The organism is Burkholderia sp. AU39826, from assembly GCF_020419965.1.
GTDB lineage: Bacteria > Pseudomonadota > Gammaproteobacteria > Burkholderiales > Burkholderiaceae > Burkholderia > Burkholderia semiarida.
Window position 1 is genome coordinate 1 of the sequence record NZ_JAIZQG010000020.1, and the last position, 57,671, is coordinate 57,671.

Here is a 57,671-nt window from a genome sequence, read left to right on the forward strand (position 1 = left end):
GGCCACCGTCGAGCACCTCTGCGCACTGCCGGCGTTCGACTGGACGCTGATCGTCGAGGCGGGGGACGGGCGCGCTGCGCAGGCACGAACGCCTGCGGATGCCGCGATCGCGTAGTTCGGCGCGCGCTGTGCTCAGTTGCTCGAACAGCCGCCGCAACTGCTCGAGCTGCATGAGCTCGACGAACTGCAAGAACTCGAACTGCTGCTGTCCCCGGCGGCCAGAGCCAGCCTTTGCGCTGCAACGCCACGGCACAGTCCGCTTCGCGCCACGCGAGACGCTGACGAAACGCGTGGCAGTTCGTCTCGCCGCCGGGTTTCGAAAGGACCAGTTTGAGCTTTCGTTACAAGCAAACCGGCATCTTCTTTGATGCGAGTTCGTTGCTTTGTAAGTGTCGATGCACGTAGCGGGGCGGGCGGCCGTAAGAGCGAAGGCCGTCGGGGACTACCACCGGAAAACTGTCCAGATACGGACTGACATCGACGGGAAAGCAACCAATTCATGTCGAAAACGACATTAATTGATTATCCACATGGAGGAAACGGCTGAGAGCCTGACTAGGCTTGGCGCGCCCGGCTGGGATCGAACCAGCAACCCCTGCCTTCGGAGGGCAGTACTCTATCCATTGAGCTACGGGCGCGTGAGACAGTGAAACGACCCCATATACAGGCCGTCCACGATTGGCAAGACGGCAAGGATACCCGGTTTCCCATGACGCGTCCACCTTGCCCGACGAATCGGCGTCAGAGCGCGATCCGTGCGGGTAAACACGCGCCATCGCGCCGCTCGCCGTGATGTAAACGTTCCGTCTATAATCGTCCGTGCTTCATTGGACTGCCATTTTGCCGTTGCACCGCGCTCACAATTCCTATTCACGGAGACGAGGCAAGCATGAGCGAAGCACCCCACGAATCTCCCGTCAAAACCCCCGGGCAGTTGATTGCCGTCATCATCGCGTCGTTCGCGATTCCGATCGTCCTGATCGTCCTGTTCGCCAATTACGCGAACCATGCATTCCGTTCCGGCGCCGGCACGGACGCGCTGTCCGACGAGCAGGTCGCCGCCCGTATCGCGCCGATCGCGAAGGTCGACGTGAAGGACGCCAACGCACCCCGCACGTACAAGACCGGCGAGGAAGTCTACAAGGCCGTCTGCGTGACCTGTCACGGCACCGGCGCCGCCGGCGCGCCGAAATTCGGCAACAAGGACGACTGGGCGCCGCGCATCTCGCAAGGCTTCGACACGCTGCTGAAGACGGCCCTCGCGGGCAAGGGCGCGATGCCGCCGCGCGGCGGCACGAGCCCCGACGACGTCAGCGACTATGAAATCGCCCGCGCGATCGTCTACATGGCGAACAACGACGGCGCGAACTTCCCCGAACCGGCCGCGCCGGCCGCCAACGCGGCGCAACCCGCCAGCGGCGCACCCGCGTCGGGCGCCGACGCATCGAACGCGCAGGCCGCCGCGGCCATGGCCGCGATCGCCGCGATCCCGAAGGCCGGCGAAAAGCCCGCGGCCGCGCCGACCAGCGCCGACGCCGCATCGGCCGGCAAGGCACTGTATACGCAGGTGTGCCAGGCTTGCCACGCGGCCGGCGTGCTCGGCGCGCCGAAGTTCGGCAGCAAGGAAGACTGGGCGCCGCGCCTGAAGGAATCGATGGATACGGTCTACAACTACGCGCTGCACGGCAAGGGCGCGATGCCGCCCAAGGGCGGGTCGAACGCGTCGGATGCCGACGTGAAGGCGGCCGTCGACTACATGGTCAACGCGTCGAAGTAACGTCTCGCCCGGCCATCCGTAAAAAACCCCCGCGGCGCCTGCGCATCGCGGGGGTTTCGTTTTCGGGTTGCCGGTTCGCCGCGCCATCGTGCGCGCGGCAGCGCCGCCGCGTCACTTCTGCAGCAACGCCTTCAGGCTGGCGAGCCGATCCTTCGGCGACATCGGCGCCTCTTCCGGCGTCGGCGGCGGCGCTTCGTCGAGCCCCATCTCGGGAATGAAGCGCGACGGTTCGCACACGACCGTCTCGCGCGCCCGCTTGCGCTTCTTGCACCAGTTCAGGTGCAGGCTGCGCTGCGCGCGCGTGATCGCTACGTACATCAGCCGGCGCTCCTCCTCGATCCGCTCGTTGTCGATCGGGCCGTCGTCCTCGCTGCCGCCGCGGTGCGGCATGATGCCTTCCTCGACGCCGACCAGGAACACGTGCGGATACTCGAGGCCCTTCGACGCATGAACGGTCGACAGCCGCACGGCGTCCGGGTCCTCGTCCTTGCCCTCGAGCATCGACATCAGCGCGACGGTCTGGATCAGGCCGAGCAGGTTCTTGCCCGTATCGGCGAGCCCGTCCGCGTTGTGGAAACCTTCGGCCTCGCCGTCGACGGCCTCCGTCTCCGGCTTGGTGCCCTTGCGCTTCAGCCATTCGAGGAATTCGAGCACGTTCTGCCACTTCGACTGCGCCTGCCGCTCGTCGAACGCGTCGTACAGGTACGCCTCGTAGTGGATCGCCTCCATCATGTCGTCGAGCACGACGGTCGCGGGCTCCTTGTCCGCGCGTTCGGTCAGGCGCTGGATGAAGTCGCAGAACATCCGCAGCGGCTCGACCTGGCGCGCCGACAGCCGCGCCTCGATCCCGCCCATGTACACGGCCTCGAACAGCGACACCTTCGCCTGCCCCGCGAACGAGCCGAGCGCCTCGAGCGTGGTGTTGCCGATGCCGCGGCGCGGCGTCGTGACGGCACGGATGAACGCGGGATCGTCGTCGGCGTTCGCGATCAGGCGCAGGTACGCGCACAGATCCTTGATCTCGGCCTTGTCGAAGAACGACTGGCCGCCCGACAGCACGTACGGGATCCGCTCGCGCCGCAGCACCTGTTCGAAGATGCGCGCCTGGAAGTTGCCGCGGTACAGGATCGCGTAGTCGCGGAACTGCGCGCGCCGCTCGAACTTGTGCGCGGACAGCCGGAACACGACCGATTCGGCCTCGTGTTCCTCGTCGTTGCACGCCGTGACGGTGATCGAATCGCCCATTCCGTGCTCGGACCACAGCTTCTTCTCGAACAGCTTCGGGTTGTTCGCGATCACGTTGTTCGCGGCGGTCAGGATCCGCACCGTCGACCGGTAGTTCTGCTCGAGCTTGATCACGTGCAGCTTCGGGAAATCCTTGCCGAGCTGCGCGAGGTTCTCCAGCGTCGCGCCGCGCCAGCCGTAGATCGCCTGATCGTCGTCGCCGACCGCCGTGAACGCGGCGCGCGGGCCCGCGAGCAGCTTCAGCAGCTCGTACTGGCACGCGTTGGTGTCCTGGTATTCGTCGATCAGCAGGTAGCGCAGCTTGTTCTGCCAGCGGTCGCGCACCTGCTCGTTCTTCGCGAACAATTCGGCCGGCAGGCGGATCAGGTCGTCGAAGTCGACCGCCTGGTACGCGTGCAGCGTCGCCACGTAGTTGCGGTAGACCAGCGCGGCCTGATGCTCGTCCTCGTTGGCCGCGATCGCCATCGCCTCGTCGGGCATGATCAGGCCGTTCTTCCACAGCGAGATGATGCTTTGGATCTTGCGGATCAGCCCCTTGTCGGTCGTGCCGAGCTGCTCCTGGATCATCCCGAAGCAGTCGTCCGAATCCATGATCGAGAACTGCGGCTTCAGGCCGACGTGCTCGGCCTCCTGGCGCAGGATCTGCACGCCGAGCGAGTGGAACGTGCAGACGGTGAGCTGGTTGACGGGCACCTTGCGGCCTTCCTTGCCCGGCGTGGTGAGCGTCTTGCCTTCCAGCAGCTTCGACACGCGCTCGCGCATTTCGGCGGCCGCCTTGTTCGTGAACGTGACGGCGGCGATGTGGCGCGGCTCGAAGCCTTTCGCCTCGATCAGGTGCGCGATCTTCTGCGTGATCACGCGGGTCTTGCCGCTGCCCGCGCCGGCGAGCACGAGACAGGGACCGTCGAGATAGCGCACCGCTTCGTTCTGAGCGGGATTGAGGCCTGCTGACATGATGGCGGATGGTGTTGCGGGTTGACGGCGGAACGCCGGGAGGATGCCGTGCGCGGCAGGCTGGCGAAGCAGGCGGACACGCAGGCAGGACGCGCATGTTAACACGTCGGCGGCGTGTATTTCGGGCGCGCCGCCGGACGGGGGCGCGCGGGCTTGCCGGGCGGGTGCCCCCTGTCCGTTCGGCGTGGTCGTGGCTGGCCGCTCGGCCAATCGGGCCCTGTCGGCGCCGTGATCGGACACAATAGGCCCTCATCCGGCGCCACCTCGCGCCGCGCCGCTTCGACGCACTTGAACCCTCACCGGATCGACCTCATGGGATACCCGTTCGCCACCGCCGCACTCGGCCCGCTACTGTTCGCGCAGGGGCGCTACGTGCGCCGCGTCACGCCGCGGCTGCCCGAGGCGGCCGGCCCGCGCAGCGGCGTGGCGGGCGACGGCCCGCCGCTGCGCGTGCTGGTGGTCGGCGATTCGGCCGCCGCGGGCGTCGGCGTCGCGACGCAGCACGATGCGCTCGCCGGGCAACTGGCGAACGCGCTGGCGGTCACGCACCGCGTGAGCTGGAAACTGCTCGCGCGCACCGGCCTGACCACGCGGGAGCTGGTCGACTGGCTCGCCATCGAGCCGGCCGAGCCGTTCCACGTGGCGGTCACGTCGCTCGGCGTCAACGACGTGACGGGCGGCGTGCCGCCCGCACGCTGGATCGCGCAGCAGACCGAGCTAGTCCGGCTGCTCGGCACGCGCTTCCAGGTGGAGCACGCGATCCTGTCGGCGGTGCCGCCGATGGAGCGCTTCCCGGCGCTGCCGCAGCCGCTCGCATGGTATCTCGGGCGGCGCGCGAAGCGGCTCAACGCGGCGCTCGCGGCTTGGGCCGGCGCGCAGCCGCACTGCACGTTCCTGCGGGTCGACCTGCCGCTCGAACGCCATCTGATGGCCGCCGACGGCTTCCATCCCGGCGCATCCGCGTGCGCGGTGTGGGCCGCGCAGGTCGCGGCCGTCGTGCGCCAACGGGTGGGCGGATGATGTGGCACGCGCTGGGGCCGCTGGCGGCTCGGAGCGCCGAGCCGCGCCGCGCCGAGCCCGGAGCCCGGAGCCCGGAGCTGGAGCTGGAGCTGGAGCTGGAGCTGGAGCTGGGAGCTGGAGCTGGGAGCTGGGAGCTGGGAGCTGGGAGCTGGGAGCTGGGAGCTGGGAGCTGGGAGCGGAAGCGGGCAGCCACGACCCGGTCAACCGTACCGCACTGCGCCCCGTCCCGCGCAAAATGCCGGCATTCCTTGCGCAAGCGCCGCACCGCCTCGCGCGTTTCGCCCGACACGTCTGTGCAAGCGGCGCCGCCATGCCAAAATAGCCGGTCGTCTTCGCGCCGCTCCGGCGCGCCATCCTTTAGTTTCCTTCGCAGCCAGGAATTGCCATGTCGTCATTGCTCAGGATTGGTTTGATGGGTTTCGGTTTCGCCGGCGCGACGTTCCACGCGCCCGTGATCGCCACGAGCGGCCGCACTGAAGTCGCGGCGATCGCGACGGGTCAGCCCGATCGCGCGCACGCCGCGTATCCGGGCGCGCGCATCGTCCCCGACCTCGACGCGCTGCTCGGCCTCGACGACATCGAATGCGTGGTGATCGCCACGCCGAACGACACCCACTTCACGCTCGCGCGCCAGGTGCTCGAAGCCGGCCGCCACGTGGTCGTCGACAAGCCCGTGACGCTCACCGCCGACGAGGCGCTCGCGCTCGCGCGGCTCGCGAACGCGCGCAGCCGGCTGTTCGCGCCGTTCCACAACCGCCGCTGGGACGGCGATTTCCTCACCGTGCGCCGCATCGTCGAATCGGGCGAACTCGGCCGCCTCACCTACTTCGCGTCGCACTTCGACCGCTTCCGGCCGACGCCGCGCACGCGCTGGCGCGAGGAACCGGCCCGCGGCGGCGGCCTGCTGCTCGACCTCGGCCCGCACCTGATCGATCAGGCGCTCGCGCTGTTCGGCACGCCGGAAACGGTGAGCGCCACCGTCAAGACGCGCCGCGACAACGGCACGGCGCCCGATTTCGTGCACCTGCTGCTCGGCTATCCGGACAAGGACGTCGCGCTCCATGCGAGCGCGCTGTCGGCGATCGAGCCCGCGCGCTTCACGCTGCACGGCACGCGCGGCAGCTACCAGAAATTCGGGCTCGACACGCAGGAAGACCAACTCAAGGCCGGCCTCACCGCGGACGACGTCGAATTCGGCGGCGGCAATCCGCCCGGCCTGCTGCGCGTGCTCGACGGCGAGGTCGAGGTCGAGCGTCCGGTGCCGACGCTCGACGGCCAGTACGCGGAGTTCTACCGCGCGCTCGCCGCGTCGATCCGCGACGGCGCCCCCTTCCCCGTCACCGCGCAGGACGCGGTCGACGTGATGACGATCATCGAGCTCGCCGCGCAGAGCGAACACGACGGCCGCCGCCTGCCGTTCGTCCGCCGCATCGTCTGACGGGCGCCGGCCGGGGCGGCACCGGCCCGGCCGCCCATCGCGCCACGCCGCCACGCGCCGGCGGCGGCGCTGCCGTCTGCCGCCGCCCGCCCCACCGGCACGGCCCGAACATTCCGTTACAAATGGTGCGGGAACGAAAGTCAGCGGTCGTCCGGTCTGACGCGTTTCTCAAAAAGTCGATTCGACACCTATCCGTCAGGAGAATGTGATGCAACGGTTGATTCGCGCAGCGGCATGCTGCGTCCTGGTTTCCTCGCTCGCGGCGTGTATCGTGCAGCCGCAGCGGCCGGCCCGGCAGGCGCCTCCGCCGCCGCGACCGAATCCGCAGGTCGTCGCGAACGACCGCATGCAGGAGGTCCAGGGCCGGATCGATAACCTGCATCGCCGCATCGACGCGCGCGTGAACGGCGGCTACTACCCGCCGCCTTACGGCGCGCAGCTTCACCACCGCCTCGACGTGATCCGCCAGGAAGCCAACGACATGTCGGCCCAGCACAACGGCGGCCTGTCCGGCGACGAGCAGCGCGTGCTGAACCAGGAACTCGACACGGCCGCGCGCGCGATCGGCGAATAACGCGCCGGCGCCTGCCGAGCGAAGAAAAGCGGCGGCGCCCGTTGCCGCCGCTTGTCGCGAAGCGACATTCTTTTGCTCAAATTGACAACGCCCACCCGCTCGCGTACAGTCTCCCGCACGCGTCGGGAGAGCGTGTGACCGGGTGTTCCGACACCGGTTGCGCCGCCGAAGGGGCACACCCGCAAACTCTCAGGCAAAAGGACCGACCGCGTCGGGGAATCGCGTCCGCGCACTGCGCGGGCCATACGCTCCCCGCACTCTGGAGAGCGGCAGTAGCCCGCAGCGCATCGGCTGCGCGGGCAAGCTGCCCACCGAAGGGGCGCGCGTTCGCCGGGCTTGGCCCGCAGCGCAATCTCTCAGGTATCGAGGACAGAGGGGCATGTACCGGATCGCTCGAGGCCATCGGCCGCGGCGGTCGGCACATGGCCGTTCTGATCCGCGCGCAAGCGCCTTGCCTGAGGCCTCGATGACTGCACTGAATCACACCCCGCTCAACGCCGCGCACCGCGCGCTCAACGCCCGCATGGTCGACTTCGGCGGCTGGGACATGCCCGTCAACTACGGCTCGCAGATCGAAGAACACGCGGCCGTGCGCACCGACGCCGGCATGTTCGACGTGTCGCACATGTGCGTCGTCGATTTCACCGGCAGCCGCGTGCGCGCGTTCTTCGAGCATGCGATCGCGAACAACGTCGGCAAGCTCAAGACGCCCGGCAAGGCGCTCTACTCGTGCCTGCTCAACCCGCAGGGCGGCGTCATCGACGATCTGATCGTCTATTACTTCACCGAAGAATTCTTCCGCGTGGTCGTCAACGCCGGCACCGCCGAGAAGGACATCGCGTGGTTCAACCAGCTGAACGAGCAAGGCGGCTACGGCCTGACGATCGCGCCGCGCCGCGATTTCGCGATCATCGCCGTCCAGGGTCCGAACGCCCGTGAAAAGGTCTGGGCGACGGTGCCCGCCGCCCGCGCGGCCACCAGCGAGCTCAAGCCGTTCAACGCCGCGCAGGTCGCCGGGACGCCGTTCGGCGATCTCACCGTCGCCCGCACCGGCTACACCGGCGAGGACGGCTTCGAAGTGATCGTCCCGGCCGTGCACGTCGAGGCGCTGTGGCATGCGCTGCAGCAAAACGGCGTGCGCCCGTGCGGGCTCGGCGCGCGCGACACGCTGCGCCTCGAGGCCGGCATGAACCTGTACGGCCAGGACATGGACGACACCGTGTCCCCGCTCGACGCGGGCCTCGCGTGGACGGTCGACCTCACCGCGCCGCGCGACTTCGTCGGCCGCGCCGCCCTGGAAGCCAACGGCACGCGCGCCGCGTTCGTCGGCCTGATCCTGCAGAAGGAAAACGGCAAGGCGGGCGGCGTGCTGCGCGCGCATCAGAAAGTCGTCACGCCGCATGGCGACGGCGAGATCACGAGCGGCACGTTCTCGCCGTCGATGCAGGAATCGATCGCGTTCGCGCGCGTGCCGGCAGCCGTCCAGATCGGCGACACCGTCCAGGTGCAAATTCGAGACAAGCATCTTCCCGCACGCGTGGTAAAACTGCCGTTCGTGCGCAACGGCAAGGTCCTCGCTGCGTAACGACCGAGAAGCGGCGCGGCAGGCCGCCTCCCGGCAAGCCGGGAGATGGCGCCCGGCGCAACCCCATCCGGCGCACCATGGCGGCGCGCCAGCAGAACGAACAAACCCTTTTATCCAGGAGCATCCGATGAGCAACGTCCCGGCCGATCTGAAGTACACCGACGAACACGAGTGGATCCGCACCGAGGCGGACGGCACGCTGACGGTCGGCATCACCGATCACGCGCAGAGCACGCTCGGCGACATCGTCTTCCTCGAGCTGCCCGAAGTCGGCAAGTCGGTGAGCGCGGGCGACGCCGTCGGCGTCGTCGAATCGGTGAAGGCGGCATCCGACATCTACTCGCCGGTGTCCGGCGAGATCGTCGCCATCAACGAAGCCGCCACCGATGCGCCCGAAGAAGTGAACGGCGACGCGTACGGCGTGTGGCTCTTCAAGATCAAGCTCGCGGCCGGCGCCTCGACCGACAAGCTGATCGACGCCGACGCCTACAGCAAGCTGATCGACTAATTTCCCTACCCGAACCGCGCGGCGCCGGCCTCGGCGCGCGCGGGACCAGAGTCACGCCATGAAGCTCGAACACCCGGACCGTCTGATGAACCGCACGCCCCTCTCGCTCGCCGCGCTCGAAACGCACGACGCGTTCGCCGAACGCCACATCGGCCCCGATGCCGCCAGCCAGCAGGCCATGCTCGACACGCTCGGCTTCGCGTCGCGCGCCGCGCTGATCGACGCCGTGATCCCGGCGTCGATCCGCCGCGCCGACACGCTGCCGCTCGGCCCGTTCGCGCAGCCGAAGAGCGAGGCCGAAGCCCTCGCCGCGCTGCGTGCGCTCGCGGACAAGAACCAGGTGTTCCGCTCGTATATCGGCCAGGGTTATCACGACACGCACACGCCGGCCGTGATCCTGCGCAACGTGCTCGAAAACCCGGCGTGGTACACGGCCTACACGCCGTACCAGCCCGAAATTTCCCAGGGTCGCCTCGAGGCGCTCCTGAACTTCCAGCAGATGGTGGCCGATCTCACGGGCCTCGCAATCTCGAACGCATCGCTGCTCGACGAAGCCACCGCCGCGGCCGAAGCGATGACGCTGCTGCAGCGCACCGGCAAGCCGAAGTCGAACGTGTTCTACGTCGCCGACGACGTGCTGCCGCAAACGCTCGAAGTGATCCGCACGCGCGCGCTGCCGATCGGCATCGAGGTCAAGACGGGCCCGGCCGCCGACGCCGCGCACGCGAACGCGTTCGGCGTGCTGCTGCAGTACCCGGGCGTGAACGGCGACGTGCGCGACTACCGCGCGCTCACCGAAGCGATCCACGCGGCCGGCGGCCACGTGGTCGTCGCGGCCGACCTGCTCGCGCTGACCGTGCTGACGCCGCCCGGCGAATGGGGCGCGGACGTCGCGATCGGCAACACGCAGCGCTTCGGCGTGCCGATGGGCTTCGGCGGCCCGCACGCCGCCTACATGGCCGTGCGCGACGAATTCAAGCGGCAGATGCCGGGCCGCCTCGTCGGCGTGACGGTCGACGCGCAGGGCAAGCCCGCGCTGCGTCTCGCGCTGCAGACGCGCGAACAGCACATCCGCCGCGAGAAGGCGACGTCGAACGTGTGTACCGCGCAGGCGCTGCTCGCGATCATGGCGAGCATGTACGCGGTCTACCACGGCCCGCACGGCCTGAAGACGATCGCGCTGCGCGTGAACCGCATCGCGGCGCTGCTCGCCGCCGGCGTGAAGCAGCTCGGCTTCGCGACCGTCAACGACACGTTCTTCGACACGCTGACGATCGACACCGGCACGCGCACCGCGCAGATCCACGAATTCGCGAAAGCCAAGCGCATCAACCTGCGCCGCGTGAGCGACACGCAAGCCGGCGTGTCGGTCGACGAAACGACGACGCGCGACGACCTCGCCGATCTTCTCGACCTGTTCGCGCAGGCCGCGGGCGGCACCGCGCCGGCCGTCGACGCGCTGGACGCGGGTCTCGCCGGCGTCGCCGCGCTGCCGGCCGGCCTCGAGCGCACGAGCGCGTACCTGACGCACCCGGTGTTCAACCGCCACCATTCCGAAACCGAAATGCTGCGCTACCTGCGCAGCCTGTCGGACAAGGATCTCGCGCTCGACCGCTCGATGATCCCGCTCGGCTCGTGCACGATGAAGCTGAACGCGACGTCGGAAATGCTGCCCGTCACGTGGCCCGAGTTCGGCGGCATCCATCCGTTCGCGCCGGCCGAGCAGACCGTCGGCTACCGCGAGATGATCGACCAGCTCGAACAGATGCTCGTCGCGGCCACCGGCTACGCGGCCGTGTCGCTGCAACCGAACGCGGGCTCGCAGGGCGAGTACGCGGGCCTGTTGATCATCCACGCGTACCACGCGTCGCGCGGCGAAGGCCATCGCGACGTGTGCCTGATCCCGGCATCCGCGCACGGCACGAACCCGGCGTCCGCGCACATGGCCGGCATGAAGGTCGTGGTCGTCGCGTGCGACGCGCAGGGCAACGTCGACATCGCCGACCTGAAGGCGAAGGCCGAGCAGCATTCGGCGAACCTCGCGGCGATCATGATCACGTATCCGTCGACGCACGGCGTGTTCGAGCAGAACGTGCGCGAGATCTGCGAGATCGTCCACGCGCACGGCGGCCAGGTGTACGTCGACGGCGCGAACATGAACGCGATGGTCGGCCTGACCGCGCCCGGCCAGTTCGGCGGCGACGTGTCGCACCTGAACCTGCACAAGACCTTCTGCATCCCGCACGGCGGCGGCGGCCCGGGCGTCGGCCCGGTCGCGGTCGGCGCGCACCTCGCGAAGTTCCTGCCGAACCAGCGCTCGACCGGCTACGCCCGTGCGGAAGACGGCATCGGCGCGGTGTCGGCCGCGCCGTACGGCTCGGCGTCGATCCTGCCGATCTCGTGGATGTACATCGCGATGATGGGCGCGAAGAACCTGACCGCCGCGACCGAAACCGCGATCCTCAACGCGAACTACATCGCGAAGCGCCTCGCGCCGCATTACCCGGTGCTGTATTCGGGCCCGGGCGGGCTGGTCGCGCACGAGTGCATTCTCGACCTGCGTCCGATCAAGGAAACGAGCGGCATCACCGTCGACGACGTCGCGAAGCGCCTGATGGACTACGGCTTCCACGCGCCGACGATGAGCTTCCCGGTGCCGGGCACGCTGATGGTCGAGCCGACCGAATCGGAATCGCAGGAAGAACTCGACCGCTTCATCGCGGCGATGATCGCGATCCGCGAGGAAATCCGCGCGGTCGAGGAAGGCCGCGCCGATCGCGAGGACAACCCGCTGCGTCACGCGCCGCACACGGCGGCCGTCGTCACCGCGAACGAATGGCCGCACGCGTACTCGCGCGAGCAGGCCGCGTACCCGGTCGCGTCGCTCGGCACGAACAAGTACTGGCCGCCGGTCGGCCGCGCGGACAACGCCTATGGCGACCGCAACCTGTTCTGCTCGTGCGTGCCGATGTCGGACTACGCATAACGCACGTCTCGCACCGGAGCGTCCGACCGTGACCACCCCGCACGCAACCACCGGTTGCGTGCGGTTTTTACGTTCGCCGCCCGGCCAACCGTTTCACGCTTGCGCGCCAATCCGGCTAACATCACACGCGATCCAGCCAATGAAGGAGTTCCGCATGGTGCGTCCGATGTTTCCGGGCCATGGCGCAACCGCGCGGCGGCCGCGCGTGCGCGCGGGCCGCTACGTGCCGATGCTCGTCGCATCGCTGTCGCTGGCCGCCGCCGGCCTCGGCGTGTGCGGCAGTGCGCGCGCGGCGATGAATTTCTGCGCGGCGCCCGCACTGCAGGCAAGCGAGACGACGCAGGCCGAGCCGGGCGTGCAGGCGCTGATCCGCAGCGTCGACGCACGCATCGGCGAGCAGCCGAAGGCGATGGCGCGCGTGCATACCGAGGGCACGCTGCCGCATGAAGGCATCCACGACCAGAGTGAAGCCGCGCTCAAGGACATGGACCTGATGCGCGACGCGGCGCTCGCGTGGCGCGTGACGAACGCGCCGCGCTATCTGCAGCTCGTCGACCGCTTCCTGTCCGCGTGGGTCTCGACCTACCAGCCGAGCTTCAACCCGATCGACGAGACGCGCTTCGACAGCCTGATCGTCGCGTACGACATGACCGCGAGCGCGCTGCCGGTGAAAACGCGCAACGCGACGGCCGCGTTCATCGCGAAGCTCGGCGCCGGCTACGTCGCGCAGGTCGACGCGCAGAAACGCCCGCTCACCGGCACCTGGCGCAACAACTGGCAGAGCCACCGGATCAAGCTGATCGCGTTGTCCGCGTTCACGCTCGGCGACCGCAAGATGATGAACGCCGCACAGCGGCTGTTCGTCGAGCATCTCGCCGACAACATCGGCCCGGACGGCAAGACCTGGGATTTCGAGGAACGCGATGCGCTGCATTACGCGGTCTACGATCTCCAGCCGCTGGTGACGGCCGCGCTCGCCGCGCGCCGCTTCAACCGCAACTGGCTGCGCGAGCGCGGCGCGAACGGCGCGACGCTCGCGGCCGCGCTCGACTGGCTCGTGCCGTACGCGCTCGGCGAGAAAACCCACGAGGAATTCGTGAATTCGCCGGTGCCGTTCGACGCGAAGCGCCGCGAGGCCGGCTTGCCGGGTTATACGGGGCAGTGGGACCCGAAAAACGCCACCGAACTCTTTCATCTGGCCGTGCGGCTCGACGGGCGCTATGCCCGCGTCGCGCAGCAGCTTTCCCCAACGCCGCCCGCATGGCTCGCCGCGTGCCTGCCATTGCAGGCGCGCTAGCACCATTCTTACAGCAAGGCAGGTATCGAAATGGCAGTCAGCGTGTTTGACCTCTTCAAGATCGGCATCGGTCCGTCCAGTTCGCACACGGTCGGGCCGATGCGCGCCGCGCTGATGTTCGTCCAGGGCCTCGAGCGCGACGGGCTGCTCGACGCGACGGCCCACGTGAAGGTCGAGCTGTACGGCTCGCTCGGCGCCACCGGCAAGGGCCACGGCACCGACCGCGGCGTGATGCTCGGCCTGCTCGGCGACGCGCCCGACACCGTCGATCCGGACACGATCGACGCGCGGCTCGAAGACGTCCGCAAGACGAAGCAACTCGCGCTGCTCGGCACGCACCCGGTGCCGTTCGTGCTGAAGGAGCACATCGCGTTCTACCGCCAGGCGCTGCCCGAACATCCGAACGGGATGAAGCTGCGCGCGAGCGATGCGAACGGCGCGGTACTGGTCGAGCGCACGTACCTGTCGGTCGGCGGCGGCTTCGTCGTGACGGCCGGCGCGCCGAACACGAAGGTGCTGAGCGCGGCCGAGCAGATGACGCACCCGTTCCGCACCGGCGCGGAGCTGCTCGCGCTGACCGCGTCGACCGGCAAGTCGATCGCGCAACTGATGTGGGAAAACGAGCGCGCGTGGCACACCGAGGAAGAAACGCGCGACGGGCTGCTGAAGATCTGGGCCGTGATGCAGTCGTGCGTGTCGCGCGGGTGCGGGATCGGCAACCCGGACGCCGACGGCAACCTGCCCGGCCCGTTCCAGGTCAAGCGCCGCGCGCCGCAGTTGTACCGCACGCTGACGGGCAGCCCCGAGCGCGCGCTGCAGGATCCGCTGTCGATGATCGACTGGATCAACCTGTACGCGATCGCGGTCAACGAGGAAAACGCGGCCGGCGGCCGCGTCGTCACCGCGCCGACCAACGGCGCGGCCGGCATCATCCCGGCCGTGCTCCACTACTACACGCGCTTCACGCCCGGCGCGAACGAACAGGGCGTGATCGACTTCCTGCTGACGGCCGCCGCGATCGGCATCCTGTACAAGCTCAACGCATCGATCTCGGGCGCGGAAGTCGGCTGCCAGGGCGAAGTGGGCGTTGCGTGCTCGATGGCGGCCGGCGCGCTCGCGGCCGTGCTCGGCGGCACGCCCCAGCAGGTCGAGAACGCGGCCGAGATCGGGATGGAGCACAACCTCGGCCTGACCTGCGACCCGGTCGGCGGGATGGTGCAAATTCCGTGCATCGAGCGCAACGCGATGGCGTCGGTGAAGGCCGTCAACGCGGCGCGCATGGCGCTGCGCGGCGACGGCTCGCACTACGTGTCGCTCGACTCGGTGATCAAGACGATGCGCGAGACGGGCGCCGACATGAAGACCAAGTACAAGGAAACGTCGCGCGGCGGGCTGGCGGTGAATATCGTCGAGTGCTGATGCGGGACCCGGCGGCAATGCGAGGCCCGTCGGCCGACGTATTGCCGCCGGGCTCGACACCCGGCACTAATCGTTCAGCCAGTTCTCCACGCGCAATCCCGGATAGCTGACGAAATCCCGCTCGTTGTTGGTCACCAGGACGACATCGAGCGACACCGCATGAGCGGCGATCAATTTGTCGAGGTGATCCTTCTTCCGTTCGCGGGTGGCCTCGCGGATCGGACCATACGCTTGCGCGGCCGGGGCGTCGAAAGGCGCGACGGGAATATCCTCGATCAACGCCGCGAGATTGCGGCGCTCGCGGGCAGGGCTCGTGCATGCGGTCACGCCGTACTCGAGCTCCGCATAAGTGACCGCCGACATGACGACGTCGCCCGTGTAGCACTGCGCAAATCGTCTCGCGACCTGCTCCGGCTGATTTTTCATCAGATAGATGCACATGTTGGTGTCGAGCATGAAGCGCGGCATCACAAGCCCTCGCGTTCGGCCTGTTCATGGTCGCCACGCCCTTCGGTCATGAAGTCCGGCCCGAATTTCGCGAACTTCTCAAGTACGTGCGTCAAAGGCCGCCGCATCGGCCGAATGCGGATTTCGTCACCGACGCGCTCGATTTCCAGCTCGATATCGCTGCGTTCATAGGCAAGGTCCGCAGGAATACGCACCGCCTGCGAGTTGCCGTTTCTGAATACCCTCGTGGTATGCATGTCGATCTCCGCCCGGATGTACATTGTATGTACATTATCCGATGCGGGCCGAGATGTAAATCCATGTGTGTACATAACAGGTGTTCCTTCGGCTGACGAGCCGGCAGTGAATACGCGCGTCACGGCCATTGCCGTCGCGCATGCAGCACGCGGAGGATCTCCACGATGCCCTCGCCCGGCCGGATGCGATACACGAGCACATAGTTCGGCGCGACCACCAGCTCACGCGTGCCGGCCACCCGCCCTCGCCGATACAACTCGGCATGGGCCGGTAACGCCGCCGCCCTTTCTTCCAGCAGTTCGTCGAGCTCGAGGGCGGCCAGCGGGTCGTCCTCGGCGATGGTGTCCATGATCGCGGCGCGATCCTCGTACGCCTTCGGATTCCAGTGCAACGCAAGGGTCAAGAAGCGTCCCCGCGCTTGCCGGCAAGCCGATCACGCAGCGCCGCACGTCGCGACGCGAAGTCGGCGCTGACTTCGGCGTCCGGAATCGACGCACGCGGGTCGTCCAGCGCCTGCTGCACCTGCTCGCGAAACCAGCGGTCGCGGGCCGCCGCCTCGTGTGCCGCCTTCAGCGCCGCCGCGCGATCGGGCCGGGTCGCCCGGCCGGCCGCATCCGGGTCGAATGCCGACGCGTCCACATCGAATCGGCTGATACCGATATCGCGCAGAAAGCCGACCAACGTTTCAAAACGGCGAAACACCCGCACGTCGCCGCGCTTGGCCGACAGGAAACGTTCGTGTGCGCCGCACCGGGCCGAGAACGCCCAACCGTTGCCGCAACCGACCACGCGGGCCGCACGCACCGCGCCGGCTGCGACCAGCTCCGTCAGCGTCTTTTGATCAATCGTTTCGGTCGTCATGGCGATTCTCGCCCCCTTTCTCCACGCATTCGCTGAAATTTTACTATTGACTGGCATCCCAATTTATTGTTATTTGGGATGCCCGCTCCGGATCGAGACAAGCGTCAGCCCGCCGTGCATAGCACTCACTTTCCGCCGTCGCGCCAGTCCGCACAAGCTGGCCGGTCGGCCAACCAAAGGCGGTGCGCGCTCGCCGAACCGCTCAGCGTTCCGACACTTTTCATCGTCCGCCGTACCGGCGCGCCGCCAACCGGCGTAAGCTGTACGTCCCGCTACCCAGGGAGACGGCAGCCCATGTCGCATTCCAAGGATCTCGAGCCGCGCGCCACCACCGGTGCGCGCTTGCTCGTCGATGCGTTGCTCGCCAATCACGTCGAACGCGTGTTCTGCGTGCCGGGCGAGAGCTTCCTCGCCGTGCTCGATGCGCTGGCGGACGACACCGCCCGCATCCAGACGGTCGTCTGCCGCCACGAGGCGGCCGCCGCGAACATGGCCGAGGCGGTCGGCAAGCTGACCGGCCGCCCCGGCGTCGCGTTCGTCACGCGCGGGCCCGGCGCGACCCATGCGTCGATCGGCGTGCATACCGCGTTCCAGGATTCGACGCCGATGATCCTGTTCGTCGGCCAGTGCGCGCGCGAGCACCTCGATCGCGAAGCCTTCCAGGAAATCGACTACCGCCGGATGTTCGGCCAGATGGCCAAATGGGTCGCGCAGATCGACGATCCGCGCCGCATTCCCGAATACCTGAGCCACGCGTTCCACGTCGCGACGTCCGGGCGGCCCGGCCCGGTCGTGCTCGCGCTGCCGGAGGACGTGCTGTCCGACGCGTGCGCGCCGCAGCCCGTCGTGCCGACCGCGAAACGCATCGCGGCCGCGCCGTCGGCCGCGCAGATCGACGAGTTACGCGAGCGGCTCGCGCGCGCGGAACGGCCGTTCGCGATCGTCGGCGGCAGCGGCTGGACGCCGGACGCCTGCGCGAACCTGCGCACCTTCGTCGAACGCTGGCAATTGCCGGTCGCGTGCGCGTTCCGCTTCCAGGATACGATCGACAACGCGCACCCGAACTACGCGGGCGACGTCGGGCTCGGCATCAATCCCGCGCTCGCGAAACGCATCCGCGACGCCGACCTGCTGCTCGTGATCGGGCCGCGCCTCGGCGAAGCGACGACCGGCGGCTACACGCTGCTCGACATCCCGAAGACACGCCAGACGCTGGTTCACGTGCACCAGGGCGCGGACGAACTCGGCCGCGTGTACGCCGCCGACCTGCCGATCGTGTCGGGTATGCCGGAGATCGCCGCGCCGCTGGCCGCGCTCGAACCGCCCGAGCGGCCCGCGTGGGCCGGTACGGCCGCCGACGCGCACCGCGCATACCGCGAATGGCATGCGCCGCTGCCGATGCCCGGCGACGTGCAGCTCGGCGACGTGATGGTGCAGTTGCGCGAGCGCCTGCCGCACGACGCGATCCTGACCAACGGCGCGGGCAATTATGCGATCTGGCTGCATCGCCACTTCGCGTACCGGCACTTCCGTTCGCAGCTCGCGCCGACGAGCGGCGCGATGGGCTACGGGCTGCCGGCCGCGCTCGCCGCGAAGTCGCTGTATCCGCAGCGCGCCGTCGTCGCGCTCGCCGGCGACGGCTGCTTCATGATGGCCGGCAACGAGCTCGCGACCGCGATGCAATATGGGCTGAACATCGTCGCGATCGTCGTCAACAACGGCCATTTCGGCACGATCCGCATGCATCAGGAGCGCAACTACCCGGGCCGCGTGCATGGCACCGGGCTCACGAACCCGGATTTCGCCGCGTATGCGCGTGCGTTCGGCGCGCATGGCGAGACGGTCGAGCGCACCGCCGATTTCGCGCCCGCGCTCGAACGCGCATTGACGTGCGGGCTGCCCGCGGTGATCGAGATCCGCATCCCGCAGGACGCGAGCACGCCGGCCGCGACGCTCGAGCAGATCCGCGAGCAAGGCCGCCGCGCGCGCGGCGCATGACGGCGATGGACATGCACGCCGCACCGCCCGCCGCCGTGCTGTCGCACGACGACGCACTGGCCTGCCCCGGCACGCTGCTCGCGCCCGACGGCACGCTCGTCGCGCCGTACGATCTCGAGCATGGCGACGAGCGCGCCAACGGCTACCTGCCTGCCGCATCCGCACTCGGCCTGCTGCACGCCGCGCACCGGCCGTTCCGGCTCGACTACGGCGACGCGCGGCACGTGCACGTGATCAACGGGATGGGCGTCGCGCTCGGTGATTCGGTGATCGGGCTGACGGCCGTCGCCGCGCTGCGTGCGGCCCATCCGGGCCTGCGCTTCACGCTGTACCGGCCCGCGCGCGCGCCGCGCTACGTCGAGGCGCTGTATGCGCTCGCGGCCGACGTCGTCGCGCCGTCGCGCGCGCTGCCGTGCCCCGCCGACGCGCTGCCCGCCGACGCGCAGTGCATCGACGTCGGCAATCACCTGTACTGGCCCGCATTTGCGCGGCTGCCGATGATCGACTTCTTCCTCGACGCGCTCGGCGTCGATCCGGCCGCCGTGCCGGCCGCCGCGAAGCGCAACCGCTGGCTCGCGCGGCTGCCGCTGCCCGCGCTGCCGGCCGAGTGGGGGCGGCCTTACGTGCTGTTCTGCCCGAATGCGAGCACCGCGGTGCGCAGCGTGCCGCCCGCGTTGCGCGTCGCGTTCGTGGAACGGCTCGCGCAACGTTACGGGTTGCCGGTGGTCGGCTTCGGCCCGATCGCGCATCCGGCTTACGTGGACGTGAGCCGCCACGCGACCGACACCGCGCGCTTCATCGCGTGGATCAAGGGCGCGAGCCTGCTGTTCGCGCCGGACACGGCGGCGCTGCATCTCGCCGACGGTTTCGACGTGCCGACGCTCGCGTGCTTCACGACGATCGGGCCGGCGCTGCGCGTGCGCGACTATCCGCATTGCGTGCCGGTCACGCTCGACGTGCCGGCCGAATTGCACGGGCTGCATCGCAGCGAACAGCCGGACGATCTGGCGGCGGTCGACGCCGCTTACCGTGCAATCGACTGGGACGCGCTGGCGTGGCCCGCGCCGCGCGACGTGACCGCACCGGCCACCTGATCGAAGCCGGCGCGGCGGCGAGCGAAACGGTCGAACCGGCAACCGCGGGCACGGCACCACCACCGCCGCGAGCGCCGCGCCGGCCGCCCGGCTCACCGCGCCGAACGCGTCACGCGCGATCGCGCAGCGTCTCGGATGGCCGTTTGCCGAACAGGCGCCGGTAATCGGTCGCGAACTGGCTCAGATGCCAGAAGCCCCACGCCTCCGCGACGTCCTGCACCGAGCCGGCCGCGCGCCCGCACAGGTCGCGCCGCGCGCCGTTCAGCCGCAGCGTGCGCAGGTAGGTCGCGGGCGCCATCCCGAGCACGTCCTGGAAGCAGTATTGCAGCGTGCGCCGGCTCACGTGCAACTGTTCGCACAGCTCGGGCACGCCCACCGGGCGCGTGCGGTGCGCGAGCACGTAGTCGCGCGCCTGGTCGACGATCCAGCGGCGCGTCGACGGCGCGGCGCCGCTGCCGCCGTCGGCCGGCTGCGCGCACGCATCGAACAGCGCGGCCAGCACTTCGGCCTGCAGGTCGTCGCGCTGCGCATCGGGCAGCGGGCCGGCCATCGCCACCGCGCCGTCGAGCCGGCGGCCGAGCAGCGCGCACAGATGCGCGAGCCGCGCGTCGCCGACCTGCATCACGCGCTGCGTGAACAGCCGCTCGTCGAGCGCACGGTGCTCGACTTCCTCCGCATAGCGGCGCAGCACGTCGCCGCGCACGACGACGCCGTAGATCGAGAACTGCGCGGGCGTCACCAGTTCGAACTCGACGTTGCCGGGCCGGAACGCGAGCGCGCCGGGGCCGATGCGGCACGCATCGACGCGCGCCGAGCCGTCGCACACGAGCGGGATGCCGAACCAGTACGCATCGCCGCGCACTTCGCAGGCCTGGCGCAGCAGGTGGCTGGTCGATTCGCGGAACAGCTTCATCGTGTCGAGCGGCAGCTCGGTCAGCGTGCCGACGAAGCGGCCGGCCGCGAGCTGGTCGTAGGTCTGCCGCCAGCCGATCAGGTTGCGCGCCTGCTCGTCCGCATCGTGCGCGACGCTGACGACGGCCTGCCCGGCGAACGCGTCGTCGCCCTGCGCGCTGCGCCGCGTGTCTTCGGCGGTCGGCTCCTCCGTACACGCCACATGTCGATTCATCGTGTCCTCCCTCACCTGCGCGGAACCCTGCGTATCACGCAAGTCCCGTGCCGAACCGCACGGCCCGGCGAACCATCCGCCATTGCACGCTGTCCGGCCGATGGGCGCCATGCGGGCGCACCCGAACGCGGCATGCCGCGCACGCCGCCGGTGCGCTCCGCGCGGCCGCCGCGCATGCGCGCCGCCATACGCAGGCCGGGTACCGGGCCGGCTACGGGGCCGGCCTCAGCCGCACGACCCGCGTACCGCAATTGCCGTATGCCTGCGCGATCGCCAGTTCGACGATCGCGCTGCCGGCCGCCCACGGCGCCGCGTCCGCTTCCGGCAGATCCGCGCGCAGCGTGGCGCGACCGTTGATCCGGTAGCGCAGGCCGCGCACGAAATCGACGAACAGCAATCCGACGCCGCGGCCGTCGCAGGCGGCCGCGTCGATCCGGCCGCCGTCGCCGTCATGCGCGGCGGGCAGCGCGAAGCGCAGCGTCTTCGTGTCGATGACGCGCACCACCGGCAGCAGATCGCCGTTCGCGTCGCGCCGGCTCTGCACGATGTCGCAGGTCATCGACGCACCGGCGCCCGATGCCATGCCGACGAACATGAACGGCTGCGATTCGACGAACTGCCGCACGCCGACGCTCAGCCGCGTGGTCACGACGTCGCTCATCCGCTCGGCTTCGTCGGCGACGCCGAAGCGGTGCTGCGCATCGAGTTCGCCCGGATGGAATACCGGGTGGCGCGGAAAGGATCGGGGCGGTTCTGCCATGCTGGGAGCGGTTGCATGCATCGGCGCACCGTGCCGCCGCGAACAGGCGGCAGCCGGCGGCGTTGCCGGCGCCGGCCGTGCAGGGAAACGCAGCCGGCGCCGACTGTCGAACAGGGAAATCGAACCGGGCGACGTGCCGGGCCCGACCGGCCACGACACGTCGCCACGGCTTCGGCGATCAGAAGAACCCGAGCGCCTCGGCCTGATAGCTGACCAGCAGGCACTTCGTCTGCTGATAGTTCGACAGCGCCATCTTGTGCGTCTCGCGGCCGATGCCCGACTGCTTGTAGCCGCCGAACGCCGCATGCGCGGGATACAGGTGATAGCAGTTGGTCCACACGCGGCCGGCCTCGATCTCGCGGCCCATCCGGTACGCACGCGTGCCGTTGCGGGTCCACACACCCGCGCCGAGCCCGTAGAACGTATCGTTCGCGAGTTCGATCGCTTCCTGCTCGTCCTTGAACGTCATCACCGACGCGACCGGCCCGAAGATCTCCTCCTGGAACACGCGCATCTTGTTGTTGCCGAGCAGCATCGTCGGCTTCACGTAGTAGCCCGTGCCGAGTTCGGCGGCCGGCGCCGTGCGCTCGCCGCCCGTCAGGCATTGCGCGCCTTCGCCGCGGCCGATGTCGATGTACGACAGGATCTTGTCGAGCTGCTGCTGCGACGCCTGCGCGCCGATCATCGTCTGCATGTCGAGCGGGTGGCCGGCCTTGATGCGCTCGACGCGCGCGACGGCCTTCTCGATGAAGCGGTCGTAGATCGATTCCTGGATCAGGATCCGCGAAGGGCACGTGCACACTTCGCCCTGGTTCAGCGCGAACATCGCGAGCCCTTCGAGCGCCTTGTCGAGGAACGCGTCGTCCTGGTCGAGCACGTCGGCGAAGAAGATGTTCGGGCTCTTGCCGCCCAGTTCGACCGTCGACGGGATCAGGCTTTCGGCCGCCGCGCGCAGCACGTGCTTGCCGACCGGCGTCGAGCCCGTGAACGCGATTTTCGCGATCCGCTTGCTGGTCGCGAGCGCTTCGCCCGCTTCCTTGCCGAAGCCGTTCACGATGTTGATCGCGCCGGCCGGGAACAGGTCGCCGATCAGTTCCATCAGCACGAGCACCGATGCGGGCGTCTGCTCGGCCGGCTTCATCACCACGCAGCAGCCGGCCGCGAGCGCGGGCGCGAGCTTCCACGCGGCCATCAGCAGCGGGAAATTCCACGGGATGATCTGGCCGACCACGCCGAGCGGCTCGTGGAAGTGGTACGCGACGGTGTTGTCGTCGATTTCGGAGATGCCGCCTTCCTGCGCGCGGATGCAGCCCGCGAAGTAGCGGAAGTGGTCGATCGCGAGCGGCAGGTCGGCCGCCATCGTCTCGCGCAGCGGCTTGCCGTTGTCGATCGTCTCGGCCACGGCCAGCAGCTTCAGGTTCTTTTCCATCCGGTCGGCGGCGGCGAGCAGCAGGTTCGCGCGCTCGGCAACCGACGTCTTGCCCCACTTGCGGCGCGCGGCATGCGCGGCGTCGAGCGCCAGCTCGATGTCGTCGGCGCCGGAGCGCGGCACGCGGCAGAACGACTGGCCGTTGATCGGCGACACGTTCTCGAAATACTCGCCCTTCACGGGCGCCACCCACTTGCCGCCGATGTAGTTGTCGTATTGCTGGCGGTACGGGTATTCGACGTCGAGGCCCAGTTGTTTCAGGTCAAACGGGTTCATACATGTCTCCTGTTCATCGTGCTTGTGTGAGTACAGCGCCGGTTGGAATGCGCTGATCCCGTTTACGCAACATGCGTGCCAAACGGAACGGGCGCACGTCGATCGCGGCCGGCGCGCGTGCGCACCGTGCGGTGTTCACGCACGCAACACGACGGGTGTACCGATTCTGAACACCGCGGTTGCGCAGCGCTGCGGCCGGTGTTCGGAATTTCCACAGTGCGCGGCCGTGCGCTGCTCGCGGAGAACGCCGCGACGCGTGGCATGTCGCTTGCGTGCGCGTGACGGATCCACACGCCACGGCGCTCGCGCCGACCGACACCATGAACGATCGCGGCCCCCTGACCGACGACGCCATCGCGTTCATCCGCGAGCAGGCTTTCCTGATCGTCTCGACCGCCGACGCGGCCGGCAACGGCGACTGTTCGTACCGCGGCCGCCAGCCGCGCGCCGACGGTTCGTTCACGCCGCTCGTCGATATCCCGGACCGCCGCACGCTGGTGCTGCCCGACTTCGCGGGCAACAACCTGCTCAACACGATCGGCAACCTGCTGGTGAATCCGGCCATCGCGTTGCTGTTCGTCGATTTCGTGCGCCAGACGACCTGGCTCGTGCAGGGCCGCGCGACGCTCGACGAGGATCCGCGACGCCACGCGGACCTGTGGCCGGATGCGCTGCGGTGTGTGGTGATCGACGTGGAATGCGCGCAGGCGCGAACGGATGCGGACTTGCCGCCGCTCGTGCTGGCGTGATGCGCGGCGGGTGAAGCGCCCGCCGACGGAGGACCATGCGGGTACGGCGGCTGCGTCGACCGGTGTGCTGATGGGCTGATGTGCTGATGTGCTGATGGGCTGATGTGCTGATGTGCTGATGTGCTGATGGGCTGATGGGCTGATGGGCTGATGGGCTGATGGGCTGATGGGCTGATGGGCTGATGGGCCGATTCGCCGATTCGCCGATGCGCCGATGCGCCGATGCGCCGATGCGCCGATGCGCCGATGAGTCGATGGGCCGACCCGCCGAATCACCGCGCTGCAACGCTCAACGCCCATGCGTCTCCGCACCGGCCGGCGCGACGCGGCCGCGCGCCGACGTATCGGCCTGCGCGTGGCCGTCCGCCTCGTCGCCCGTTTCTTCGCCCGCCGGCCGCCCACCGAGGAACCCGAACACCACCACCGCGCACAGCACCGTGACGACGGCCAGCCCGATCAGCAGCCGGTCGAACGCGTGCGCGTAGCTCGCGATCAACGCCGCACGGCCGACACCCGGCAACGCGGCAGCCGCGCCCGCGAGATCGCCGGTCGCGAGCCGCGCGGCAGCCTGCAGCGTCGCGTCCGGCGCGCCGACAGCTCCTGCCGCCTGCACGAGGCCCGTTTGCGCGAGTGCGGCCAGCACCGCGCCGACGATCGCCAGCGCAGTCCCCTCGCCGGCCACGCGCGTCGTGCTGAAAATGCCCGTCGCCATCCCCGCGCGCTCCTTCGGCACGACGCTCACCGACAGCCCGTCCATCAGCCCCCACGGCATGCCGGCGCCGACGCCGATCGCGAGCATCGGCGCGATCGCCGCCGGCCCCGCGCCGCCGCGCAGCGCGATGCCGAGCCACACGAGCCCGCCCGCCGCGACCAGCAGCCCGAGCCCCGAAATCACGCCAGCCGACAGCCAGCGCGTGAGCGTCGCCGCGACGAGCGGCACGAAGAGCATCGGCGCGGAGATCGCGAGCATCAGCCAGCCGGCGTCGATCTCGCTGAAGCCGTCGATGCCGATGAAGCGCAGCGGCAGCACGACGAGCAGCACGATGTAGCAGCAGCAGGTCGACACCGGCAGCACCTGCACGCCGACGAAGCGCGCGATGCGAAATAGCGACAGGTCGAGCATCGGCCGCGCGACGCGCGTCTCGATCGTCACGAACGCGCACGCGCCGAGCGCCGCGCCGGCCAGCAACGCGATCACGAGCGGGCTCGACCAGCCGCGCGCGGGCGCTTCGATCACGCCGAACGTGAACAGCGTCAGCGCGGCCGTGAACGCTGCCGTGCCGGGCCAGTCGAGCCCCGTTGCGTGCGGGTCGCGCGACTCGTGCATGCGCGGCAGCCCGAACGCGAGCGACAGCACGCCGGCCACCGCGCTCGTCACGAAGATCGCGCGCCAGCCGTAATGCCCGATCAGCCCGCCGGCGAGCACGGGCCCGAACGCGAGCCCGATCCCGAAGGTCGTGCCGAGCAGGCTGAACGCACGCGTGCGCGCCGCACCGTCGAATTCCTGCGCGAGCGCGGCCGTGCCGCCGGCCAGCGCCGCGGCCGCCGCGAGCCCTTGCGCGGCGCGCAGCAGGTCGACCGCGAGCATCGACGGCGCGAACGCGAGCGCGACCGACATCAGCGTGAAGCCGCCGACGCCGATCGCGAACAGGCGCTTGCGGCCGAACTGGTCGGCCAGCGCGCCCGACGCCATCAAAAAGCTGCCGAACGCGAGCATGAACGCGTTGGTGATCCAGTTCATCGCGACCGGGCTGCCGTGCAGGTCGCGGCCGATCGCCGGCGTCGCGACTGCGCCGCCGGAAAACGACAGCGGCAGCGCGACGGCGGCCATGCAGACGGCGGCCAGCACCCATGCGCGCCGGCGCGCGGCCAGGGCTGCAGCAGTGGAAACAGGGTGATTCATCATCGCTCCTCGAAAAGCCGGCGCGAATGCGCCATCAGAGCGACCGAAGATAAATCGGATTCAATTCGCGAAAAACCACGCAAAGCTCCGCATATAACGGACTAAAATTCCGCAATTGACCCGCTGGCGTGCGTCGCCGCCCGCCCTTCATTCGATGGAAAACCTCACCGGCATCGTCGCGTTCGTCCGCACCGCCGAAGCGCTGAGCTTCGTCGCGGCCGGCCGCACGCTCGGCATCTCGGCGTCGGCGGTCGGCAAGACGATCGCGAAGCTCGAGCAGTCGCTCGGCGTGCGCCTGTTCAACCGCACGACGCGACGCGTGACGCTCACCGACGAGGGACGGCATTTCTACGAGCGCTGCCAGCGCATCCTCGAGGATTTCCGCGACGCGGAGGCGACCGTGACGGCGTCCGCGCAGCGCCCGCGCGGCAAGCTGCGCGTGAGCCTGCCGGTGATCGGCTACCGCTTCCTGCTGCCGGTGCTGCCCGAATTCCGGCGGCGCTATCCGGACGTCGAGCTCGATCTCGATTTCAACGACAGGATGGTCGACGTGGTCGAAGGCGGCTTCGACGCGGTGATCCGCAGCGGCCCGCTGTCCGATTCGAGCCTGATGTCGCGGCGGCTCGGCCCGTTCGCGTTCGTGCTATGCGCGACGCCCGCGTATCTCGCGCAGGCCGGCACGCCGCGCACGCCGCGCGAACTCGAAGCGCACGACTGCGTGCGCTACTGCTTCCCGACCACCGGCAAGCTGCAGGACTGGGCGCTCGCGGCCGACGACGGCACGCCGCTCGCACTGCGCACCGCGATGACCTGCAACAACATGGAGGCGCTGCGCGGCGCCGTGCTCGCGGGGCTCGGCATCGGCTACATGCCCGACTTCCTCGCGCGCGACGCGCTCGAACAGGGCGCGCTCGTCACCGTGCTCGACGCCTACCGGATCGCGCCGGGGCAGTTCTCGATCGTGTGGCCGTCGAGCCGGCAGTTGTCGCCGAAGCTGCGCGTGTTCGTCGATTTCCTGTGCGAACGGCTGTTCAGGTAGTCGCCCCGATCCGCTCCGCCTGCACCGGCGGCAACAGCGCGTCGCTGTCGTCCTTCAGCCCGACGCCCGTCAGCCCGAGCCTGCGCGCATGCGTCATCAGGTAATGCAGCTTGTGCGCGGCGGCCGCGTGCGGCAGCCCTTCGGGCCGCACGTTCGAGATGCAGTTGCGCAGCGCGTCGTGACAGCCGACCTTCGGCGCCCACGTCAGGTACACGCCGAGGCTGTCCGGCGAGCTGAGCCCCGGCCGTTCGCCGATCAGCACCGCGACCACCTTCGCGCGCAGCAGCTCGCCGATCTCGTCGCCGAGCGCGACGCGCGCCTGCGTCGCGACCACCACCGGGCCGATCCGCCAGCCGTCCGCGTCGAGCCGCGGCCGCACGGCCTGCAACAGCGGCAGCGCCTGCTTCGCGGCCGCGAACGCCGACAGCCCGTCGCCGACCACGAACACGACGTCGGGCGCCTCGTCGAGCGCCGCCCCGTAGCCGGCCAGCAGCCCGCGGCTGTCGTCCGACAGCTTGCGGCCGAGATCGGGCCGGCGCAGGTAATGGTCGCGATCGGGCGCGGCGCTCTGCACGCGCAGCGTCGGCAGCAGGCCGGCCGCCTCGATCTCGCGCCGCAGCGCATCCGCGTCGAGCGGCTGGTGCACCGCGTCGCGCGCCTGCGCATGCGACAGGTTGAAGGCCAGCAGCGGCGCGGTCGGCAGGCTGTTGCCCGCACGGCCGAGCGCGATCCGCGCGTTCGTGAACGACTTCAGTTGCGCCCACGGATTCTTCTCGACGGCGTCGCTCATGCGGAAATCCCCATCCAGTCGTTCGCGCCCGCGAGCAGCGGCACGCGTGCCGACGCCGCACGCAGCGCGCCGTGCGCGTCGGCGATCTCCATCGTCTCCAGCCATTCCTCGAATTCGGGCGCGCGGCGCAGGCCGAGCACCTCGCGCACGTACAGCTGGTCGTGGAACGACGTGCTCTGATAGTTCAGCATCACGTCGTCCGCGCCCGGAATCCCCATGATGAAGTTGATGCCGGCCGCCCCCAGCAGCGTCAGCAGCGTGTCCATGTCGTCCTGGTCGGCTTCCGCGTGGTTCGTGTAGCAGATGTCGCAGCCCATCGGCACGCCGAGCAGCTTGCCGCAGAAGTGATCCTCGAGCCCCGCGCGAATGATCTGCTTGCCGTCGTACAGGTATTCGGGCCCGATGAAGCCGACCACCGTGTTCACGAGGAACGGCTCGAACTTGCGCGCGACCGCATACGCGCGCACTTCGCAGGTCTGCTGGTCGACGCCGAAATGCGCGTTCGCCGACAGCGCGCTGCCCTGTCCCGTCTCGAAGTACATCAGATTGTTGCCGACCGTGCCGCGCTTCAGCGCCAGCGCGGCCTCGCGCGCCTCGCCGAGCAGCGCGAGCGAGATCCCGAAGCTCGCGTTCGCCTTCTCGGTGCCCGCGATCGACTGGAACACGAGATCGACCGGCGCGCCCTTCTCGATCGCCGCGATCGTGTTGGTCACGTGCGTGAGCACGCACGACTGGGTCGGCACGCCGTAGCGTTCGCGGAAACCGTCGATCATCGCGAGCAGCTTCACGATCGCCGCGAGGCTGTCGGTGGCCGGGTTGATGCCGATCATCGCGTCGCCGCAGCCGTACATCAGCCCGTCGAGCATCGACGCGGCGATGCCCTTCACGTCGTCGGTCGGGTGGTTCGGCTGCAGCCGCACCGACATCCGGCCGGCGAGCCCGACCGTGTTGCGAAAGCGCGTGACCACGCGGCGCTTCCTCGCGGCCGCGATCAGGTCCTGGTTGCGCATCAGCTTCGACACGGCCGCGACCATCTCGGGCGTGAGCCCCGGCGCGATCCGTTCGAGCGCCGCGCCGTCGGCCGCGGGCGACAGCAGCCAGTTGCGGAAATCGCCGACGGTGAGGTGCGAGATCTCCGCGAACGCGTGCGCGTCGTGATCGTCGACGATCAGGCGCGTGACCTCGTCGTCTTCATACGGGATCACCGCTTCGTTCAGGAACGCCTTCAGCGGCACGCCCGCGAGCGCGATCTTCGCGGCGACGCGCTCCTCCTCGCTCGCCGCCGCGACGCCGGCGAGCTGATCGCCGGAACGCAGCGGGCTCGCCTTCGCGAGCAGCGTCTTCAGGTCCGCGAAGCGGTACGTGCGCGGACCGATCGTCTCCGTATAGGACATCGTTCGAATCTCCTTGCCAAAAGCCGACGGCGCGCCCGTTCGACGGGGCGCGCCGGATGCCGTCAGGAACGGCCTTTCACGTTCACCGTCGTCATCCTGCTCACTCCTCCAGCAACGCGTCGCCGGGGGCGCTCGCGCGCTGCGAACGGGTCGCGAGGAAGTACGCGTAGCCGACCGCGAGGAAGCCGACGAACACCAGCGCGACCAGCCCGTTGAAATACACCATCGTACCGAGGCAGACGAGCGCCGCCAGGATCGCGAATGCCGGGAAGATCGGGTACAGCGGCGCGCGGAACGGCCGCGCCATGTTCGGCTGCGAGCGGCGCAGCTTGAACAGCGCCGCCATGCTCACGATATACATCACGATCGCACCGAACACCGACATCGTCACGATGTTCGCGGTGAGCGTCTGCCCGCCGAACTGGATCAGCTCGTCGCTGTAGATCGCGGCGATCCCGACCACGCCGCCGGCGAGGATCGCGCGATGCGGCGTCTTGAAGCGCGGATGCACCTTCCCGAGCCATTCGGGCAGATAGCCTTCGCGGGCCAGCGCGAAGATCTGGCGCGAATAGCCGAGGATGATCCCGTGGAACGACGCGACGAGCCCGAACAGCCCGAGCCACACCAGCATGTGCATCCAGCCGCTGTTCGCGCCGACGATGTACTTCATCGCCTGCGGCAGCGGGTCGTTGATGTTCGCGAGCTTGGTCCAGTCGCCCGCGCCGCCGGCGAACACCATCACGCCGATCGCGAGCGCGACGAGGGTCAGGATCCCGGCCACGTACGCGATCGGAATCGAGCGCTTCGGGTTCTTCGCTTCCTCGGCGGCCATCGCGACGCCCTCGATCGCGAGGAAGAACCAGATCGCGAACGGAATCGCCGCGAACATCCCGTGGAACGCGCCCAGGCTGAAATGGTCTGCGCCCGACCAGCCGCCCTTCGTGAAATTGCTCCACGCGAAGCCCGGCGACACGACGCCCATGAACACCAGCAGCTCGAAGATCGCGAGCAGCGTGACGACGAGCTCGAAGGTCGCCGCGATCTGCACGCCGACGATGTTCAGCGCCATGAATACGAGATACGCGCCGATCGCGAGCGCGATCGCGGGCGGCGCGAACACGAACTCGACGAGCGTCGCCGCGCCGGCCAGATAGCCGCCGGTCGGGCCGAACGCGCGGCGCGCATACGCGAACGGGCCGCCCGCGTGCGGGATCGACGTCGTCAGCTCGGTGAAACTGAAGATGAAGGTGGTGTACATCGCCGCGACGAACAGCGCGGTGATCACGAAACCCAGCGTGCCCGCGCTCGCCCAGCCGTAGCTCCAGCCGAAGTATTCGCCGGAAATCACGAGGCCGACCGCGATGCCCCACAGTTGCCAGGTCCCGAGCGTCTGCTGCAGCGCGGGCTGGCCGGCGGACTTGGCGCCGGCGGCGGGCCGGCCATTCGACTCTGCTTTCATCGGACTCTCTCCTCAAGGGCGCCGGGCCTGCGGGCCCGCGCGACTGAGAATCGATGCTAGAGAGTCATTAAACGACGTGTTATCGAAATTCGGCAAAGATCGCGGCTGACATTTCGCTTGCGGAAATGCTTTCGGAAACGCTCGCGGAAACGCGTGCGGTAACGCCGGCCGCGCGCGTTGCCACGCCGATCCGGGCCGCGCGATGCGGGCCGGATCGGCCGTGTCGAGTGGCCTTACTGGCCGCCGCCGCGCTGGTTGAACCAGCGGTCGAGCAGCTTGCCGGCCGCTTCCCGGCCGCCGAGGCCGAACGACAGCGCAACGGCCACCGCGATCGCGCCGAGCACGAGGCCGAACGCGAGCTGGACGATTTCGTTCGCGATGCCCATCGCGCGCAGCCCCATCGCGAACACGAGGCCGAGGATCGCGAACTGCGCGATGCGCGCGAACAGCACGCTGTGCTCGCGGTCGGCCTGCTCGATCACGCGGCGCGCGAGGCCGGCGAGCCATACGCCGATCACGAGGATCACGCCGCCCATCAGCACGTGGCCGCCGAATTCGATGAACAACGTGACGACGTCGCGCACCTGCGTGAAGCCGAGCCGGTTCGCGGCCTCGACCGACGCGAACAGCATCGCGAAGAACACGATCAGCCGCGCGACCAACACCGACGGCTGCAGGATCCCCGAAAACACGCGCTCGACGCCGAGCACGGCCGGCAGCCCGTCGACACCGGCCGCTTCCAGCAGCTTCTGCGCGAGCGACGCGACGAAGCGCGCGAAGTAGAACGTGACCAGCACGATCACGATCGCCGCGACGATGTCCGGCACCGCGCCGAGGAACTGGTTCAGCATGTTGGTCGCGGGGATCGAGATCGCGTCGATCTTCAGCGCGTCGAGCGCGGAGATCAGCGTCGGCACGAACACGAACACGTAGACGATCGTGCCGACCAGGCTCGACACGCGCACGGGCGTCGGGCTGTCGATCCCTTGCGTGAGGCGGTCGGCGCCGGCCGCGACCAGCAGGTTCGTCACGAGGCCGCGCAGCACGCGCGCGACGACCCAGCCGACGAAGCCGATCACCGCGGCCGCGAAAAGGTTCGGCACGATCGCGAGCAGCTTGTCGACCATCCCCTGCACCGGCGACAGCAGGCCCGACAGCGCGAACGACGCGAGGATCGCCGGCAGGAACATCAGGATCACGAGCCAGAACAGCACGTCGCCGAGATAGCCGCTCATCGGCTGCATGCCGGCGCTTTCGGACAGCGTGGCGTCGACCTTGCTCGCCTTCAGCGCGCGGTTCGCGAGGCTGCGCAGCAGCGACGCGATCAGCCACGCGATCAGCGTCAGCGCCGCGCCGCCGATCAGGTTCGGCAGGTAGTTGACGATGTGCGTGACGAGCAGCGAGAACGGATTGGATACCGCGTACAGGTTGAGCACGTTGAAGATGCCCACCGCGGTGACGAGCAGCACGAGCCAGAACAGGCCGCCGGCGATGATGCGTTCGACGCACGCGCCCTGGCCGGTGCTGTCGGTGATCCGCTGATCGACCTTCAGCGCGTTGAGCAGCCGGAGCGCGCCGGCCCGCACCGCGACGGCGATCAGCCAGCCGATCACCAGGATGCCGATCGCGCCGGCGATCTTGGGCAGGTATCCGCCTAGCGTGGCCTGCAGCGACGTGATGAAGCTGGAAGCATCCATTTCTTCTTCTCCCGAAAACGTGGTGTGGCGATTGAACATCGACAAACGACCTGCGTAATTCGAAAAGCGTGCTGCCCCGTTCGAGCAACTTACCCGAGAAAAATGACGCGTTCATCCGATTTCACCGTCTTTAACTTTAGTCATAGATCGCGGAGGGACAAGACCCCATTTCGTTGAAATAAAAAGGGGACGGAATTCGGACGGCTACGCATTTCCGCAAGATTTGTCCATTCGGCCCGTGCTACCGTGGCGTCGGTTCCAGCCCGGACACGCCGATGCCCCCAGCCGACACGAAAACCGATCCGCCCGCGTGGGCTCGCTACGCGGCCAGCGTGGCGCGTGTTCACGCGTACATCGGCGCGCATCTCGACGGCCCGCTCGACCTGAACCGGCTCGCCGAAGTCGCGTGCCTGTCGCCGTATCACTGGCAGCGCGTCTACCGCGCGCTGTACGGCGAATCGATCGTGCTGACGGTGCGGCGGATGCGGATCGTGCGGGCGTCCGAGGATCTGGTCTGCACCGCGCGGCCGCTCGACGAGATCGCGCGGCGCGCGGGCTACGGGTCGACGCACGCGTTCGCGCGGGCGTTTCGCGACGCGTACGGCGTGCTGCCGGCGGAGCATCGCCGCACGGGCACACACCGGCCGATTTATCCACTACAGCGAGGAGAGGAAGACATGTTCAAGCACGAAGTCGAGATCCGGCGTCTGCCGGAACTGCGCGGCTACGCGGTCGCGCACACCGGCGCGTACATGAAGGTCGGCGACGCGTTCGGCCGGATCGGCGCGTGGGCCGGGCAGCACGGGCTGATCGGCCCGGGCGCGAAGATGATCGGGATTTTCTACGACGATCCGGACACGACGCCCGAAGCACAGTTGCGCGCGAAAGCGTGCCTGATGCCGGCCGACGGCGCGCCGGACGTCGCGCCCGTGCCGCCGGTCGAGCGTGCGACGATCGCAGGCGGCGAATACGCGGTGCTGCTGCATACCGGGCCGTATGCGGACCTGAAGACGGCCTACCAGTGGCTCTACGGCGACTGGCTGCGTCACTCGGGCCGCGAAGCCGCCGACGCGCCGCCGTTCGAGCTGTACCTCAATACGCCGATGGACACGGCGCCGGCCGACCTGCGCACCGAGATTCACCTGCCGCTGCGGTGAGCGACGGGTGCGTCGTGGAGCCGTGTATCTGAACGGACCGCGACGATATTGCTGGTGCGGGCATGCCCGGGACGACATCGGGCATGCCGGTGCGCCAGCCGTCGAACGACGCGTGCCGGCCTGTGCTTATGCGCAGCCGGCACGGACACGCGAATAGCTTCAAGCAGCCTGCGTCCCGCAGCCGGGACAGAACCGCGCGTCGGCCGCCAGCGCCGCGTGACAGCGGCTGCAGGCCTTGCCGCGTTGCGCCCCCGCGCCGCACTGCGCGCAAAACCGTGCATCGGCCGCGTTGAGTGAGCCGCAGCCCGCGCACGCGAGCTGGCTCAGCGCCAGATTGCCGCCCTGACCACCGTTGCCCGCGTCGGCCGGTGCCTGCCAACCCCAGCCGTGGCGATCGCGACCGCGTGCATCGTGGCCGCCATGCCCGCCCTGGCGCGGGGCGCCGTGATGCCCGCCGCCGTGGCCCCCGTTTCCGCCACTACCGTGCCCGCTGCCATGGCCACCACCGTGGCCGCCGAGAATCCGTTTCAGAAAACTCATCGCCCGCTCCTCAACGCTTGGCCGGTGCGCCGCCGAACGCCCCGGAGGACGACAGCAGCCGCAAGCCGTTGGCCACGACGATCAGGCTCGCGCCCGCGTCGGCGAAGACCGCCATCCACATCGTGCCGAGCCCTGCGACGGTGAGCCCGAGAAACACGACCTTCACGCCGAGCGCGAAGCCGATGTTCTGCACCAGCACGCGGTGCGTCGCGCGCGACAGCCGCACGAACGCGGGAATCTTGCGCAGGTCGTCGTCCATCAGCGCGACGTCGGCCGTCTCGATCGCCGTGTCGGTGCCCATCGCGCCCATCGCGAAGCCGATGTCGGCGCGCGCGAGCGCCGGCGCATCGTTGATCCCGTCGCCGACCATCCCGACCGCGCCCGCGCCGCCCGCCGACAGTTCCTCGACCGCCGCGAGCTTGTCTTCCGGCAACTGGTTGCCGCGCGCGTCGTCGATGCCCGCTTGCTTGGCGATCGCCTGAGCGGTGTGCGGGTTGTCGCCCGTCAGCATCGCGGTGCGGATGCCGAGCGCATGCAGTTCGGCGATCGCGGCGCGGCTCATGTCCTTGATCGTGTCGGCCACCGCGAAGATACCGAGCACGCGCGTTTCGTCGACCAGCACGACGACGCTCTTGCCCTGCCGCTCCAGCGCGTCGAGCTTCGTCTCGAGTGCCGCCGAGCAGCGCTCGAGCTCCTCGACGAGCCGGTGATTGCCGAGCCAATAGCGCGCGCCGTCGATCGTGCCGCGCACGCCGCGCCCGACGATCGCTTCGAAGTCCTGCACGTCGGCGAATGCCGTCGTGCCGGCGTCGCGCGCCGCGGCGGCAATCGCCTGCGACACCGGGTGATCGGAGCGCGCGGCGAGGCTCGCGCCGAGGTGCCGCACGCGCGCCGCATCGGCATCGTCCGCATGCACGTCGAAGTCGGTCTGCACCGGCTTGCCGTGCGTGATCGTGCCGGTCTTGTCGAGCGCGAGCCACACGAGCTTGCGCCCTTCCTCCAGATAGACGCCGCCCTTCACGAGAATCCCGCGCCGCGCCGCGGCCGCGAGCCCCGACACGATCGTCACCGGCGTCGAGATCACCAGCGCGCACGGGCACGCGATCACGAGCAGCACCAGCGCGCGGTAGATCCAGTCGTGCCACGCGCCGCCCATCACGAGCGGCGGCGCCACCGCGACCAGCAGCGCGACCGCGAACACGATCGGCGTGTAGACGCGCGCGAACTGGTCGACGAAGCGCTGCGTCGGCGCCTTCGCGCCCTGCGCTTCCTCGACCGCGTGGATGATCCGCGCGAGCGTCGAGTGGGCCGCGACGGCCGTCACGCGGTATTCGAACGAACCGGATTCGTTGATCGTGCCTGCGTACACGGCGTCGCCGCTCGCCTTTTCGACGGGCAGGCTCTCGCCGGTGATCGGCGCCTGGTTGACCGTCGAGCGGCCCGCGACGACTTCGCCGTCCAGCCCGATCCGCTCGCCCGGCTTCACGCGCACGATCGCGCCAAGCGCGACCTGCGCGGCCTCGATCGTGCGCCACGAGCCGTCGGCCTGCTGCACGGTCGCGGTATCCGGCGCGAGCTGCATCAGCCCCTGGATCGCATTGCGCGCGCGGTCGAGCGACTTCGCCTCGATCAGCTCGGCGATCGTAAACAGCACCATCACCATCGCGGCTTCCGGCCACTGGCCGATCGCCATCGCGCCCGTCACCGCGATGCTCATCAGCGCGTTGATGTTCAGGTTGCCGTTGCGGATCGCGATCCAGCCCTTCTTGTACGTGGTGAGCCCGCACGCGAGCACCGCGGCGAGCGCGAGCGCCGCCGACAGCCACACCGGCAGCCCGGCCCAGGTCGCGCCTTCGGACGCGATCGCGGCGACACCGGCGAGCGCCAGCGGCCACCACGGCTTCGCCGGCGGCGGCGCGGTGGGGGCCGTCGGTGCATCGGCCGTCGCGGCCTCCGGCGTCATCCCGAGCGTGCGGATCGCGCCTTCGATCGCCGGCTGCGCGCCGGGCACGTGCTCGACGGTCAGCATCCGCTGCATCAGGTTGAATTCGAGCGCCGACACTTCGCTCATCCCGCCGAGCTTCTTGCGGATCAGCGTTTCCTCGGTCGGGCAGTCCATCTGCATGATCCGGAACGCGGAGCGCACGTGGCCCGACGCGGTCGCCTGCGCGACCGGCAGCGGCGCGAGCGTCAGCGCGGCCGGCGCGCAGCAGTCGCCGGCCGCGTGGTCGTGGTCGTGGTCGTGGCCGCGGTCGTGGCCGCGGTCGTGGTCGTGGTCGTGGTCGTGGTCGTGGTCGTGGTCGTGGTCGTGGTCGTGGTCGTGGTCGTCGCCGACATGGTCATGCGCGGCGTGGTCGTGCGAACACGTGGCGCCATGCTGATGCGTATCGTCACGCGCCTCGTCGTGATCGTGGTCGTGACCCGCGTCGCCGTGTGCGGCGTGATCGTGGCCGTGGTCGTGGCCATGATCGTGATCGCGGTCATGGCCGTGCGCGCGCGCGCCGGCCGCCGGCACCGCATCGGCCACGGCCGCCGTCTGCGTGTCGCGCGCATCGGCGCAGCACGCATCGGCGCCGCCGGCATGACGGTGTCGTGGGTCGGGGGTGCGCTTGGCGTCGGTCATGACAACCTCCTTTGTGGCTTGACGGTGTAGAGTTAACACCCTGAAGCCACTACAAGGTCAACCCTTGGACGGGAGAAAGGCATGAAGATTGGCGAACTGGCCAAAGCGGCCCGCTGCACGCCCGAGACGATCCGTTTCTACGAGAAAGAGGGTCTGATGCCGGACGCGGAGCGCACCGATTCGAACTACCGCAACTACACCGACGTGCACGTCGAGCGGCTGCGCTTCATCCGCAACTGCCGCGCGCTCGACATGGCGCACGACGAAATCCGCGCGCTGCTGCGGCTCACCGATACGCCGGCTGACCGCTGCGATTCGATCAATTCGCTGCTCGACGATCACATCGGACACGTCGATGCGCGCCTCGCCGAACTCACGCATCTGCGCAACCAGCTCACCGAATTGCGCCGCCAGTGCGTGGGCGAGCATTCGGTCGAGGATTGCGGCATCGTGCACGGTCTCGCGACGATGGAAACCGTCGCGCCAGCCGCAAAGCGCTCGCACCTCGGCTGAAACCCTTGTCAAACCATATAGTCTATTCGAGAATAGTTATATTATTACTAGACATACTTTAACTATTCATGTCCACGAGCCGCCCGTCCCCACTCGCGCTGGCCGTCCTCGCGACGCTCACCGAAACGCCGATGCATCCGTACGGGATGCTGCAGCAACTGAAGGCCCGCGGCTACGACGAAGTCGTCAACGTGCGGCAGCGCACGAGCCTGTACCAGACGATCGACCGGCTGCTGCGCGACGGGCTGATCGCCGTGCACGACACCGAGCGCGACGGCGCATTTCCGGAGCGCACGGTGTATACGCTGACGGAAGCCGGGCACACCGCGGGGCAGGCGTGGCTGCATGCGCTGCTCGCGGAGCCCGCCCGTGAATTTCCGGCATTCGGCGCCGGTCTCGCATTCCTGCCGCTGCTCGATGCCGAGGATGCGCGCCACCAACTCGAATTGCGTATCGCGCGTCTCGACGCCGAGCGCGAGCGGCTGGAAGCGCTGCGCGCCACCGCGCAGGCCGACCAGGTGCCGCGCCTGTTCCTGCTGCAGAACGAACATGCGCTCGTGCTCCTCAATGCGGAGCTCGACTGGGCACGCAGCGTCGTCGAACACCTGAAGATCGGCGCGCTGCGCTGGGTGGACGGTTGACGCGTCGCGCCGGCCGTTTTCCGCCGGCGGCGGGCGACGGGCGCCGGCCGCGTCACAGCACCTTGCCGGGATTCAGGATGCCGCGCGGGTCGAGCGCGGCCTTCAGGCGCCGCATCAGCCCGATTTCCGCGTCGCTGCGCGTGTGCGCGAGATAAGGACGCTTGAGCGCGCCGATCCCGTGCTCGGCCGACACCGAGCCGCCCATGTCGCGCACCACCGCATACACGCAGTGATCGAGCGCATCGGCATCCGCGTCGGTCATCGCGGCCAGCGACACGCCGATATGCACGTTGCCGTCGCCGACATGGCCGAAGAACAGACACGTGAGCGCCGGCCAGCGCGCCCGCAACGCCGCCTCGCAGCGTTCGGCGAACGCGCCGAGTTCGCCCGTCGGCAAGCTCACGTCGAAGTTGACGAGATGGGGCAGCGCATCGATCGCGAGGCCTTCGCGCAGCGTCCACAAGTCCCGCGCTTGCCGCTCGGAAGTCGCGAGCACCGCATCGTCGACGAGCCCCGCATCGAACCCCGCAGCCAGCCCCGTTTCCAGCGCCTCGTGCGCATCGCCGCCCGGCGCGCTCGTCGCGCATTCGATCAACACCACGAAACCGCCAGCGCCGACGAACGGCGCCGACACCCCGGGTGTATGGCGCGCGACGTAGTCGTAGAACGCCGGCCACATCGCCTCGAAGCTGACGACTTCCGGCAGCGTGCGGACACGATTCCACAGCGCGACCACCGCATCGTAGTCGCGCACGCGGCAGAGCGCCGTGGCCGGCGCCGCGAGCAACGGATGCAGCCGCAGCACCGCGCGCGTGACGACGCCGAGCGTCCCTTCGCTGCCGATGAAGAGCTGCTTCAGGTCGTAGCCCGCGTTGTTCTTCAGCATCCGGTTCATCGACGACACGACCGTGCCGTCCGCGAGCACCGCCTCGAGCCCGAGCACCTGCTCGCGCATCATCCCGTAGCGGATCGCGCGCGTGCCGCCCGCATTGGTCGCGAGCATGCCGCCGATCTGGCACGAACCCCGCGCGCCGAGATCGACGCCGAACGTGAAGCCCGCCGCTTGCGCGGCTTCCTGCACCGTCTGCAGCGGCGTGCCCGCGCGCACGGTGATCGTGCCGGCGGCCGCGTCGAGCGCGTCGATGCCCGCGAAGCGCTCCATCGACAGCACGACCTCGCCGCCCAGCGCGACCGCGCCGCGCGCGAGCCCCGTCAGTCCGCCTTGCGGCACGACCGGTTGGCCGAGCCGCGTGCACAGCGCGAGCGCGCGCGACACGTCGTCGACGCTGCGCGGGCGCACCAGCGCACGCGGCCGCACGCCGGCCGGCTCGTTGTACGCGGTGAAGTAGCGCGGATCGATATCGGCCGCGCGCGTGACGAGCGCGTCGCCCAGTTCGGCGGCGAGCACGGCATCGACGGCCTCGTCCGGCAGCCGCATGCCGTCCGGTTCGCTGCCCGTGGCGGTCAGGTTCGGGGTCGGCATCGTGCGCGGCCCCGCTTACTTCGTCGAGATGTCGATATCGCCGAAATACTTCAGGCCGAGCGACTTCACCGTGCCGTCCGCCTTCAGCTTGTCGATCGCCGCGTCGAGCTTCGCCTTCAGCGCGTCGTCGCCCTTGCGCAGGCCGAACGCGATGCCGCTGCCGAGGATCTTGTCGTCGTGCACCGGCTGGCCGACGAACGAGAAGCCCTTGCCGTCCGGGCGCGACAGAAAACCGCGCTGGCCGGACGGCGCGAGCACGAGCGTCGCGTCGAGGCGGCCCGCGACCAGATCCGCATACGCCTGGTTCTGGTCCTGGTACGCGACGACCGTGACGCCGGCCGGCTCCCAGTGCGCCTTCGCGAAGGTCTCCTGGATCGACGCCTGCAGCACGCCCACGCGCTTGCCCTTCAGCGATTCGGGCGTCGGCATCAGGCCGCTGCCGGTGCGCGCGATCAACTGGGTCGGCACGCGATAGATGATCGTCGTGAAGTCGATCGCCTGGCGCCGCTGCTCGGTCGCGTTCATCGCCGAGTTGATCGCGTCGAACTTGCGGCCCTTGAGCGCCGGAATCAGCCCGTCGAACGAGGTCTCGACCCATTTGCACGACAGCTTCGCCGTCTGGCAGACGGCATTGCCGACGTCGATGTCGAAGCCCTGCAGGTCGCCGTTCGGCGCTTTGGATTCGAACGGCGGGTATTGCGCTTCGAGGCCGAAGCGCAGCGTCGGCGCATCGGCGAGCGCCGCGCCGGAGCCGATTGCGCACGCGAGTGCGAATGCGAGTTTCAAGGTAGCCGTGTGCTTCATCGTGATCTCCTGGGTCTGGTCGATGCGACGTCTCCGCCGCCGGTTGTCTTACAGCGAACGCAGCCGCCGCGCGCCTTCGACCAGCGTCGCGTCGTCCTTCGAAAAACTGAGCCGGATCACGCCGGCGTCGGTGCCGTCGGTATAGAACGCCGACAGCGGAATCGTCGCGACACGCGCGTCGCGGATCAGGCGCAACACGAAATCGCTGTCGCTTTCGTCCGAGAAGTGGCGAAAGCGCGCGAGCATGAAGAACGAGCCTTCGCTCGGCAGCAGCTCGAAACGCGAGTCGGCCAGCTCGCGCGCGAGCAGGTCGCGCTTGGCCTGGTAGAACGCCGACAGACCGAGATAGCTGTCCGGCCGCGCGAGGATCTCCGCGAACGCAATCTGCATCGGCGTATCGGCCGAGAACACCATGAACTGGTGCACCTTGCGGATCTCGTCCATCAGCTCGGCCGGCGCGAGGCAATGGCCGACCCGCCAGCCGGTCACGTGGAACGACTTGCCGAACGACGACACGATCACGCTGCGCTCGGCCAGCTCGCGGTGGCGCGCGACGCTCTGGTGCCGCGCGCCGTCGAACACGACGTGTTCGTAGACTTCGTCGGACAGCACCACGATGCCCGTGTCGCGCGTGAGCTGCGCGAGCCGCTCCAGATCGTCGGCGGAGAACACGGTCGCGGTCGGGTTGTGCGGCGTGTTGACGATGATCATCCGCGTGCGCGGCGTGATGGCCGCGGCCACCTCGTCCCAGTTCACGCGGAAATGCTCGGGCGACAGCTTGATCGCGACCGGTGTCGCGCCCTGCAGCCGCACGATCGGCGCATAGCTGTCGAACGACGGCTCGAAATAGATCACTTCGTCGCCCGGATGCACGAGCGCGCTGATCGCCGCATAGAGCCCTTCGCTCGCGCTCGCGATCACCGTGATCTCGGTCGCCGGGTCGTAGCGCGCGCCGTACAGCGCCTCGGTCTTCTCGGCGAGCCGCTCGCGCAGCGCGATCACGCCGGCCATCGGCGCGTACTGGTTGTGACCGTCGCGCATCGCGCGCGCGACGCCTTCGACGAGCGCCGGATCGGGCGCGAAATTCGGCGCGCCCTGCGACAGGTTCAACGCGTCGTGTTGAGCAGCCAGTTGGCCGATCACCGTGAAGATCGTCGTCCCGACGTCGGGCAGTTTCGAACGGGGCGCGGTGGCGCTTCGCATGACTCCTCCTCCTGATGTCCTTCGGGCGGGCGGCGCCATGCGCGGCACCGCATCTGCCGCATGATTTAGCCCGAGCCAATATCGGCGGACAATCGAAAGTTCGTCATGGCGGCCATGCATTTTTCTCATGGCCCGGCGAGAGAAGCATGCAACGGCAAGGCCGGCTCGACGGGCCGACATGCAAATCCGGCATTTCCCCTACAAAAGGCTAGGCGTCGGCCGCCGCGAGATACGCGCGCAGCATGGCCCGCAGTTCGCGGCGTTGCGCGGCGAAATCGAGCGCGGGCCCGAGCGTCAGCAGCGCCTGCGACAGCCCGCCGTAGCAGATCGTCTGGGCCATCCGCGCGATCCCGTCGAGCCGTTCGGCCGGCGGCGGATCGGCCGCGTGCGCGAGCGCATCGCGCCACAGCGCGACATAGGCGTCGTAATGCCGGCAATACGCGGCCAGCGGCGACACCTGCCGCTCCAGCGCGAACAGCGCACCCCACAGCGCCGCGTCGGCGGCGATCGTATCGACCTGGAAATCGACCAGCGCGACGGCGAGCTCGGCCCGCGGCGCGCCGCGCAGCCGCTGCGCCGCGTCGCGCAGCCGGTCGGCCAGCGCCAGCACGCGGCGGTGGATACAGAGCGCCGCGAGGCTCTGCTTGTCGCCGAAATACTCGTAGAAGGTGCCGATGCTGACGCCCGCGACGGCCGCGATCTCGCGAATCGTCGCCTTCGCGTAGCCGCGTTCGAGCAAAAGCTGAACGAACGCCTGTTGCAGCGCGTCGGAGCTCGCCTGCGCGCGCGACTGGCGCGGCCGGCGGCGCAACGCGGGCGCGGGTTGCGCCGCCGGCGAGCCGGGCGGCGCCGGAACCTGAACATGTCGCGGCGGCATATTTGCTACTCTGAATTCAGCAGGGAACACGTTTTACCGGCAGCCGGAACCCGCGCCGAAGCGCCTTGCGCGCGGCACGGCGCCGGCTGACCGCGAAGCACGAGACCGGAGACAATCGCGATGACCGACCCGACTCACGCCGTCACGAACCAGTTCGACGAACTCGTCGACTATAACCTCTTCGCGACGGATCTCGCGCTGCGCGACGCGCTCGTCCGGGCCGGCGCCGAGTGGGCCGTGCCGCAGCTCGACGCGTACGGCGCGCGGCTCGGCAGCGCCGACACCGCGCAACTCGCCGACGAAGCGAACCGGCACACACCGGAGTTGAACGCGTTCGACCGGCGCGGCCGGCGCATCGATCGCGTCGACTTCCACCCCGCCTGGCACGCGCTGCTCGGCCAGTACCGCCGCGAAGGCTTCGTGTCGCTCGCGTTCCGCGAGTCGCGCCGCGGCCGCTGGGCCGCGACGGCCGCCGGCTTCTATCTGCACGGCCAGATCGAGGCCGGCACGCTGTGCCCGGCGACGATGACGCAGGCCGCGATCCCCGTGCTGCAAAAGGAACCCGCGCTGTGGGACCTGCTGCGCGACAAGCTCTACAGCGACGACTACGATCCGCGCGACGTGCCGATCGCCGCCAAGCGGGCGATCTGGTTCGGCATGGGCATGACCGAGAAGCAGGGCGGCTCCGACGTGCGCGCGAACACGACGCTCGCCACGCCGGTCGGCGCGGGCGGGCGCGGCGGCGAATACCGGCTGCGCGGCCACAAGTGGTTCTTCTCCGCGCCGATGTGCGACGCGCACCTCGTCGTCGCGCGGACCGAAGCCGGCGGCCCGTCGTGCTTCTACGTGCCGCGCTGGCGGCCGGACGGCACGAAGAACGCGGTCGAGATCCAGCGGCTGAAGAACAAGGTCGGCAACCGCAGCAACTCGAGCAGCGAGATCGAGCTGAACGACGCGTGGGGAATCATGCTCGGCGACGAAGGCCGCGGCATTCCGACCATCATCGAGATGGCGACGTACACGCGGCTGAACTGCGTGCTCGGCAGCGCGGCGATGCTGCGCCAGGGCGTCGTGCAGGCGATCGCGTACACGCGCCAGCGTCACGCATTCGGCCGCGCGCTCGCCGAGCAGCCGCTGATGCGCACCGTGCTCGCCGATCTCGCGCTCGAAAGCGAGGCGGCACTGTCGCTCGCGATGCGGCTCGCCGACGCGTTCGAGCGCGACGACTCGCCGCGCGAACGCGCATGGAAACGGATCGTCACGCCCGCCGCGAAATTCTGGGTCTGCAAGCGCGCGGTCGAGCTGACCGGCGAGGTGATGGAAGTATTCGGCGGCAACGGCTACGTCGACGACGGCCCGATCGCGCGCCTCTTCCGCGAGGCGCCCGTCAACTCGATCTGGGAAGGCTCGGGCAACGTGATGTGCGTCGACGTGCTGCGCGCGGTGTCGCGCGAGCCCGACGCGGCCGCCGCGCTGTTCGACGAACTGGCCGACCTCGGTGCGGGCGAACCGCGCATTCGCGCGGCGCTCGACGCGCTGCGCGCGATGCTCGCCGCCCCGGCCGACACGCTCGAAGCGTCGGGCCGCGTGTTCGCGCAACGGCTCGCGCTCGTCGCGCAGGCGTGCCTGCTGCGCCGCGATGCGCCGGCGGCCGTCGCCGACGCGTTCGTCGCGACGCGGCTCGCCGCGCCCGACTGGGGCCGCATCGCGGGCGGCTTCGATCCGCATGCGATCGACGTCGCCGCGCTGCTGCAGCGCGCGTACCCGGCCTGACGCCGGCCCGTTCACCCGAATTCGCGTTCGTTCGCCCGCCCGGAGCCTCGATGAACCTCGTCGCCGCCCTCGACCGCGCCGCCCGTGCGACGCCCGACAAACCGTTCCTCGTCAGCGAATCCGCGACGATCACGTATGCGGCCGCGCGCGAGCGTTCGCACCGCGCGGCGGCCGTGCTGAGCGCGCTCGGCGTCGCGGCCGGCGACCGCGTCGCCGCGATGTGCTTCAACACGCCGGCCTTCGTCGACCTGATGTTCGGCGCATGGCGGCTCGGCGCGGCGTTCGTGCCGATCAACCACAAGCTGCAGGCGCCGGAAGTCGACTACGTGCTCGAACACAGCCGCAGCACCGCGCTGCTGTTCGACGTGGCGCTCGCGCCGGTGGTCGAGCGCGTCGTGCATCCGGCGCGGCGGCTCGTGACCGAGGGCGAGCTCGACGGCGTGCCGAACTTCGACACGATGTGCGCGACGATGGACGGCCTCGCGGGCATCGAGCCGGCCGACGGCGACATCGCGCAGATCCTCTACACGTCCGGCACGACCGGCCGCCCGAAGGGTTGCGTGCACAGTCATCGCACGGTGACGCTCGCGGCGATGCAGGCGGCGCTCGCGACCGGCATCGGCCGTGACGAACGCACGTTGATGGCGATGCCGATCTGGCATTCGTCGCCGCTGAACAACTGGTTCGGCGGCACGCTGTATGCGGGCGGCACCGTCGTGCTGCTGCGCGAATACCATCCGCTGCGCTTCCTGCAGACCGTCGAGCGCGAGCGCGTGACGCTGTATTTCGGCGCGCCGGTGTCGTACACGCTGCCGCTCGACACGATCGACGGCTTCGCGGCGTTCGACCTGTCCAGCGTGCGCGCGTGGCTGTACGGCGGCGGTCCGATCGGCGCCGCGCAGGCCGAACGGCTTGCCCGTGCGTATCGCAGTCACGCGTTCTTTCAGGTGTACGGAATGACGGAAGCGGGGCCCGCCGGCACGACGCTGTATCCGGACGAGCAGATCGCGAAGGCCGGCTCGATCGGCCGCCACGGCGGCCCGGGCGTCGACCTGAGGGTGGTGCGGATGGACGGCGTCGATGCGCGGCCGGGCGAGACCGGCGAGATCTGGTTGAAGGCCGACAGCATGATGCTCGGCTATCTCGACGACGCGGCCGCCACGCACGCCGCGTTCGCGCCGGGCGGCTGGTATCGCACCGGCGACATCGCGCGGATCGATCAGGACGGCTATCTGTTCATCGTCGACCGGCTGAAGGACATGATCGTCACCGGCGGCGAGAACGTCTATTCGAAGGAAGTGGAGGACGTGCTCGGCGCGCATCCGGACATCGTTGAAGCGGCCGTCGTCGGCGTTGCGCATCCGGACTGGGGCGAGACGGTCGTCGCGCACGTGGTGATGCGGGCGAACGCGGCGCCCGATGCGGATGCGCTGCGCACGTTCTGCGGCGAACGGCTCGCGGCGTACAAGATCCCGCGCGAGTTCGCGTTCGTGCAGGCGCTGCCGCGCACGCCGACGGGCAAGTTGCAGAAGTTCTTGCTGCGCGGGCGCAGGGACTGAGCATCCGCGATTGAGCTAGCGCATTCGCGCGCGCGGTCAATGCAACAGGCCGAACGGAACAAGTAATAGAAGTTAACAGCTCTGAATCATATTCGTCCGATTGATCGACGTTTCTTATCTGGAATAGCGTCTATAGGCAGCCATTCCATTTACTGAGACAGGGAAGCCGGATGAAAAACGAACCCAAAGCACCGACCCATCTTTTCGCCACCGTTGGCGCACTCACGGAACGCGGTGGACGCATCACCACCGCAACCAGTGGCCTGACCCTGGCTGGATTGGAAGTCGCCTGCGTCGGCGACGTAGTGGCCTATGACGACGGCAGCGAAGCCTCGATTATCGACGGCGCGGGAAACAACCATAGCGGAGGCAAGCCGTTCGCGCTGGTCGGCAGCCGGTTGAGCAACGGCGACCGCATTACCGAAACGCTGCGCACCTCATGGGGCATTCACGTGCGGGATGGGCAAAGCGTTGCGGGCCTGTTCGATCCGACCTATGTGCCTCCACCCGCGCCGCCCACCTACAGACTGGCGGTACGTGGCGCGACAACAGCGCGCGGCGGTGCATTGCGCGAGCCGTCCAGCACATGGGAAGTAGCGCCGCACTTGGGCAAAGCTGCCACGGTGGGCGACCTGATCCACTATCCGGACGGTTCAACCGCGCGCGTCACGACCGGTCTGGGTCTGGCCGACGGGCCCGGCTTCGCGCCGCTCGCATTCGTTGGCAGCGAACTCGATAACGGCGACACGATCACCGATAGTCCCGAGCGACAAGGCGTAGCGTCGTCCGTTGTATTCAGCGTCGTCACCTGCTCATCTATGCCCCGCTGAGGTAGCGCCGATGATCCGCTACTTTCTTGCTAAAGGCGACCGCGCCGGGGAGGCGGTGATTGTCGAAGGCCTCGACACCGTGACTTGTTCCAATCCGCCGCCGAGGGTTCATATCGCCACGCTCGATATGAAGACCTACTGTTCGGCCTGCAAGCGTGAAGGGTACATCGCACCGCAAGGGCCGCGCCGGCCCGGTACCGGCCCAAACGGCAAACAGTGGGCATTGAGCGGCGATATCAATGTCTGCGGATGCAACCCACCGCCGGTCTTCTACGCTGAGCGCGGCATGCGGATGACTTTTACTGCGGGAGAGGCAGCGACGCTGACTGGGCGCCAACCGGATGCAGCCAAGCGGTCATTTGCTCGGTCGGCTGTCGTACACGACGAGCAATTCACCTTGCTCGATGGCTACCGCCGCCCGCTCGCGAGCATCCGCTACCGAATCGTTACCGACACCGGGCAGATTTTCACGGGCACCACGGACGCGGCCGGGCAAACGCATCGAATCGCCACCGATGCCTCGGCAACTCTGAAAATCTATACGACGGAACATTGAGGCAATGAAGAATTTTGATATGAATGACGGCGGAGAATGGTTCCTCGTGCACTCAGGTGCAGTCACCAATACCAATCCTGGGTCGATGGTGGAAGTAACGATCAATACCGAAAAAATATGTCATAACATGACAAACAAGGAATTTCGGGAAATGGTATTGAGTAAACGCGATCGGGCCGTTTCTCTCGTCGAAAAAAGAATCAAGGATTTGCAACGTTGGTCCAACGCTGACAAGGCACGCGTATTACAGTGGTTCGGTAGAACTGACGAAGGTACCCGCGCAACACTATTAATAGGCCTGAACGCAATCGTCCGCGTACTAAAGACACTCACAGGATACAATTTCACGCGATGGGATAGCGAGCAATTCAAACATATTGGGTGCGTTCCAAATCCGAATAAATCAGGAGTCGCGGCCTCAGTGTGTTCGCCGGATACCGCAACTCATACGATTGCAATACATCCCGACTTTTGTACAATGCGAGATTTCTCATGGGAAAAGATTCCGTAGTTTCCACTCTGATTCATGAGGTTAGTCATTTCGACGACACAATGGGAACCAAGGATCACAGATATTTCATGGAGGAGTGTCTGACGTTTGGAGCCGAAAATCCGAATCGAGCAATCAACAATGCCGACAGCATTGCAGGGTACGTCATTTACAATGCTTAAGTTTATTGTCTGTCTAAGCCTTCTCATCTCCAATCCGGCATTCGCATGCATCGCCAGCGAGAACTTCGACATCTATTTTTCGAGAGACAGCTCGTACATATCGAATTCGGAGATCGTTCGCATTGCAAAATGGGTAGCCGATCAAAAACTCAATTATGCAAATCACCTAACCAAGGAAACGACACTGATCAGCGGCCATGCCGAGGAAAGTGAACCGGAAGCACTGCCCCTTGCGCAATCGAGATTGCAAACCGCGTATGCGCTATTGGAGCAACTCGGTTTTTTACGCGGAACCATCAAGAAGAGCGCCCGCGTCTATTCGCATGGCGACGTGGATAACGGGAGGCGTGTGGAAATTTCCTTCCTGCCCGCTTGCCCTAACAAGTGCTGCGACGGCAAGTAACGTCACACTGCCGTCGATCACGGCGATGCGGTATCGACGTGCGCATGTGGTACCCCTGTTGCACCACTGCCTGCAAGATCCCTATGCCCTGTCGGCCGTGTCCCACCAAAGAAAAAGCCACCGGACCCAACGGCCCGGTGGCTTTTTCGCATGAATCGAGGAACGACGCATCGCGCCGCCGCCCGCGCGTCACATCACATCGAGCTGCTTACTTCCCGCCGATGCTCTTCAACGGCTTCCAGTCGCCCTTCTCGACCTTGTACATCGTGATGCCGCCGTTCTTCAGGTCGCCCTTCGCGTCGTACGCGACGTGCGTCGACGTGACGCCGGCCATGTCGGTCTTCGCGAGCACCGGCAGGTACTTCGCCGGATCGGTCGAATCGGCCTTCTTCATCGCGTTCAGCATCGCCATCGCGCCGTCGTACGCGTACGGCGAGTACGTCTGCACGTCTTCGCCGAAACGCTTCTTGTACTTGTCGGCGTAAGCCTTGCCGCCCGGCATTTCTTCCAGCGGCAGCCCGGCCAGCGAGGCGATCGTGCCTTCGGCCGCGTTGCCCGCGATCTTCAGGAACGTCGGCGTCTTCACCATTTCGCCGCTCATCAGCGGGGCGGTGATGCCGAGCGCCTTCATCTGCTTGACCATCGGCGCTGCCTGCGAATCCGCGCCGCCGTAGTAGACGAGGTCCGGCTTCGCCGCCTTCAGCTTCGTCAGAATCGCCTTGAAGTCGACAGCCTTGTCGTTCGTGAATTCACGGTCGACGATCGTCGCGCCGCCGGCCTTCGCGGCCTTCTCGAACTGGTCGGCGAGCCCCTGGCCGTAGGCCGTGCGGTCGTCGACGATCGCGATCTTCTTCATGCCGAGATCCTTCGATGCGAACGCGCCGGCCACCGAGCCCTGCTGCGTGTCGGACGTCATCATGCGGAAGGTCGTCTTGTAGCCTTGCTGCGTGTATTCCGGCGCCGTCGCCATCGCGATTTCCGGAATGCCCGCGTTCGCGTAGATGCGCGAGGCGGGAATCGTCGTGCCCGAGTTGAAGTGGCCGAGCATGCCCTTGATGCCGTCGTCGACCAGCTTCTGCGCGACCGTCGTGCCCGTGCGCGGGTCAGCCTGGTCGTCCTGCGTGCTCAGCACGAACTTCACCGGCTTGCCGCCGATCTTCGGGTTCGTCGCGTTGAAGTCTTCCAGCGCGAGCACGATCCCGTTCTGCATATCCTTGCCGTAGTGCGCCTGCGCGCCCGTCATCGGCCCTGCGTAACCGATCTTCACGTCATCCGCATGGGCCGTCCCCGCCAGCGACATGACCGCGACGAACGTCGCGCCTGCCACCTTTTTCATCGTGTGTTGCATAGCATCTCCTTGGTACCAGGGTAAATGAAGCAGCTTCGGGATCGCCTTGCCGCTTCCTTTGTTTGATCCGAACGGCAAGGATGATCAGCCGATCGTCATCAAATTCGCATTGCCGCCCGCCGCGGCCGTATTCACGCTCACCGAGCGCTCCGTCAGGAGCCGTTCGAGCGCGTAGTCTTCCGCATCACCGTTCTCGAACGCGCCCGCCGACACGCCCTGCACCGACACGATCGGGCCCGGCCGCTGCGCGACGTCCTTCACGAGCGTCTGCAGCTCGTCGCTGTCGCCCTCGAACAGCACCGCGTCGAACGGCGCGTCGGCCTGCTTGCGCACGGCCGCGTGCACCTTCAGCGACGCCGGCAGCGCGGCCGCCAGCGCCTCGCCCGCCGCGCCGGCGAACAGCGCGCGGTTGCCCGTCGCCAGCACCGCCGCGAACTGCGCACGCGCGCCGCCCGGCGTCGCCGCGACACACAGCACCGTGCCGCGCGGGCCGAGTGTATACGTGTTTCGCTCGCCCGTCGGCCCGCTCAGCACGGCGGTCGCGCCGGCCGGAACCTGCGCGAGGTAGCCGTCGCAGCGTGCGGCCAGCGCCGGCTCGCGCTGCTCGATCAGCCAGTCGCGCAGCGTCGCGAGCGCCGCCGCCGGGTTGCCGCGCGCATCGCTTTCGGTCGCGCCGTCCGCCACCAGCGACTGCGCGAGCGAGCGCGGCAGGCCCGACGGACGCGTCGCGAGCAGGCGCTGCAGGTACAGCGCGCCGCCGGCCTTCGGGCCCGTGCCCGACAGCCCTTCGCCGCCGAACGGCTGCACGCCGACCACCGCGCCGATCACGTTGCGGTTCACGTAGATGTTGCCCACGTGCGCATTCGAGATCACGTGCGCGATCGTCTCGTCGATCCGCGTGTGGATGCCGAGCGTCAACCCGTAGCCCGTCGCGCGGATCTGCTCGAGCAGCTTGTCGAGCTGGCTGCGGCGGTAGCGCACCACGTGCAGCACGGGGCCGAATACTTCACGCTTGAGCTCGTCGATGCTGCCGATCTCGATCAGCGTCGGCGGCACGAAGGTGCCGTGCGCGCACGCGTCGGGCATCGGCAGTTGCGTGACCGCATGGCCCTTGTCCTTCATCGCCGCGACGTGCGCGTCGATCGTCTGCTTCGCTTCGGCGTCGATCACCGGGCCGACGTCGGTCGACAGGCGGTCGGGGTTGCCGAGCGACAGCTCGTGCATCGCGCCCTTGAGCATCGTCAGCGTGCGGTCCGCGACGTCGTCCTGCAGACACAGAACGCGCAGCGCCGAACACCGTTGACCGGCCGAGTCGAACGACGACTGCATCACGTCCGCGACGACCTGCTCCGCGAGCGCCGACGAGTCGACGATCATCGCGTTCTGGCCGCCCGTCTCGGCGATCAGCGGAATCGGCTTGCCGTCCGGGTCGAGGCGCGCGGCGAGCGTCTTGTTGATCAGGCGCGCGACTTCGGTCGAGCCCGTGAACATCACCGCCCGCGTGCGCGGATCGGCGACCAGCGCCGCGCCGACGGTCTCGCCGGTGCCCGGCAGCAGTTGCACCGCGCCGGCCGGCACGCCGGCCTCGCGCAGCAGCCGCACGGCCTGCGCGGCGATCAGCGGCGTCTGTTCGGCCGGCTTCGCGAGCACCGTGTTGCCGGCGGCGAGCGCCGCGGCCACCTGGCCCATGAAGATCGCGAGCGGGAAGTTCCACGGGCTGATGCAGACCACGGGGCCGAGCGGACGGTGCGTGTCGTTCGAGAATTCGCCGCGGATCTGCGCCGCGTAGTAGCGCAGGAAGTCGACCGCTTCGCGGATCTCGGCGATCGCGTTCGGCAACGACTTGCCGGCTTCGCGCACGATCAGGCCCATCAGCGTGTGCATCTGCGCTTCGAGCAGGTCGGCCGCGCGCACCAGGCAATCGGCGCGCGCATCGACCGGCGTCGCCTGCCAGATCGGCGCGGCGGCCACCGCGTGCGCGAGCGCCGCGCTCACGTGTTCGGCCGTCGCTTCGCTGACCGTACCGACCACGTCGCGCTGGTCGGCCGGGTTGCGCACGTCGCGCGCCGGTGCGTCGGCGAGCGCGTCGTCGGCGAGCATCGGCGCCGCGCGCCACGGGTGATGCGCGCTCGCGAGCAGCGCGGACGACAGCGACGCGAGACGGTGTTCGTTCGACAGGTCGAGGCCCATCGAATTGGGACGCTCGTCGCCGTACAGGTTGCGCGGCAGCGGGATCTTCGCGTGCGGCGCGCCGAGCGGCACGACCTTCGACGCTTCATCGACCGGGTCGGCGACCAGTTCCTTCACCGACACCGTTTTATCGGCGATGCGGTTCACGAACGACGTGTTCGCGCCGTTTTCCAGCAGGCGGCGCACGAGGTACGCGAGCAGCGTCTCGTGCGTGCCGACCGGCGCGTACACGCGGCACGGGCGGTTCAGCTTGTCGCGGCCCGTGACTTCCTCGTACAGCGGCTCGCCCATCCCGTGCAGGCACTGGAATTCGTACTGGCCCGGGTAGTAGTTCTGGCCGGCCAGGTGATAGATCGCGGCCAGCGTGTACGCGTTGTGCGTCGCGAACTGCGGGTAGACCGCGTCGGGCGCCGCGAGCAGCTTCTTCGCGCACGCGAGGTACGACACGTCGGTGTAAATCTTGCGCGTATAGACCGGATAGCCTTCGAGGCCGTCGACCTGCGCGCGCTTGATTTCGGTATCCCAGTACGCGCCCTTCACGAGGCGGATCATCAGGCGGTGGCGGCTGCGGCGCGCGAGATCGATCAGGTAGTCGATCACGAACGGGCAGCGCTTCTGGTAGCCCTGCACGACGAAGCCGATGCCGTTCCAGCCCGCGAGCTCCGGATCGAAGCACAGCGCCTCGAGCAGGTCGAGCGACAGTTCGAGCCGGTCCGCTTCTTCCGCGTCGATGTTCAGGCCGATGTCGTAGCGGCGCGCGAGCAGCGCGAGCGCGCGCACGCGCGGCAGCAGCTCGCTCATCGTGCGGTCCTGCTGCGAGCGCGAGTAGCGCGCGTGCAGCGCCGACAGCTTGATCGAGATGCCCGGGCCTTCGTAGATGCCGCGGCCGCCGGCCGCCTTGCCGATCGCGTGGATCGCCTGTTCGTACGACGCGTAGTAGCGCTGCGCGTCCTCTTCGGTCGTCGCCGCTTCGCCGAGCATGTCGTACGAGTAGCGGAAGCCGCGCGCTTCGTACTTGCGGCTGTTCGCGAGCGCTTCGGAAATCGTCTCGCCGGTGACGAACTGCTCGCCCATCAGGCGCATCGCCATGTCGACGCCCTTGCGGATCAGCGGCTCGCCGCCGCGGCCGATCAGGCGCGTGAGCGCCGACGACAGCCCCGCTTCGCTGTTGGTCGTCACGAGCTTGCCGGTGATCATCAGCCCCCAGGTGGCCGCGTTCACGAACAGCGACGGCGCGTGGCCGACGTGCGAGCGCCAGTCGCCCTTGCTGATCTTGTCGCGGATCAGCGCGTCGCGCGTCGCGCGATCGGGAATGCGCAGCAGCGCTTCGGCGAGGCACATCAGCGCGACGCCTTCCTGGCTCGACAGCGAGAACTCGTGGATCAGCCCTTCGACGCCGCCGCCCGAGCTTTTCTCGCGCAGCGCCTCGACCAGCTTCGTCGCGAGCGTCTGCACGTCCGCCTGCAGGTTCGCGGGCAAGCGCGCCTGGCCGAGCAGGAACGGCACGCACTCCGGTTCCGGGCGGCGGTACGCGGCCGTGATCGCCGCGCGCAGCACCGATTGCGGCTGCACGTTCTGCGCGAACTCGAGGAACGGATGCGGCGAGTTGTCGTCGTCGCCGTCCGCGGACTGACCGTCAGCGAGCTCCGTCACGCCGCTGTGGCCCGACAGCTCGGGCGGCAACTGGCCGTGCTCGATCCGCTCCAGATACGCGAAGATCGCCTGCTTGATCAGCCAGTGGGGAGTGCGCTCGAGACGCGCGGCGGCGTCCTTGAGGCGCGAGCGAAGAAGGTCGTCGACCTTGACGCCGAGAGTCGTGCTTGCCATGGTGGGTTCGTGCGCCGGTGCGAGCCCGGCAGTGTGGTGTAAGAGGATGCGCGAAATCCTACGGCACGCAATAAAAAGGTGCAACCAAATAAAGAGATGGGTTGCACCCATAAGTTAGTCAATATAATCAGCCACTTATGCGGTTGCAACCTAGGGGTTGCCCGTGGTCCGGGGATCGGTGTTTTCCCTGATCGGGCCGGTTCGGCACGCGTGTGCAACCTTCGGCATGCGCGAAAGCGGCCGAGAACGGGTTGCACTGGATGAGGTGACGTGCCGCGGCGCCCGCGTTGGGCACGCGTTGGGCACGCGCTGGAGACGTTCGGGGCGGCGCCGCGCGGCCCACGCTTGGGGTATCGGACACCGCGTCGCGCGATGGTCGCGCGGCGCATCGCTCAGATATCCAGCGGATCGACCTCGACGCTCCACCGCAGCACACCCTTCAGCGCGCGCAGTTCCGGCTGCCAGGCGCGCAGCGCATGCTGCAGCGCCGCCCGCGACGCACTTTCGAGCAGCAGCTGCGCGCGATGGACGTTCGCGACCTTCACGATCGTCATCGGCACCGCGTCGTACACGGTCACGCGATCCGCGCCCGGCAGCCCCGGCAACGCAGCCGCGGCCTGCAGCAGGAACGCGAGCGCCGCATCGAGCGTGCGCCCTTCGGCGCGCAGCAGCGCCTGGTAGACGAACGGCGGCAGGTGCGCGTCGCGGCGCTCGCCGAGCGTCGAATTCGCGAAGCCCACGTAGTCCTGCCGCCCGAGCGCGTGGTACAGCGCGTGACGCGGGTAGCGCGTCTGCACCATCACCTCGCCCGGCAGCCCGGCGCGCCCCGCGCGGCCGCTCACCTGCATCAGTTGCGCGAACAGCCGCTCGCTCGCGCGGAAGTCGTGCGAGAACAGCGCGGTATCGGCGTTGAGCACGCCGACGAGCGACACGCGCTGGAAGTCGTGCCCCTTCGCGATCATCTGCGTGCCGACCAGGATGTCGACTTCGCCCGCGTGCACGTCGGAAAAGAGCGCCTGCGCGCTGCCCTTGCGGCGCGTGCTGTCCGCGTCGATCCGCAGGATCCGCGCGCCCGGCACGGCTTCGGCGAGCGTCTCCTCGATGCGCTGCGTGCCGCGCCCGAGCGGCGCGATGTCGACGTTCCCGCACTCGGGGCACGACCGCGGAATGCGCGCTTCCCAGCCGCAGTGATGACAACGCAGCGCGTGCTCGGGCTTGTGCAGCACGACGTACGCGCTGCAGCGCGGGCAGCCGGCCACCCAGCCGCATGCGTCGCACGCGAGCTGCGGCGCGTAACCGCGCCGGTTCAGGAACACGAGGCTCTGTTCGCCGCGTTCGAGCCGCGCCTTCAGCGCCGCGACGAGCGGCCCCGACAGCCCGCCCATCGACGCACGCCCGCGCCGCCGCTCCTCTTCGAGATCGATCAGCCGCACGGTCGGCAGCGTCGCGTCGGCCACCGCGCGGCGCGACAGCGTGAGCCGCGTGTAGCGCCCCTGCTCGGCCTGCCACCAGCTTTCGAGCGATGGCGTGGCCGAGCCGAGCACGACGGTGATGCCCAGGTGCTTCGCGCGCCACACGGCCAGGTCGCGCGCCGAATAGCGCAGCCCTTCCTGCTGCTTGTACGCGGGCTCGTGTTCCTCGTCGACGACGATCAGCGCGAGCGCCGGCATCGACGCGAGCACCGCGAGGCGTGTGCCGAGCACGATCCGCGCGCGGCCCGTGTGCGCGGCGAGCCAGTTGCGCGCCCGCTCGCCTTCGGCGAGCCCGCTGTGCAGCGTGACGATCGCGTCGTCGGCGAGCGTGCCCGCGAAGCGCGCGCGAAACGCGGCCTCGAATTGCGGCGTCAGGTTGATTTCGGGCACGAGCACGAGCGCCTGCGCATCCGGCCGCGCGTCGAGCAGCGACGCGAGCGCGTGCAGGTACACCTCGGTCTTGCCGCTGCCCGTCACGCCGTGCAGCAGGAACGGCGCGAAGCCCCGCGCCGCGCGGATCGCGTCGAGCGCCTCGGCCTGCTGGTCCGTCAACGCCGGCGGCACAGCCCGTCCACTGCTTGTCGACAGGTTATCCACAGGGTTGACCACAGGCGCATCGGCCCAGCCGATCTCCTCGGCGTCGACCCAGCCGCGCGCCGCCCAGTCGTCGAGCGTCGCGGCCGCCTTCGGATGCAGCGCGCGCGCGTCGGGCAGCGTCAGCGAGCCGGTGTCGACCAGCGCCTGCGCGAGCCGGCGCAGCGCGGCGCCGCGCGCGGGCAACGCATCGGGCAGCGCAGCGCGGCCGGCTTCGGTCGGCCGGTAGCGCACTTCCGGCGCGAGCAGCCGCCCCCAGCGCCCGGCGTCGCGCAGCGCTTGCGGCAGCGCCGGCAACGCGACCTCGCCACGCCCGCGCTGATAGTAGTCGGCGGCGAACGACACGAGCGCGAGCCAGTCCGCCGACAGCGGCGGCAGGTCGGCACAGATCGCATCGACCGCGCGCAGCCGCGATGGCGGCACATCGGTGTGAGTGGTGACTTCGCAGACGAGCCCGACGGCCTGCCGCTTGCCGAACGGCACCTGCACCAGCGTGCCGGGCACGGGCGCGGGCTGCACGTCGCAGCGGTAGTCGAACAGGGTGGCGAGCGGATGGTCGAGCGCCACGCGCAGGTAGGTGCCGCTCATCGACACGCTCCCGCGGCGGCGACACGCAGGGGACGGACGACGTGCACCCGCGCCCGCATCGCGACGGCGAACTTAAAGTAAAACTTCAGATTCGGCGCTAAGTTTTGGATTCGCATTAGGAATCGCCGTATACCCTGCCCAGCCTGTGGATAACTTTGTTGAGAACTCGCCGCTCAACAGCCGCAACGCGCGCAGGGCCGTGCTTTTCGCTGTTTTCCGCCGCTTCCGGCCGTGTCCCGCGAAGCCTTATTCCATAAGGCTGCTATTCAAATTACCCAACCATAGCGAGACAAATTGACCGATACGGGGCTCTACCGCGCTGCAACGTGGAAAATGTGTATAAGTCAAGTCTTGACAAGCATCGAATCGGCAACGGGAGCGGGGTTGCGTCCTGTTTAGTTTCAAAAACGAAACACCGCCATCCCGCAACGCAGCATGGCGGCGCTTGCGTTCAGCCCGCCGCTCGGCTACGGATCGCGCGGCTGTGGGTATGCACTTCGTCGACGAGCTCGGCGACGTGATCGGGCGACGTGAATTGCGAGATGCCGTGCCCGAGGTTGAACACGTGGCCCGGATGGTTGCCGTAGCTGTCGAGCACCGCGCGCGCCTGTTCGCGCACCGCGGCCGGTGGCGCGAACAGGATCGTCGGGTCGAGGTTGCCCTGCAGCGCCACGCGCCCCGCGACGCGCTCGCGCGCGGCACCGAGGTTGACCGTCCAGTCGAGCCCGACCGCGTCGACGCCGGTCGCCGCGATCTCCTCGAGCCACAACCCGCCGCCCTTCGTGAACGTGATCACCGGCACGCGCTCGCCATCGTGCTCGCGCTTGAGCTGCGACACCACGCGGCGGATATAGTCGAGCGAGAAGCGCTGGTACGCGCCGTCGGCCAGCGCGCCGCCCCACGTATCGAAGATCATCACGGCCTGCGCGCCCGCTTCGATCTGCGCGTTCAGGTACGCGGCCACCGCCTGCGCGTTCACGTCGAGGATTCGGTGCATCAGGTCGGGGCGCGAATACGCCATCGACTTCACCGTGCGGAAATCGTCCGAGCCGCCGCCTTCGACCATGTAGCACGCGAGCGTCCACGGGCTGCCCGAGAAGCCGATCAGCGGCACGCGCTGGCGGCCCTGGCCGTCGGTGAGCGCGCGGCGGATCTCGCGCACGGCGCCCGTCACGTAGCCGAGCGTCTCGTCGATGTCCGGCACCGCGAGCTTCGCGACGTCGGCCTCGGTGCGCACCGGATGCGCGAACTTCGGCCCTTCGCCGACCTGGAAGTCGAGGCCGAGCCCCATCGCGTCGGGAATCGTCAGGATGTCCGAGAACAGGATCGCGGCGTCGAGCGGGAAGCGCTCGAGCGGCTGCAGCGTCACCTCGGTCGCGTAGTCGGGATTCTTTGCGAGACCGAGGAAGCTGCCGGCGCGCGCGCGCGTCGCGTTGTATTCAGGCAGGTAGCGGCCGGCCTGGCGCATCAGCCAGATCGGCGTGTAGTCGGTCGGCTCGCGCAGAAGCGCACGCAGGAAGGTGTCGTTGAGCAGGTTATGGGCCACGGTAGGAGCGACGATGCGAAGGCAAAGCGGCATTTTACCGGACAGCCGCGGTCGGACCGCGCAGGCCGATGCAATGGCGGCCATATGACGCGCGCGATGGCTCCGTTATGATCGGACGCTCATATCGAACCCAATGAAGGAGGAGACCGATGAAGACATTCGCCACGCTGGCCGCGGCCGCGTTGCTGTGCTGCACCGCCGCACACGCGCAAACTGCCGCCGGCGCCGCCACGAGCGCGCCGGGCGCCGGCTCGCGGCTCGACGAGGTGCTGGCGCGCGGCACGCTGCGCGTGTGCACGACGGGCGACTACAAGCCGTATTCGTACTACCGCGCGGACGGCCGCTTCGAGGGCATCGACATCGACATGGCCGAATCGCTCGCGAAATCG

The 57,671-nt window shown here is 68.6% G+C and carries 48 protein-coding genes, 1 tRNA gene and 2 riboswitches (1 of these 51 running past the window's edge); of the genes, 24 read left to right on the top strand and 25 right to left on the bottom strand.

The features are described from left to right. Nucleotides 1-190, bottom strand: a 190-nt coding sequence (locus LGM42_RS26050; protein ID WP_226233688.1) for a hypothetical protein, incomplete at its 3' end; no start/stop codon positions are given. Between the two features lie 372 nt (nt 191-562). Further along, nucleotides 563-638: transfer RNA gene (locus LGM42_RS26055), tRNA-Arg, on the bottom strand. Between the two features lie 251 nt (nt 639-889). Between LGM42_RS26055 and LGM42_RS26060 the strand changes: the two genes are divergently transcribed. Further along, nucleotides 890-1,777, top strand: coding sequence for a c-type cytochrome (locus LGM42_RS26060; protein ID WP_059580617.1), 888 nt, complete (start codon nt 890-892; stop codon nt 1,775-1,777). Nucleotides 1,778-1,888: 111 nt separating this feature from the next. Here the strand turns inward: LGM42_RS26060 and LGM42_RS26065 are convergent, their stop codons facing one another. Then, nucleotides 1,889-3,976 (bottom strand): UvrD-helicase domain-containing protein, encoded by a 2,088-nt coding sequence (locus LGM42_RS26065; RefSeq protein ID WP_060966419.1) that lies wholly within the window; start codon nt 3,974-3,976, stop codon nt 1,889-1,891. Between the two features lie 312 nt (nt 3,977-4,288). Between LGM42_RS26065 and LGM42_RS26070 the strand changes: the two genes are divergently transcribed. The 8 genes from LGM42_RS26070 (at nt 4,289) to LGM42_RS26105 (ending at nt 14,803) form a co-directional block, all read left to right on the top strand. Next, a complete protein-coding gene (locus LGM42_RS26070; protein ID WP_226233689.1) occupies nt 4,289-4,996 on the top strand; it encodes an SGNH/GDSL hydrolase family protein in 708 nt (235 codons plus the stop codon). 385 nt (nt 4,997-5,381) lie between these two features. Then, a complete protein-coding gene (locus tag LGM42_RS26075; protein WP_059580610.1) occupies nt 5,382-6,434 on the top strand; it encodes an oxidoreductase in 1,053 nt (350 codons plus the stop codon). A gap of 208 nt (nt 6,435-6,642) precedes the next feature. Further along, nucleotides 6,643-7,008 carry a hypothetical protein gene (locus tag LGM42_RS26080; protein ID WP_027811833.1) on the top strand — a complete coding sequence of 122 codons (366 nt, stop codon included), beginning with the start codon at nt 6,643-6,645 and terminating at the stop codon, nt 7,006-7,008. Nucleotides 7,009-7,121: 113 nt separating this feature from the next. Beyond that, a riboswitch (glycine riboswitch) is annotated at nt 7,122-7,224 on the top strand. 33 nt (nt 7,225-7,257) lie between these two features. Further along, nucleotides 7,258-7,391, top strand: a riboswitch (glycine riboswitch). Between the two features lie 83 nt (nt 7,392-7,474). Then, nucleotides 7,475-8,593, top strand: a complete 1,119-nt coding sequence (gcvT, locus tag LGM42_RS26085; RefSeq protein ID WP_059638437.1) for a glycine cleavage system aminomethyltransferase GcvT — start codon at nt 7,475-7,477, stop codon at nt 8,591-8,593. A 127-nt stretch (nt 8,594-8,720) separates the two neighbouring features. Next, complete coding sequence (gene gcvH, locus LGM42_RS26090) at nt 8,721-9,101, top strand: glycine cleavage system protein GcvH (protein WP_059580605.1); 381 nt, start codon at nt 8,721-8,723, stop codon at nt 9,099-9,101. A 58-nt stretch (nt 9,102-9,159) separates the two neighbouring features. Further along, nucleotides 9,160-12,087, top strand: coding sequence for an aminomethyl-transferring glycine dehydrogenase (gene gcvP, locus LGM42_RS26095; protein ID WP_226233690.1), 2,928 nt, complete (start codon nt 9,160-9,162; stop codon nt 12,085-12,087). A 154-nt stretch (nt 12,088-12,241) separates the two neighbouring features. Beyond that, nucleotides 12,242-13,384, top strand: coding sequence for an alginate lyase family protein (locus tag LGM42_RS26100; protein ID WP_059638578.1), 1,143 nt, complete (start codon nt 12,242-12,244; stop codon nt 13,382-13,384). 30 nt (nt 13,385-13,414) lie between these two features. Next, nucleotides 13,415-14,803 carry an L-serine ammonia-lyase gene (locus tag LGM42_RS26105; RefSeq protein WP_059638442.1) on the top strand — a complete coding sequence of 463 codons (1,389 nt, stop codon included), beginning with the start codon at nt 13,415-13,417 and terminating at the stop codon, nt 14,801-14,803. Between the two features lie 66 nt (nt 14,804-14,869). On the opposite strand, the gene LGM42_RS26110 is transcribed toward LGM42_RS26105, so the two are convergent. The 4 genes from LGM42_RS26110 to LGM42_RS26125 all read right to left on the bottom strand — a co-directional run bounded on the left by LGM42_RS26110 (nt 14,870) and on the right by LGM42_RS26125 (nt 16,369). Beyond that, on the bottom strand, nt 14,870-15,271 hold the full coding sequence (locus LGM42_RS26110) for a type II toxin-antitoxin system VapC family toxin (protein WP_059580596.1): 402 nt from the start codon (nt 15,269-15,271) through the stop codon (nt 14,870-14,872). Further along, nucleotides 15,271-15,507 carry a type II toxin-antitoxin system VapB family antitoxin gene (gene vapB, locus LGM42_RS26115; RefSeq protein WP_059638580.1) on the bottom strand — a complete coding sequence of 79 codons (237 nt, stop codon included), beginning with the start codon at nt 15,505-15,507 and terminating at the stop codon, nt 15,271-15,273. The genes LGM42_RS26110 and vapB overlap by 1 nt, the downstream gene beginning before the upstream one ends. Nucleotides 15,508-15,626: 119 nt before the next feature. Beyond that, nucleotides 15,627-15,911 (bottom strand): type II toxin-antitoxin system RelE/ParE family toxin, encoded by a 285-nt coding sequence (locus tag LGM42_RS26120; protein WP_226233691.1) that lies wholly within the window; start codon nt 15,909-15,911, stop codon nt 15,627-15,629. Further along, nucleotides 15,908-16,369 carry a hypothetical protein gene (locus tag LGM42_RS26125; protein ID WP_226233692.1) on the bottom strand — a complete coding sequence of 154 codons (462 nt, stop codon included), beginning with the start codon at nt 16,367-16,369 and terminating at the stop codon, nt 15,908-15,910. Before LGM42_RS26125 ends, LGM42_RS26120 begins: the two co-directional genes overlap by 4 nt. A 294-nt stretch (nt 16,370-16,663) precedes the next feature. On the opposite strand from LGM42_RS26125, the gene LGM42_RS26130 reads away from it, so the two are divergent. Together LGM42_RS26130 and LGM42_RS26135 are read left to right on the top strand one after the other, a co-directional pair. Then, a complete protein-coding gene (locus LGM42_RS26130) occupies nt 16,664-18,367 on the top strand; it encodes a thiamine pyrophosphate-binding protein (protein ID WP_226233694.1) in 1,704 nt (567 codons plus the stop codon). Next, nucleotides 18,364-19,461, top strand: coding sequence for an ADP-heptose--LPS heptosyltransferase (locus tag LGM42_RS26135; RefSeq protein ID WP_226233695.1), 1,098 nt, complete (start codon nt 18,364-18,366; stop codon nt 19,459-19,461). The genes LGM42_RS26130 and LGM42_RS26135 overlap by 4 nt, the downstream gene beginning before the upstream one ends. A 109-nt stretch (nt 19,462-19,570) precedes the next feature. Here the strand turns inward: LGM42_RS26135 and LGM42_RS26140 are convergent, their stop codons facing one another. The 3 genes from LGM42_RS26140 to LGM42_RS26150 all read right to left on the bottom strand — a co-directional run bounded on the left by LGM42_RS26140 (nt 19,571) and on the right by LGM42_RS26150 (nt 23,052). Continuing rightward, nucleotides 19,571-20,587 (bottom strand): helix-turn-helix domain-containing protein, encoded by a 1,017-nt coding sequence (locus tag LGM42_RS26140; RefSeq protein WP_226233697.1) that lies wholly within the window; start codon nt 20,585-20,587, stop codon nt 19,571-19,573. Nucleotides 20,588-20,798: 211 nt separating this feature from the next. Then, nucleotides 20,799-21,347, bottom strand: coding sequence for a hypothetical protein (locus LGM42_RS26145; RefSeq protein ID WP_226233699.1), 549 nt, complete (start codon nt 21,345-21,347; stop codon nt 20,799-20,801). Nucleotides 21,348-21,525: 178 nt separating this feature from the next. Next, entirely contained in the window at nt 21,526-23,052 is a 1,527-nt protein-coding gene (locus LGM42_RS26150) for an aldehyde dehydrogenase family protein (protein ID WP_226233700.1), read from the bottom strand. 320 nt (nt 23,053-23,372) lie between these two features. On the opposite strand from LGM42_RS26150, the gene LGM42_RS26155 reads away from it, so the two are divergent. After that, a complete protein-coding gene (locus tag LGM42_RS26155; protein WP_226233702.1) occupies nt 23,373-23,801 on the top strand; it encodes a pyridoxamine 5'-phosphate oxidase family protein in 429 nt (142 codons plus the stop codon). 289 nt (nt 23,802-24,090) lie between these two features. On the opposite strand, the gene LGM42_RS26160 is transcribed toward LGM42_RS26155, so the two are convergent. After that, the gene (locus LGM42_RS26160; protein ID WP_226233704.1) at nt 24,091-25,704 is read right to left on the bottom strand and encodes an MFS transporter; all 1,614 of its coding nucleotides are present in this window, start codon (nt 25,702-25,704) and stop codon (nt 24,091-24,093) included. A 154-nt stretch (nt 25,705-25,858) separates the two neighbouring features. On the opposite strand from LGM42_RS26160, the gene LGM42_RS26165 reads away from it, so the two are divergent. Continuing rightward, nucleotides 25,859-26,743, top strand: a complete 885-nt coding sequence (locus LGM42_RS26165; protein ID WP_059580572.1) for a LysR family transcriptional regulator — start codon at nt 25,859-25,861, stop codon at nt 26,741-26,743. Here the strand turns inward: LGM42_RS26165 and eutC are convergent. The 4 genes from eutC to LGM42_RS26185 form a co-directional block, all read right to left on the bottom strand. Then, nucleotides 26,736-27,533, bottom strand: coding sequence for an ethanolamine ammonia-lyase subunit EutC (gene eutC, locus LGM42_RS26170; RefSeq protein WP_226225067.1), 798 nt, complete (start codon nt 27,531-27,533; stop codon nt 26,736-26,738). The genes LGM42_RS26165 and eutC overlap by 8 nt on opposite strands. After that, nucleotides 27,530-28,927, bottom strand: a complete 1,398-nt coding sequence (locus tag LGM42_RS26175) for an ethanolamine ammonia-lyase subunit EutB (protein ID WP_089464437.1) — start codon at nt 28,925-28,927, stop codon at nt 27,530-27,532. Before LGM42_RS26175 ends, eutC begins: the two co-directional genes overlap by 4 nt. 100 nt (nt 28,928-29,027) lie before the next feature. Beyond that, on the bottom strand, nt 29,028-30,386 hold the full coding sequence (eat, locus tag LGM42_RS26180) for an ethanolamine permease (RefSeq protein ID WP_226233705.1): 1,359 nt from the start codon (nt 30,384-30,386) through the stop codon (nt 29,028-29,030). A gap of 233 nt (nt 30,387-30,619) precedes the next feature. Beyond that, the gene (locus LGM42_RS26185; protein ID WP_060310225.1) at nt 30,620-32,083 is read right to left on the bottom strand and encodes a mechanosensitive ion channel; all 1,464 of its coding nucleotides are present in this window, start codon (nt 32,081-32,083) and stop codon (nt 30,620-30,622) included. 275 nt (nt 32,084-32,358) lie between these two features. Between LGM42_RS26185 and LGM42_RS26190 the strand changes: the two genes are divergently transcribed. Further along, entirely contained in the window at nt 32,359-33,240 is an 882-nt protein-coding gene (locus LGM42_RS26190; RefSeq protein ID WP_226233706.1) for an AraC family transcriptional regulator, read from the top strand. Between the two features lie 159 nt (nt 33,241-33,399). On the opposite strand, the gene LGM42_RS26195 is transcribed toward LGM42_RS26190, so the two are convergent. Beyond that, nucleotides 33,400-33,780 (bottom strand): zinc ribbon domain-containing protein, encoded by a 381-nt coding sequence (locus tag LGM42_RS26195; RefSeq protein ID WP_226233708.1) that lies wholly within the window; start codon nt 33,778-33,780, stop codon nt 33,400-33,402. 10 nt (nt 33,781-33,790) lie between these two features. Next, nucleotides 33,791-36,403, bottom strand: a complete 2,613-nt coding sequence (locus LGM42_RS26200) for a heavy metal translocating P-type ATPase (protein WP_226233710.1) — start codon at nt 36,401-36,403, stop codon at nt 33,791-33,793. Nucleotides 36,404-36,484: 81 nt separating this feature from the next. Here LGM42_RS26200 and cadR point away from each other — a divergent pair, with 81 nt between their 5' ends. Next, entirely contained in the window at nt 36,485-36,916 is a 432-nt protein-coding gene (gene cadR, locus LGM42_RS26205) for a Cd(II)/Pb(II)-responsive transcriptional regulator (protein ID WP_059580548.1), read from the top strand. A 68-nt stretch (nt 36,917-36,984) separates the two neighbouring features. After that, nucleotides 36,985-37,557 (top strand): PadR family transcriptional regulator, encoded by a 573-nt coding sequence (locus LGM42_RS26210; RefSeq protein ID WP_226233712.1) that lies wholly within the window; start codon nt 36,985-36,987, stop codon nt 37,555-37,557. Nucleotides 37,558-37,609: 52 nt separating this feature from the next. Here LGM42_RS26210 and LGM42_RS26215 read toward each other — a convergent pair whose 3' ends face one another. The 4 genes from LGM42_RS26215 to LGM42_RS26230 form a co-directional block, all read right to left on the bottom strand. Further along, nucleotides 37,610-39,040: an FAD-binding oxidoreductase gene (locus LGM42_RS26215; RefSeq protein WP_226233713.1), complete on the bottom strand. Its 1,431-nt coding sequence runs from the start codon at nt 39,038-39,040 to the stop codon at nt 37,610-37,612. A 15-nt stretch (nt 39,041-39,055) separates the two neighbouring features. Next, nucleotides 39,056-39,844: an ABC transporter substrate-binding protein gene (locus LGM42_RS26220; protein ID WP_060310230.1), complete on the bottom strand. Its 789-nt coding sequence runs from the start codon at nt 39,842-39,844 to the stop codon at nt 39,056-39,058. A 48-nt stretch (nt 39,845-39,892) separates the two neighbouring features. Continuing rightward, nucleotides 39,893-41,047 (bottom strand): pyridoxal phosphate-dependent aminotransferase, encoded by a 1,155-nt coding sequence (locus tag LGM42_RS26225; protein ID WP_226233714.1) that lies wholly within the window; start codon nt 41,045-41,047, stop codon nt 39,893-39,895. Between the two features lie 208 nt (nt 41,048-41,255). Then, nucleotides 41,256-41,924 (bottom strand): TetR/AcrR family transcriptional regulator, encoded by a 669-nt coding sequence (locus LGM42_RS26230; RefSeq protein WP_226233715.1) that lies wholly within the window; start codon nt 41,922-41,924, stop codon nt 41,256-41,258. Between the two features lie 120 nt (nt 41,925-42,044). Between LGM42_RS26230 and LGM42_RS26235 the strand changes: the two genes are divergently transcribed. The 7 genes from LGM42_RS26235 (at nt 42,045) to LGM42_RS26265 (ending at nt 47,717) form a co-directional block, all read left to right on the top strand. Then, complete coding sequence (locus LGM42_RS26235; protein ID WP_226233716.1) at nt 42,045-43,697, top strand: acyl-CoA dehydrogenase family protein; 1,653 nt, start codon at nt 42,045-42,047, stop codon at nt 43,695-43,697. 50 nt (nt 43,698-43,747) lie between these two features. Next, nucleotides 43,748-45,256, top strand: coding sequence for a class I adenylate-forming enzyme family protein (locus tag LGM42_RS26240; RefSeq protein ID WP_226233718.1), 1,509 nt, complete (start codon nt 43,748-43,750; stop codon nt 45,254-45,256). A gap of 170 nt (nt 45,257-45,426) precedes the next feature. Next, nucleotides 45,427-46,086, top strand: a complete 660-nt coding sequence (locus tag LGM42_RS26245; protein WP_089464432.1) for a PAAR domain-containing protein — start codon at nt 45,427-45,429, stop codon at nt 46,084-46,086. Between the two features lie 10 nt (nt 46,087-46,096). Continuing rightward, entirely contained in the window at nt 46,097-46,642 is a 546-nt protein-coding gene (locus LGM42_RS26250) for a hypothetical protein (protein ID WP_226233720.1), read from the top strand. A gap of 4 nt (nt 46,643-46,646) precedes the next feature. Further along, a complete protein-coding gene (locus LGM42_RS26255) occupies nt 46,647-47,153 on the top strand; it encodes a hypothetical protein (RefSeq protein ID WP_226233722.1) in 507 nt (168 codons plus the stop codon). Next, nucleotides 47,135-47,314, top strand: coding sequence for a M35 family metallo-endopeptidase (locus LGM42_RS26260; protein WP_226233724.1), 180 nt, complete (start codon nt 47,135-47,137; stop codon nt 47,312-47,314). Before LGM42_RS26255 ends, LGM42_RS26260 begins: the two co-directional genes overlap by 19 nt. Beyond that, nucleotides 47,241-47,717, top strand: coding sequence for a hypothetical protein (locus LGM42_RS26265; RefSeq protein WP_226233725.1), 477 nt, complete (start codon nt 47,241-47,243; stop codon nt 47,715-47,717). The genes LGM42_RS26260 and LGM42_RS26265 overlap by 74 nt, the downstream gene beginning before the upstream one ends. Before the next feature lie 208 nt (nt 47,718-47,925). Here the strand turns inward: LGM42_RS26265 and LGM42_RS26270 are convergent, their stop codons facing one another. The 4 genes from LGM42_RS26270 to hemE form a co-directional block, all read right to left on the bottom strand. After that, nucleotides 47,926-49,065, bottom strand: coding sequence for a branched-chain amino acid ABC transporter substrate-binding protein (locus LGM42_RS26270; RefSeq protein WP_089464428.1), 1,140 nt, complete (start codon nt 49,063-49,065; stop codon nt 47,926-47,928). Between the two features lie 84 nt (nt 49,066-49,149). After that, complete coding sequence (putA, locus tag LGM42_RS26275) at nt 49,150-53,082, bottom strand: trifunctional transcriptional regulator/proline dehydrogenase/L-glutamate gamma-semialdehyde dehydrogenase (protein WP_226233727.1); 3,933 nt, start codon at nt 53,080-53,082, stop codon at nt 49,150-49,152. A gap of 392 nt (nt 53,083-53,474) precedes the next feature. After that, nucleotides 53,475-55,736 carry a primosomal protein N' gene (locus LGM42_RS26280; RefSeq protein ID WP_226233728.1) on the bottom strand — a complete coding sequence of 754 codons (2,262 nt, stop codon included), beginning with the start codon at nt 55,734-55,736 and terminating at the stop codon, nt 53,475-53,477. A 451-nt stretch (nt 55,737-56,187) separates the two neighbouring features. Then, a complete protein-coding gene (gene hemE / locus LGM42_RS26285) occupies nt 56,188-57,282 on the bottom strand; it encodes a uroporphyrinogen decarboxylase (protein ID WP_319001464.1) in 1,095 nt (364 codons plus the stop codon). 149 nt (nt 57,283-57,431) lie between these two features. Between hemE and LGM42_RS26290 the strand changes: the two genes are divergently transcribed. Continuing rightward, nucleotides 57,432-57,671 carry the beginning of a transporter substrate-binding domain-containing protein gene (locus LGM42_RS26290; RefSeq protein ID WP_226233730.1) on the top strand. It continues 561 nt past the right edge of the window, so only the first 240 of its 801 coding nucleotides appear in the window; its start codon is at nt 57,432-57,434; its stop codon lies off the right edge, out of view.

Bases quoted from the DNA above. Each gene is read 5' to 3' on its own strand.
- LGM42_RS26060 (WP_059580617.1), top strand. From the start codon at position 890: ATGAGCGAAGCACCCCACGAATCTCCCGTCAAAACCCCCGGGCAGTTG.
- LGM42_RS26065 (WP_060966419.1), bottom strand. From the start codon at position 3,976: ATGTCAGCAGGCCTCAATCCCGCTCAGAACGAAGCGGTGCGCTATCTC.
- LGM42_RS26070 (WP_226233689.1), top strand. From the start codon at position 4,289: ATGGGATACCCGTTCGCCACCGCCGCACTCGGCCCGCTACTGTTCGCG.
- LGM42_RS26075 (WP_059580610.1), top strand. From the start codon at position 5,382: ATGTCGTCATTGCTCAGGATTGGTTTGATGGGTTTCGGTTTCGCCGGC.
- LGM42_RS26080 (WP_027811833.1), top strand. From the start codon at position 6,643: ATGCAACGGTTGATTCGCGCAGCGGCATGCTGCGTCCTGGTTTCCTCG.
- gcvT (WP_059638437.1), top strand. From the start codon at position 7,475: ATGACTGCACTGAATCACACCCCGCTCAACGCCGCGCACCGCGCGCTC.
- gcvH (WP_059580605.1), top strand. From the start codon at position 8,721: ATGAGCAACGTCCCGGCCGATCTGAAGTACACCGACGAACACGAGTGG.
- gcvP (WP_226233690.1), top strand. From the start codon at position 9,160: ATGAAGCTCGAACACCCGGACCGTCTGATGAACCGCACGCCCCTCTCG.
- LGM42_RS26100 (WP_059638578.1), top strand. From the start codon at position 12,242: ATGGTGCGTCCGATGTTTCCGGGCCATGGCGCAACCGCGCGGCGGCCG.
- LGM42_RS26105 (WP_059638442.1), top strand. From the start codon at position 13,415: ATGGCAGTCAGCGTGTTTGACCTCTTCAAGATCGGCATCGGTCCGTCC.
- LGM42_RS26110 (WP_059580596.1), bottom strand. From the start codon at position 15,271: ATGCCGCGCTTCATGCTCGACACCAACATGTGCATCTATCTGATGAAA.
- vapB (WP_059638580.1), bottom strand. From the start codon at position 15,507: ATGCATACCACGAGGGTATTCAGAAACGGCAACTCGCAGGCGGTGCGT.
- LGM42_RS26125 (WP_226233692.1), bottom strand. From the start codon at position 16,369: ATGACGACCGAAACGATTGATCAAAAGACGCTGACGGAGCTGGTCGCA.
- LGM42_RS26130 (WP_226233694.1), top strand. From the start codon at position 16,664: ATGTCGCATTCCAAGGATCTCGAGCCGCGCGCCACCACCGGTGCGCGC.
- LGM42_RS26135 (WP_226233695.1), top strand. From the start codon at position 18,364: ATGACGGCGATGGACATGCACGCCGCACCGCCCGCCGCCGTGCTGTCG.
- LGM42_RS26140 (WP_226233697.1), bottom strand. From the start codon at position 20,587: ATGAATCGACATGTGGCGTGTACGGAGGAGCCGACCGCCGAAGACACG.
- LGM42_RS26145 (WP_226233699.1), bottom strand. From the start codon at position 21,347: ATGGCAGAACCGCCCCGATCCTTTCCGCGCCACCCGGTATTCCATCCG.
- LGM42_RS26150 (WP_226233700.1), bottom strand. From the start codon at position 23,052: ATGAACCCGTTTGACCTGAAACAACTGGGCCTCGACGTCGAATACCCG.
- LGM42_RS26155 (WP_226233702.1), top strand. From the start codon at position 23,373: ATGAACGATCGCGGCCCCCTGACCGACGACGCCATCGCGTTCATCCGC.
- LGM42_RS26160 (WP_226233704.1), bottom strand. From the start codon at position 25,704: ATGAATCACCCTGTTTCCACTGCTGCAGCCCTGGCCGCGCGCCGGCGC.
- LGM42_RS26165 (WP_059580572.1), top strand. From the start codon at position 25,859: ATGGAAAACCTCACCGGCATCGTCGCGTTCGTCCGCACCGCCGAAGCG.
- eutC (WP_226225067.1), bottom strand. From the start codon at position 27,533: ATGAGCGACGCCGTCGAGAAGAATCCGTGGGCGCAACTGAAGTCGTTC.
- LGM42_RS26175 (WP_089464437.1), bottom strand. From the start codon at position 28,927: ATGTCCTATACGGAGACGATCGGTCCGCGCACGTACCGCTTCGCGGAC.
- eat (WP_226233705.1), bottom strand. From the start codon at position 30,386: ATGAAAGCAGAGTCGAATGGCCGGCCCGCCGCCGGCGCCAAGTCCGCC.
- LGM42_RS26185 (WP_060310225.1), bottom strand. From the start codon at position 32,083: ATGGATGCTTCCAGCTTCATCACGTCGCTGCAGGCCACGCTAGGCGGA.
- LGM42_RS26190 (WP_226233706.1), top strand. From the start codon at position 32,359: ATGCCCCCAGCCGACACGAAAACCGATCCGCCCGCGTGGGCTCGCTAC.
- LGM42_RS26195 (WP_226233708.1), bottom strand. From the start codon at position 33,780: ATGAGTTTTCTGAAACGGATTCTCGGCGGCCACGGTGGTGGCCATGGC.
- LGM42_RS26200 (WP_226233710.1), bottom strand. From the start codon at position 36,403: ATGACCGACGCCAAGCGCACCCCCGACCCACGACACCGTCATGCCGGC.
- cadR (WP_059580548.1), top strand. From the start codon at position 36,485: ATGAAGATTGGCGAACTGGCCAAAGCGGCCCGCTGCACGCCCGAGACG.
- LGM42_RS26210 (WP_226233712.1), top strand. From the start codon at position 36,985: ATGTCCACGAGCCGCCCGTCCCCACTCGCGCTGGCCGTCCTCGCGACG.
- LGM42_RS26215 (WP_226233713.1), bottom strand. From the start codon at position 39,040: ATGCCGACCCCGAACCTGACCGCCACGGGCAGCGAACCGGACGGCATG.
- LGM42_RS26220 (WP_060310230.1), bottom strand. From the start codon at position 39,844: ATGAAGCACACGGCTACCTTGAAACTCGCATTCGCACTCGCGTGCGCA.
- LGM42_RS26225 (WP_226233714.1), bottom strand. From the start codon at position 41,047: ATGCGAAGCGCCACCGCGCCCCGTTCGAAACTGCCCGACGTCGGGACG.
- LGM42_RS26230 (WP_226233715.1), bottom strand. From the start codon at position 41,924: ATGCCGCCGCGACATGTTCAGGTTCCGGCGCCGCCCGGCTCGCCGGCG.
- LGM42_RS26235 (WP_226233716.1), top strand. From the start codon at position 42,045: ATGACCGACCCGACTCACGCCGTCACGAACCAGTTCGACGAACTCGTC.
- LGM42_RS26240 (WP_226233718.1), top strand. From the start codon at position 43,748: ATGAACCTCGTCGCCGCCCTCGACCGCGCCGCCCGTGCGACGCCCGAC.
- LGM42_RS26245 (WP_089464432.1), top strand. From the start codon at position 45,427: ATGAAAAACGAACCCAAAGCACCGACCCATCTTTTCGCCACCGTTGGC.
- LGM42_RS26250 (WP_226233720.1), top strand. From the start codon at position 46,097: ATGATCCGCTACTTTCTTGCTAAAGGCGACCGCGCCGGGGAGGCGGTG.
- LGM42_RS26255 (WP_226233722.1), top strand. From the start codon at position 46,647: ATGAAGAATTTTGATATGAATGACGGCGGAGAATGGTTCCTCGTGCAC.
- LGM42_RS26260 (WP_226233724.1), top strand. From the start codon at position 47,135: ATGGGAAAAGATTCCGTAGTTTCCACTCTGATTCATGAGGTTAGTCAT.
- LGM42_RS26270 (WP_089464428.1), bottom strand. From the start codon at position 49,065: ATGCAACACACGATGAAAAAGGTGGCAGGCGCGACGTTCGTCGCGGTC.
- putA (WP_226233727.1), bottom strand. From the start codon at position 53,082: ATGGCAAGCACGACTCTCGGCGTCAAGGTCGACGACCTTCTTCGCTCG.
- LGM42_RS26280 (WP_226233728.1), bottom strand. From the start codon at position 55,736: ATGAGCGGCACCTACCTGCGCGTGGCGCTCGACCATCCGCTCGCCACC.